Origin of the sequence: Neorhizobium populisoli, from assembly GCF_019430945.1 — a bacterium.
Classification (GTDB): Bacteria; Pseudomonadota; Alphaproteobacteria; order Rhizobiales; family Rhizobiaceae; genus Neorhizobium; species Neorhizobium populisoli.
Map to the genome: position 1 here is coordinate 1 of NZ_JAHYCB010000020.1, position 57671 is coordinate 57671.

Consider the following 57671-nt stretch of genomic DNA (forward strand, 5'->3'; position numbering starts at 1 on the left):
CGACGTCGATCCACTTGCCTGGCTGGCCCAGACACTACTGCGTATGGCCAATGGATGGCCCGCTCACGACGTCGACGCTCTGATGCCTTGGAACTTCAAGACAGACGTGATCGGCTGACCGCTTACCGCACATCAAGAGCGTGCAGCCTTCGGTGGCGAATTTTGACAATCACAGGCGTTCCTATGACCGCATCAGAAACCTCGACGTTCAAGCTGGATCCCGCGCCGAAGGTTATCACCTTCGACTGCTACGGCACTCTCGTGCAGTGGTATGAGGTGTTGCAGAAAGAGATCAGCATCGTGCTCGAGAAGTATGATGCGAACGACAAGTCTGCATTCGCAATCCTCGATAGTTTCTCAGCGCAGGGACGGCGCTTGACGGCGGAGAAGCCGCATCGGCTCTACAAGGACATCCTGCGCGTTGGCTTTGCCGTGGCGTTCAGTGAGCACGGGCTGAATCTGAATGTGGACGAAATCAAGCGTATCGCCTCGTCGCTTGTGACCATCGGTCCGCATCCTGAAGTCCCGGCGGCCCTGAAACGAATGCGTGAGCGCTACAAGCTTGCGATTTTCACGAACTCCGACGACGATTTGATCGCTCCGGTCGTGGCGCGCATCGGTGTGCCATTCGACTACGTCATAACCGCCGAACAGGCGCAAGCCTACAAGCCCTCGCGGCGAATTTTCGAACACGCCTACCGCACGATGGGCGTAACACCGAATGAAACCGTGCACGTGGCAATGGGCATGTATTGGGACATGAGGGCCGTTCATGAACTCGGACTGCGCGGCATCTGGGTGAACCGGCGAGATGAGACAGGCAACCCTGATTGGCTACCCTACGCCGAAGTGCGGGACCTCGATGGCGCAGCGGAATTGCTCTTGTCGAAGTAACGTGAGCCGCGCGCACGCCGTAACCCGGTGGTGAATGCAAGAACCGTTGCAGGTCAACAGCGTGTGTAGTGATTTGCGCTGAGGATTGGCTCTGACGCACTTGTGTTGGTGCGCAGATCCTCTACGTCGCGCCGATCCACCACGCCTGCGGTGGATCGAGTTTTACCCGCACGTACATCTAGCGTTCGACGAGCTTCAGCCGCGTAATCCGACCTTCCGTCGTTGGGCGGATCACGAATTGGAAGTCGCTAATGATCGCGGGCACCGGACGCCTATGATCACAATGCTTACGCCAACTTCATCGACTTCATGTTTTCAGGATATAATTAAATGACGCCGCCCTTCGGGGCGTCGCCTCACATTTCCGGCTGCGTCGTGATTTTAGGGTCGGCAAGGGTGGGCTGCTCAAACCGAATAGTCGTAACCCCTTGACCCGGATTCAAATTCTGAAGGTGTAAAATCTTATTGTTGGCAAATGGGGTCTCGATTTTTAGGAGCCGTAACCATAGAGGTCTATCTATCCCAGTGATCTCGATACGATTGTCCTCACTCGCCAACTCGACGCTAGCGACGAAGTCATACTCAGACTGTGAGGCGATTTCCTTGCCATTCACGGACACGCCGAGGCTCAACGAATCAATGCGTGATCCAAGCGGGTCGAGTTTATTACTAGAGCCCAGTTTATTGCTGTCAGATATCGTCAGCCAAATCGCTCCTGGTTGTCGAGCGCGCGCAAAAACAGCGGCCGCCGACCTCACAGTGCTAGCCCCATGATGTTGAGCATGATGCTGAGGCAGCCTTGGTCCATCCGGGATTGGGGATAATTGAAAATCGCATGGAGAATCAGTCATTGTCCGAGGAAGGGCTGCGATGGCCGGCCAATCTTCCCATATGTCCCCAGGTTTTTGTCCGCAAAGCGATGCGGCATCTTTACGTTCGTAATCGCATAAAAAGCCGAGACGAAGCCGATTTGTTTTATTGAGGTTAGGTGCGTGCATCAATCTATGATGGATAATGACCACATCTCCTTGCTCGCCATGAAGCTCGATCGGAGCTTTTTTTCTCCAGGCAGCGAAGATTTGGTCGTGCTCTGCCGTTTTCACATGCTCAAGCTTCGACCCCATTGAGGGGTAGAGCTCTCGATGGCTTCCAGGCCAAATGAGAAGTCCACCGCCTTGGGGCTCGACTTTTTCGAGATAGCACAGCGCTATCAACTGCGACGCATGAGCTTCGATATGAGGATTTGTAATCGGATTGATGTCGTCGGTCTTTTCGAGAGGGGCGATCACGTAAAGACCACGTGTTCTCATTGGCGCGAGTGGATGTCCCAAGAGAGAATACGCAAGCTGACCAACCTTTCCATTGATGCCGAAAGCCTCCTGGACAACGTCAGATGTCATGACGTTCCCACGTTGGAAACGCAGGTGACCGCGGCGCTCGTTTACATCTCCAGTGTGGCAGGTGTCTTCTACGATCCCTTTCCAGGTGGATGGCTCATTACGAGACCAATGCGCGGGAAGCCGCTGCCAAGTGAGATCCACCAGGGCACGACAATATTCAGGATCGACGAGGCGACGCTTTTGCAGGTAGCCATTTCGCGCGAAAAAACCAATCTCTTCATCTGAAATCATTGCGGCGCTCCCTCGTAGAAGTTGAAGCTACCAAAGCGTCTCAATCGTGTCCACCGGAATAGGACCTCGGTTTGCGTCAACCACCAATCACGGAACCGCATGTCAGCGCATGCGGAGAAGGGCGGCGAGGCCGTCTATATGTCGCTCTTCACCGTATAAATACCTTGCTCAAAATAATCGCCTGAGGGAAAGGCTGGCGGAATTGATCTCAGTTTCGCTAGCCAAGCCTGCCATCGGTGAGGGGTACTCCTTCTTGAGACGGAACCGACCGTGGTATATTGGACCGTGTTTTCGAGCGTGCCTTTCGGGCGGCCACACTATTCGCTTCGCGTTGTGACGTTTGCAACTATAGATCCTGCGCACATTCGGACACACAGAAGCTCTGGCGCCTTAATTTGCATAGTTAATTGTCGAAAACCTTGTCATCGGCTAAGCGGCCTATAATTTCAGCTTCTTGTACGGCGATGTGTGCCGATTGATAGGATCTACGCTTGTCTCAATTGATCTCCTCGGGAAACGAAGGGCTTGATCTCATACTCACAGGCGGGGTTCCCTCCCGCCGACTTTATCTGCTGGAGGGCGCGCCCGGATCAGGCAAGACGACGCTCGCGTTGCAGTTCCTCCGTGAGGGCATCCGGCAAGGGGAAAAAGCTCTCTACATAACCTTGTCCGAGACGAAGGAAGAGCTATCTGCCGTCGCTGCATCGCATGGCTGGAATATCGAGGACTTCGATATTTTTGAGTTCAGTTCGGCGTCGGAAGTATTCGGTGACGGCCGTGAGCAATCGATCCTGCATCCTTGGGAGCTCGAACTTGGCGAAACTATCCGGCTGGTGCAGGAAGAGGTCGAGCGCGTAAAGCCCAAACGCGTGGTGTTCGACAGTCTATCGGAAATGCGCCTGCTGGCGCAGGATCCGCTTCGCTATCGTCGGCAGGTTCTGGCGCTGAAGCAATTTTTCTCCGGCCGCGACACGACGGTCATTCTTGTCGACGATATGACCGGAAACGATTCCGGCCGCGACGTCCATCTCCATAGCCTTTGTCATGGTGTGATCACGCTCGAGCGGCTCACCCTCGATTTTGGTGCTGCACGCCGACGTTTGCAGGTCCAAAAACTTCGCGGGATCAATTTCATTGCCGGATTTCACGACTTCACGATCCGCACCGGCGGCCTCGAGATATACCCACGCCTGATAGCGGCAACCCACCACTCGGATTTCTCGGGTGAGGTCACTGCGAGCGGTGTCGGCGAGTTGGACAACCTGCTCGGTGGCGGTCCGCTTCGCGGGACAAGCACGCTGATCACAGGGCCGGCCGGGAGCGGCAAGACCACGATAGCGCTTCAGTACCTTTTCGCTGCCTGCGAGCGTGGAGAGTTTTGTACGGTTTATGAATTCGACGAACGGATTGGTACATTGCTGGCCCGCGCCAAAGCGTTCAGTCTCGACTTCCGCAAACATATCGAAGCCGGAAAGCTGATAATCGAGCAGATCGACCCGGCGGAGATTTCGCCCGGCGAATTTGCCGCCCGCGTGCGCTATCAGGTCGAACGTCGCGGCTCGCGTATGATCGTGATTGATAGCTTGAACGGCTACATGGCGGCGATGCCACAGGAGCAACAGCTGATCCTGCAAATGCATGAACTCTTGTCGTATCTCAGCCAAAGAGGCGTGGTGACCTTCCTCATCAATCCGCAAACCGGTCTTGTCGGATCAATGGCGACCAACCTCAACATTTCCTATGTCGCGGATACGGTCGTCCTCCTGCGCTTTTTCGAGGCTGAGGGCCGAGTACGAAAGGCGATCTCGGTCCTGAAAAATCGCGGTGGCGCTCATGAGGATACTATCCGCGAGCTTCGCATTGACACGAATGGCGTCCGTATCAGCGAACCGCTATCGCAATTCAGGGGCATATTGACCGGCACTCCGGAATATCTCGGCTCGCGCGAGCCGTTGATGGAAGATAGCAGTGGCAAAATCTGAGGCTCGGAGGGAAGGCCAGCGCATTCTGGTCAGCGCGCCTTATGGACGTGATGCAGCAAGCGTTGCATCCCTTCTACACGACCAGAAATATGACGTCCTCGTCTGTAAAGACATTGCTGAAATCGCCGGCCTTATCGATGAGCGGGTTGGTGTCATTCTCCTGACCGAGGAGGCGCTTACGGGCGATGTCGCTGCTCTCAAGAGTGCACTTGGCCGTCAGCCGTCCTGGTCTGACGTCCCGTTCGTGTTGCTTGCGGCACCGCGATCCGGCCGAACGCCGAACGCCAGATTGTCTCAACTGGCGGTCTTCGATCTTGCAAGCAACAGTGTCGTCTTGGAGCGGCCGCTCGGAAAGGCTTCTCTGTTCAGCGCGGTCGCATCGGCTATGCGGCTGCGCCAAAAACAGTTTCAGATGCGGGACCGCTTGTCGGAACTCGACGACAGCGAAACTCAGCTTCGGCTGGCAACGGGCGCTGCGGGGATTGGCATCTGGGATTTCAACCCCATCACCAAGCAGCTTCAGTGGGACAATCGCTGCAAAGCCATGTTCGGGATACCAGCTTCGGCCGAGATTACATACGAGGGCAGCTTTCTGAGAGGTGTTCATCCCGACGATATGCAGATGTCGGTCGATGCGATCAACGCGGCGCTGCAACCGGGTGGCGACGGTCAGCTCGAGATCGAATATCGCACGATCGGAATCATGGACGGCATAGAGCGCTGGATTTCGGCCAAGGGGGGCGCGATCGTCGTGGATGGCGTCGCAGTCCGGTTGATCGGGACTGTGATCGATATCAGCGAACGCAAGAAAACGGAGGCGGCGCTGGCCGCTTCAGAAGCGGCTCTGCGGCAGGAACGTGAAGCTCTCGATCAGTTGAACCGCACGCTGGAGGAACGGGTCGCTCAGCGCACGTCCGAACTGGAAGCCGAGATGGCTGCGCGTGCCCATGCCGAGGAGGCACTTCGCCAAGCCCAGAAGATGGAGGCCGTCGGGCAACTTACCGGCGGGATTGCTCATGATTTCAACAATATGCTGACCGGCATATTGGGGGGCATCAATGTCGCGAAGCGGCGCATCTCCAATGGCCGTCTGGAGGATGTCGATCGGTTCATGGATGCCGCAACCGAATCCGCGAACCGGGCGGCCGCCCTGATCGCGCGGCTTTTGGCATTCTCACGGCGACAGACGCTGGATGCAAAGGCACTGGATGTGAATGCCCAGCTGTTGGCCACGAAGGAACTATTGCGACGGACGCTTCCTGAAAACATCTTTATCGAGGTCATCGCCGATCCGGAGGCTGGAAATGTGCTCGCGGACGCTAACCAGCTTGAGAGTGCAATCCTCAACCTGGCTATCAACGCGCGTGATGCGATGCCGGATGGCGGGAAGCTTACGATCAAGAGCGAACGGTCGATCATCGACAGGGCAAAGTCACAGGCGCCTACGGACCTGCAGCCTGGAATTTATGTCGCAATCTCGGTCATCGATACCGGAGTGGGTATGTCCCCGGACGTTCTTGAAAAGGTATTCGAACCGTTCTTTACCACCAAGCCGATCGGTCAGGGCACGGGGCTCGGCCTGTCTATGATCTACGGTTTTGCGCAACAGTCCGGCGGACAGGTCCAGGTAACCAGTGTCCCTGGCGAGGGAACCGTGATCACATTATTGCTCCCTGCGACAGACATGGAAGACAATCAAGCAGGGAACAATCCCACAGAATCTGCTCTTGAGGGGCGGGGACAGGTCGTGCTGGTCGTCGAAGACGACGAGTCGGTACGACTTCTTATTTCCGAAGCCCTCGCTGAAATGGACTACCAGGTTTTGGAGGCCGGCGACGCTAACGCAGCGCTACCGCAGCTTGCTTCCGACCAGCACATCGATCTGATGATTTCCGATGTCGGCTTGCCGGGTATGAATGGCCGCCAACTAGCCGAGATCGCCCGTCAACACCGCCCGAAGTTGCCGATCCTGTTCGTGACCGGTTATGCGGAGAACGCGGCCAGCAAGGCGAGTTTTCTCGGGACCAACATGGCCATGATCGCCAAGCCGTTTCAGATCGACGAGCTGGCCTCCAAGATCGCCGAGATGGTTGCGTGAAGCCGGATCGCTTCCGCGATATTCGACACGATCCGCGCCGGGGGTGCCCAATACCTGTGTGACGATGCCATTCTTTTGCCTCGCGTCTGAAATGGAGTGCCTTGGAGGCAAAGTCTGAGTTATTGATATCAAACCGGTATTTCTCCGGTAAAATGCGGAATTTCATAACCGCGTTTCACCTGAGGCCTTGCCGCAAGCGCTCGATACCAGCGTCTTATTTCCGGGAATTCCTTGAGGTCTATCTTATGGCGCTCATAGCGCGAGACCCAGGGCCAGACGGCGATGTCGGCGATCGAATATTCATCGACGACGTATTCGCGATCTTTAAGGCGTGCCTCCAGCGTCTGGTAAAGACGCCGGGTCTCTTTGGCGAACAGCGCTTCGGCGAAAGGCGCCTGACCTGCGTTGTAGGTGAGGAAATGATGGGCGTGACCAAGCGTCGGCCCGAAACCGCCCATCTGCCACATCAGCCATTCGATGACCTGAAGCCGCGCCTTGCCATTCGACGGCATGAGGCGGCCGGTCTTTTCCGCGAGATAGATAAGGATTGCGCCGGATTCTGTCAGCGTGATTCCTGCGTCATTATCAATGATTGCCGGAATCTTTGATCCCGGATTGATCCTGCGAAACTCCGGTAAGAACTGATCGCCCTTGGTGATGTCTATCGTATGCGTCCGGTAGTCGAGACCGAACTCTTCGAGCGCGATGGAGATTTTCAGGCCGTTCGGGGTAATCCAGGTGTAGAAATCGATCATCGTTCAGTCGAACATCATCTCGTCGACCGGCAGTTTGGGCATCGCAAAGCGGCCCGTCACGTCGTCCAGTCCGGAAAACAGCTCTCGAAGCGTATCGACGATTGCCTGCACTTTCGGATTGCCGACACGATAGACGATCGCCTTGCCTTCCCGTCGCCCTTCGATAACCCCTGCTTCTCGCAATTCCGTAAGTTGTTGCGAGAGTGTCGGCTGGCGGATGCCGAGTTCTTCCTCAAGGGCAGAGACCGAGGCCTCCGTTTCCATCAGATAACAGACAATGGCGAGGCGATTGGCGTTGCCGATCAGCTTCAGCAGCTCGCTGGCTTCGCCGACGCTTCGACATACCCTGTTTGAGACCGGCTTGGTCAAATCACTGCTCCGCATTAATTCATAAAAAAGTAGAATGTCTGCCGCAAAATTTCAATCGCTCGAAAAAGTGCAGGCAAACGAATGCAGCAATTTTTCCCAATCTAGTTCTCTTATAGATTTCTCATCGCAATTTTGCGCGACAACAGGCAAAGCCTTCCTCGCAATCATTTTATAAAAAAGTAGATTGTCCTGCGGGATTGATATGCAGGAGTGATGATGCGCATCGGCGTCCATCCGAACAACTTACATCTGAGGCTCGCCAGACTTTGGCCGGGGAGCTTTGCGGGCTTCGATCGGGAGTTCGTCCCTTACAGCGAAGGGCGCGATACGGCCTCGCTCCTGGAAAGCGGCCAGATCCATTTCGGCGGAACCGGGTCGACGCCACCGATCGAGGCCGATGCCAGAGGGCTCGGCGTCCGGTACATTGCTGCATCTGCGCCGCGCCCTGCCAACGGCGCAATCTTCGTGCGGGCGGACAGTGATATCAGGACGGTCGCAGATCTTGCCGGAAAGCGTATCTCTCTGGTCGATGGCTCGTTTCACACATATCTGCTGGCCAAAAGCCTGGAAGGTGAAGGGTTCGGTCTGCCCGATGTCACGAGGGTCGAAAGCGGCGATCTGGATTCCCTGAAGGAGCTGCTGGAGAAGCGGGTCGATGGCTGGGTCGCCATGTCGCCGCGTCTGGAAAGGGTCATCGACCGCAAAGATCTTCGCCTGATCACGCGTTGCGGGTCCACCATTCCGAACCGCTCGTTGTTTTGGACGCTGGAACGGCACGAGTTCACGGTAGAGGCGATAAGTACCATCGTCAGCGAACTCGATCGCATCGGCAGGGAAGTGACGGGGGACATACGCCGGGCTGCGGAATTGTTGGCTGCCGAAGATGGCAGCGAAGGCGATGCCGCCGCATGGGAACGTGTGCTCCGCTCGCGGGATTTCTCGGTGCTTCCGGCCGACGATGCCATCCTTGCCGAACAACAGGCGGAGGCCGACACGCTTCATCGCCACGGCCATTTTTCCGGTCCGGTCGCCTTGAAGCGCCCGGCTGAGCTTGCATGAGGTGCCACCTATGAATGTCCTGTGGTATATGTGCGCTCCCGATGGAGCCTATCCCTGGCAACCGGAAGGCTCCCGCAAGGTCGATCTCGGCTACTACAAGCAGCTTGCCCAGGCCTATGACCATCTGGGCTATACCGGCGCGCTGTTTGCGACCGGCGCCCATGACGTCTGGGTTCTGGCGAGTGCTCTGCTTTCTTGCACGGAGCGGATGAAGTTTCTCGTTGCCATTCATCCCGGTCTCGTCGCGCCGACCTTGCTTGCCAAGATGGCCGCAACGCTGCAGGAGTTTTCCCGGGGAAGGCTGCTGATCAACGTCGTGGCCGGCGATGCCAAAATGCTCGGCGCCTACGGCATGACCATGCCGCATGACGAACGCTACGACATGGCGGATGAATATCTGCAGATCTGGCATCGTTTGTTTGCCGGAGAGAGCGTCTCCCACCAGGGCAAATACTTCCAAACGGATGGCGCAAAGCTGGCGCTGCCGGTCGGCGAAACAATCGCCCCACCGCCGCTCTGGTTCGGGGGTTCTTCCGACAAGGCGCTCGATGTGGCGGCCAAGCATGTGGATACCTACCTCTCCTGGGGCGAAACGCCCGAGCAGATCAAGGACAAGGTCGATGCCGTGAAGGCCAGGGCAGACCGCTACGGCCGCAAGCTGGATTACGGCATCCGTCTTTACGTGATCGTGCGCGACACCGATGCAAAGGCATGGGAAGCGGCTTCCGAACTTTACGATCGTATGGACGAAGCGGCGATCGCCGCTAATCAGCGCTTCGTCGGTAGAAGTGATTCCGTCGGCCAACAGCGCATGACGGCGATGCATGGTGGCTTAAAGCCTGCGGACCTGATGGACCTCGAAGTCGCTCCCAACCTCTGGGCAGGCATTGGCCTTGTACGGCCAGGACCTGGCACAGCGATCGTGGGGTCGCCGGATACGGTGATCCGCACCCTGGAGGCCTATCGCGCGGCCGGTGTCGAGACGTTTATCCTTTCCGGCATGCCGCTGCTTGAAGAAGCCTATCGTTTCGGCGAGAAGGTTCTGCCTCGGCTGGATGTGTCGAGGGAGGTGTCGCAAGCGCGTCATTTCACATGGTCGACGCTGTTCGACCGCGACCTGTCGACGGTCAAGAGCGCTTAAGGGGCAAGGATATGAGCGGAGAGGCAATTGACTTGGCAACCGGCCAGTCTCCTTTTGCCGATGGCGCAATTGCGCCATCGTCGGGCTTGGTAGGGCGGCTGCTGAAGCTGATCGAGGATGTGCTCGGGGCTCTTTCCGCGCTCATCCTCGCAGTGCTTCTTGCAGTCGTGCTGGTCAGCGTGGTGCTGCGCTACTTCTTCTCCACTGGCTTCATTGGCGCGGAAGACCTCGGTATCTGGATGCATGTGGCGCTCATAGCGCTCGGCGCTCCGCTCAGCCTCAACAGTGCTCTTGCCATGCGGCTCGACGTCTTTGTCCGCCTGCTGCCGGATCGTTTGACGCCGGTTACCCAGGTACTGGGAGACATATTCACCGTGCTGGCCGCCCTCATTCTGCTCTTCGGCGGCAGCGAGATCATGAGAATGCTTGGCGGTATCTCGCCCACTCTGGGCATCCCCGAATGGATCCGTTTTGGCTTCCTGGGGGCAGGCGGCGGCCTCGTCCTTCTCGTGCTTTTCCTGCGGCGCATCACCGAAGGCCGGATCGCCGGGGTGGCGGTTTCCATCTTAGTCGGCGCGGCGCTTTATTTCGGCGTGCCTGAAGTCGGCATCGATACGGATCTCCCCCCGAGCCTTTTCCTGGCGCTTACGGCTGCGCTCGGCCTGGTGCTGGCCGCGCCGCTGGCGCATGCCTTCCTGGCTGCAGCCTATGTGGCGATCGCTTTCGGCAGCAGCCTGCCGGAGCCTGCGATCGTATCGACGACGGTGACCGGCATGTCGAAGTTTCTGCTTCTCGCCATTCCCTTCTTTCTTCTGGTCGGCGGATTGCTGACCGCCTCTGGCGTCGCCAACCAACTCGTGCGTTTCGCCGCGTCCATGGTCGGGCATCGCAGGGCAGGGCTGGCGCAGACGACGCTGCTTACCAGCGTGCTGTTTTCCGGCGCTTCCGGCTCTTCCGTCGCCAATGCCGCCTTCGGCGCCTCGACTTTCCAGCCGGAACTCGTCAAACACGGCTATCCTCCGGCGCAGGCGGGCGCGATCATTGCGGCAACCTCCGTCCTGGACAATGTCATTCCGCCTTCCATCGCTTTCCTGATCCTCGCAGCTGCAACCAATCTTTCCGTCGGTTCGCTGCTCGTCGGCGGCTTCTTCGCCGGAGGGCTGATGGCAATCTGCCTTGCTGTCGCCATCCACCTGACGGTTCGCGAGCAGGTGACGCAGCCTCGTGCCACCGGGACGGAACGGTGGAAAGCTGCGGTTTCCGCCATTCCGGCTTTCGGCCTTGGCGTCATCGTCGTCATCGGCATTCGCGTCGGCATCGTCACCACCACAGAGGCGGCAGCGCTTGCGGCGCTCTATACGTTCGGTCTCGCGGTCTGGTCCAGGCTCGGCTTCAGTTCGATCTTCCTCGCCTTCCGGCAGGCTGCCACGGAAGCGGCGGCAATCGGGCTCCTGATTGGTACAGCCGGCCCTTTCGCCTTCCTGCTGGCGGTCGATGATGTCTCCGGTCTCGTTACGAATTTCGTGACGCTGCTTGGCGGCAGTGCTCTTGCCGTCATCGTCCTGTCGAACGTCATCCTGCTTCTCGTCGGGCTGGTGCTCGATATCGGTGCGGCGATCCTGCTGTTTGGCCCGATCCTTCTGCCGGCCGCCGTCGCTGCGGGCATCGACCCGATCCACTTCGGGGTCATCCTGGTGGTCAACCTGATGATCCATGGCCTGACGCCGCCGCTCGGCATGCTGATCTTCGTCGTCAGCGGCGTCACGCGTATTCCGGCCACGGCCCTTTTCCGCGCCGTCGTGCCCTACCTCGTCGCTCTCCTCGTATCCCTGGCGATCCTGTGCGCCTGGGCCATCATCTTCTAACGTTTATGTTTTGGGGACATCAGCCATGACCGATCTCAACCGTCGCAGCCTTCTGAAGACTGCCGCCGCTACCGGCCTTGCACTTGCCACGCCGGGCTTCATCCGCACCGCATCTGCCCGCACCACCACGATCACCATCGCTTCGCTTCTTGGCGACGACAAGCCGGAAACAAAGGTCTGGGTGAAGATCAGCGAACTGGTAGAAGCCAAGCTGCCGGGACAGTTCAAGTTCAACATCGTCAGGAACGGCGCGCTGGGCGGCGAGAAGGAAGTGGCCGAAGGCACACGGCTCGGCTCCATCCATGCCAGTCTTTCGACCGTCTCGTCGCTCTCCGGCTGGGTGCCGGAACTGCAGATCCTCGACCTGCCGTTCCTGTTCCGCGATGCCGCGCATGTCCGCAAAACGGTCGACGGCAATGTCGGCGCCGACCTGAAGCAGAGGCTCGCGGCCCAGAATTTCGTGATCGGCGATTTCATCAATTACGGCGCGCGTCATCTTCTTACCAAGGAGGCGGTTACGCGTCCGGAACAGTTGAAGGGCAAGAAGATCCGCGTCATCCAGAGCCCGCTGCATACCAAGCTGTGGAGCGCCTTCGGCACGACGCCGGTGGGTATTCCGATCACGGAGACATACAACGCGCTCTCCACCGGTGTCGCCGACGCGATGGATCTCACGAAGTCTGCCTATGCCGGCTTCAAGCTGTATGAGGTCGTGCCCTACATGACCGAGACCGGCCACATCTGGGCCTCGGGCGTTATCTTCTACGCGAGCGGCTTCTGGAAGCAGCTTAACGACGAGCAGAAGGCGGTTTTCCAGGATGCCTCTCGCCAGGGTGCTGCTTATTTTAATCAGCTAATCGTCGAAGACGAGACGAAGTCGGTCGAACAATCCTTGAAGAACGGTGGAAAGCTTCTGAAGCCGGAGGCCTTTGATGAATGGCAGAAAGGCGCCCAAGGTGTCTGGCAGGATTTTGCCGGCGTGGTCGGCGGCATCGATCGAATCAAGGCGATACAGGCGGCGTAGGTTTGGTGCGGCCATCCGCCACCCTATTCCGACAAGTTCTAGGTCGGCGTTAGAACAGGGTTTAACGGACCAGTCCGCCGCGGCCTGCGAAGGCCGCGGCGGATCGGAGCCTCTTAGTCGTCGCGCGCTTTCGATAGACGTTCCTCAAAGCGGACCATGGCAATAGTGTCGCTCGTAAGGACTGCAAATATCGCACCAAAATCATCGAGAGAAATGTTGGCGTGATATGTCCGCTATCTGTCCACAATCGGCATTATCGACTATGGAAAAAGCGATAAACTTATCTTCATCCTCACAATGGAGATACCAGAAATGTCCGCAGATACAGCGCTTCTCGTCATCGACGCCCAGGAGTCATTTCGCCATCGTCCCTACTTTCGCGAGGAAGGCGTGGCGCTTTATCTCGATCCCCAGCAAGCTCTGATCGACGGCGCAAAGGCGGCTGGCATTCGCGTCGTCCAGATTTTTCACGTCGAGGAGGCCGGTGCGTTTTCCGAAGCTTCGGGTCTTCTGCGCCCGTTTGCGCCGCTTCGCATCGAAGCCGATGTGGTTTTTCGCAAGCGCCGGCACAGTGCGCTGGTCGGCAGCGGCTTGGATGTCTGGCTGACGGAAAACGGTATCCGACGCATCATCGTGTCCGGCATTCGCACCGAGCAATGCTGTGAAACAACTACGCGGCACGCCTCCGATCTTGGTTACGAGGTCGATTATGTCGGGGAGGCGACGCTGACTTTTCCGATGACTGATGTATCGGGCCACGAATGGACTGCCGCGGAAATCCGTGCCCGCACCGAACTTGTTCTGGCCGGTCGCTTCGCCCGGATTGCCACCGTTGAAGATGCGCTGAGAGGCGCTCCTGCAAAGGTAGCGGCATGATGGAGGATACGCGGCGGCTCCATGTTCCGGTCTATGTGGTCGTGCCGCCGCGAACCCTTCTGCTCGACATCGCCGGCCCGATGGAAGTGTTGCGCCGGGCCAATCTGGAACAGGACGCGGTACAGTTCTCGGCCACATATATCGGGCCATCTGCCGATATCCTGAGTTCGACGGGGCTTGGCTTGACAGGTATCAAACCCCTTCCGGCCGCGCTTCCGGACAAGGCTCTTGTCCTGGTATCCGGTGCGGTGGATGTGCCTCTGGGTGAAAGCGTCGATACCCGCAACGGCGATGCCGCAATGGAGGATGAAATTGTCGAATGGTTGAGGCGGGCGATTCGGCCGGGTATTCGCCTCGCGACGATCTGCTCCGGGGCGTTGCTTGCCGCGCGGGCGGGTTTGCTCGAGGGCTATGACTGCACGACCCACCACAGCCTGCTCGCCGACCTGACCCGGCTTGCCCCAACAGCGCGGGTGCGGGAGAACCGGCTTTATGTGGAGGACGATGAACGACTGACGAGTGCAGGCGTCACTGCGGGCATTGACTTGATGCTTGCCGTTATCGCACGGGACATTAGCCATGCCGTCGCTCTTGCCGTAGCACGCAATCTCGTCATCTATCTGCGTCGTGCCGGTGCCGACCCGCAGCTTTCCCCCTGGCTTGAAGGGCGAAACCATATTCACCCCGCCATTCATCGCGCGCAGGATGCAGTCGGATCGGATCCATCGTACAACTGGTCGGTGGAAACGCTGGCGCAGGTTGCCGCGACCAGCCCTCGCAATCTCTCGAGACTGTTCAACGAGCATGCCGGCATGAGCGTGATCGACTATGTCAACCGCATGCGCATTGCGCTTGCCAAGGAGCTTGTGATCGGCTCCCGCCTCGATATGGAAAGTGTTGCCGAGCGGGCCGGTTTTTCGTCTGCGAGACAGTTTCGAAGAGCGTGGCGGAGATTGCACGAGACATCTCCCATACGCTCGCGGGTTTTCTAAGCTTGAAACAGATGGTTGGTTTGCTTCGAAAGCTCCTGCCTGATCTGTCAAAAGGGCCTCTGGTAACGGTGGATATCCCACTCCGCTGTGGAGCGTGGAACGACCGAGCGGCGTCAGTCCCGCACTGGAACCGGACGTTGCGGCCGAGGAGGTGGAAGTGGCGCGCATACGCGTCTGCCTGGACGAGTTCGAGCGCGAATCCGACATGCGGCGGAGCGTTCACGTAAGGGATCGAGGTCGTGATGTATGTGTTCATCGGTGTTTCCTTTCGAGGGATTGTTGTTGCCCGCGAGACGGATCGACCAATAAAAAGACCGCCTCGAGGGCGGTTGCTGGTGCAAAATGGATGCACGAAACCCGCCACGCTATGAGCGCGGCATCATCATCACTGTGGTGCTGATCAGGTTTTGGTCCATGCTTGGTTCCTAACATCCAAGCCTGCATCGAACAAGACCCTTTGCAACCAAAGAGGGAGGGGGGCAATTTTCGACAGCGAGCGGGGTTGACGCCTGTCACTTAGTGACATATCTATTCTGTCACTAAGTGACAAGAGGTCGCATGACGGCTGACCGTGAAGATGCCCGTTTGATCGTATCCCGCCATGCGGCCAAGCTCTTTCTGGAGCGTGGCGTGGCCGGGACGAGCGGGGACGATATTGCCGAAGCGGCGGGGCTCTCGAAGCGGACCGTCTGGCGTTATTTTCGTTCAAAGGAGGCGTGTGTGGAACCGCTGTTTTCTGCCTCGTCGCTGAGATTTGCTTCGGTGCTGCGCGAATGGCCGCTGCAGACTTCCATCGAGGCCTATCTGCATGAAGCCATCCGGCCGCTCGATCAGACCCCGCAAGAGATTGCCGACGATGTGCTGGCCGTTCGCCTCGTCGCATTGCTGCCGGCCGAGCCTGCGCTGCGCACCGCCTGGCTGATGTCGTGCCATGTTGGCGAAGAGCAGCTGATCGACGTCGTCGCGCAGCGCTCCAGGCGCCTGCCAACCGACTTCGATGTCCGCCTTTGCGCTGCTGCAGTCATGGCAGCGCTCAGAGTGGTCGACGAGGACGTCAGCACCGCCGCGATAACAGAGAGCCGGAAATTCGAACTTCCGGACATCATTGACCAAATGGCAAAGGCGATCCGGACGGCGAGCACGCTGCCGATCTGCGATCCCGTCGGGCCTTAACGCGTAATCGCCAAGCAAACCATCAACCCGGGTCATTTCTGGCCCCGCTTTGCCGTGTCCAAAAATGGAGACGCCATGACAGTGCGCACGCCTTTTTACGCACTCCCGCTTCTGGCTTTCGCCAGTTTTGCTTCAGCCCATTCGGAGGTTTCACCGATCATGCCTAAACTCAGCTATCCAGACACAAAGCGCCTCGATGTCGTCGAAGATCATTTCGGGCAGATGGTGCCCGATCCCTATCGCTGGCTTGAAAATGATATCCGCAGCGACAAGGATGTAGCTGCCTGGGTCGAAGCCCAGAACAAGATCACCGGCAGCTATCTGGCTGCCTTGCCCGGCCGCGATGTGTTCAAGCAGCGGCTGACCGCGCTGTTCGACCATGACCAGGTCACGGCGCCGCGCAAACGTGGTGATCGCTACTTCTACACCCGCAATTCAGGTCTTGAAAACCAGGCTGTACTCTACGTTCGCAACGGTGTGAATGGCGAGGATCGCGCCCTGATCGATCCGAACGGCTGGTCAGAAGATGGAGCGACGGCGCTGGCGGAATGGGCAGCGTCTGAGGACGGTTCCAAGCTCGCTTATGCCGTCCAGGACGGCGGTACGGACTGGCGCAGGATCCACGTTCTGGACACCGCCACGGGCAAGGTCTTCGACGACGAGGTCAAGTGGGCGAGATTCACCGAAATCGCCTGGGCAAAGGACGGTTCAGGCTTTTTCTATTCCCGCTATCCGGAGGATACTTCTTCACAGGCAGGCGTCAAAAATCACGCCATCTATTACCACGCACTCGGCACCAGCCAGTCGCAGGACCGGCTTGTGTATGCGACACCGGACCAGCCACACCTTATAAACCTCACCGATCTGACGGACGATGGCCGTTACGCCCTCATCTATTCGATGCCGGGACTGATCGCCAACGCCTTATCGGTCATTGATCTCGACAGCGACGACTGGAAACCCCGCACCCTCATCGACGATCTCGAAGCCGAGTGGAGAGTGCTCGGCAATGTCGGAACGGTGCTTTATGTCATGACCAGCAAGGACGCCGAGCGCCGGAAGATCGTCACACTGGATCTTGCGGAAGCGGCTCCGGCATTCCGGGAACTGGTCGCAGAAAAGACCGCTGTCCTCTCCGACGCTTGGCTTCTCGGTGGCCGATTGATTGCGTCCTATCTCGTCGACGCAAAAACAGAAGTGCGCCGTTTCCGGCTGGACGGGACGCCCGACGGTATCGTTGAACTGCCCGGTATCGGTAGTGCCGGAGGGTTCCGCGGTACTTTGAGGGAAGATGAAACCTTTTTCGTTTTCACCAGCCTCAATGCGCCGACCACGGTTTATCGCTACGACGTCGCCGCCAACACGAGCGACATCTGGGCCGCGCCGGATGCGGGTTTCGACTTCGAACGGATCGTCGTCGAACAGGAATTCTATGCCTCGAAAGACGGCACCCGCGTACCGATGTTCATCGTCCGCCGCAAGGACGTCACTGAACCCGCTCCGACCCTCCTATATGGTTATGGCGGCTTCGGCATCGCCATGATCCCCTTCTATTCGCCGGCGTATATGGCCTGGGTGGAGCAGGGCGGGGTGCTGGCGATCGCCAACATTCGCGGCGGCGGCGAATACGGCAAGTCATGGCACAATGCCGGGCGCCTCGACAGGAAGCAGAACAGCTTCGACGACTTTATCGCTGCCGGCGAATATCTGAAGGCTCAGGCGATCACGTCTCCCGATGGCCTGGCGATCCAGGGCGAGTCAGGCGGTGGAATTCTCGTCGGTGCGGTCGTCAATCAGCGCCCCGATCTCTTCGCCGCGGCATTGCCCGGCGTCGGCGTGATGGACATGCTGCGCTATCCCAAATTCACCGGTGGCCAGTATTGGATGACCGATTTCGGGGATCCCGCAGTCGAGAAAGATTTCCGCAATCTGCTCGCCTATTCCCCCTATCACAACATTCAATCGGGCCCGCCGTATCCTGCGATCCTGGCAACCACCGCGGATACGGACGATCGTGTGGTTCCCGGCCATTCATTCAAATATGTCGCCGCCCTCCAGGCTGCGGACATTGGCCCAAAGCCCCACCTCATGCGCATCGAGACCCGTGCCGGTCATGGAGCGGGAAAGCCGAAGAACAAGATGATCGATGAACTGGCGGACCTGTGGGCGTTTGCTGCTCACTGGACGGGGTTGAAAGTCGGTGCACCAAAGTGAAAAACAGCAACAGGAAAGTGACTACCGGCATGAACAAGTCCGCAAAGAATCCTGGTGTCTTTAATGCCTTCCTGATCGGCAGCATTACCGTGGTGGCGCTGTCGCTCACCGGATGTATGTCGGCTGAAGAGCGGCGTTACGTGAACCTGCAGCAGGATGGACGCACGTGTACCGATTTCGGTGCGGGCTATGGTTCGCGCGCGCATGCTCAATGCATGCTCTCGCAACAGCAGCGTCGGGATCAGAAGCAGTTGCTCAACATGGAGCAAGCCCGCATCTCATCCGAAACGGCGCGTAACAATCTGGAAGTGCTCAAGCTCATGGAAGAGCGGCGCAAACGCCATTGATTTTAAACGCGATCTCCCCGGCGAGCTTTCAAACGCCGCCGAGGGACCAACGCCAAGGAGATATTTCATGACAGAAAGCTGCCCCGTCCTTACACCGGCGGAAAGACAAATCGTCGATATAATCCACCGGGCCGATCAGGCTTTGATGGCCACGGTCTACAAGGCCCTCCAGGATGCCACTGATCAGGCCGCATCGGAATTTCAATCGTGCGGCTCTGAGGAAAAGCCGCCGGCCTACGAATATTTCGCGGCGGTGTTACATCACCAGATGTACTGCGTGATTTGCGGAGCGAACCCGGAAACGATGCAGGGTGGCGATCCCCGAATTGCGATCGGAGTGATCCGGAACAGTCAAAACATCGCCAAGCATTATTGGGGCGCGGATATCGAGCCCTATCCACTTCCCTAGCATCTGAAATCGATCGCTGCGGCTGGCTTCAATTGCTAGTCCACCGTCAAGCCAGAGAGAAGTACCCGAGGAGATGTAGCCAATGGCTCGTTATGATACTTCAGATAACAACGCCGATCGACCGCGGCCGCCGTTCCAACGGACGGAACAGGTCATGATGGCCTCGATCAAGGAAGCGATCGATAAGGCAGTCGGGGATGCGGATGATGAGGCGCCGGATATCGCGAAACGGCTGCCGCCTCATTATTTTCAGCGCGCAGCTCTCCACCTTCTATTCCTGCAGGTATGCGGCGCCGATTCGGAGACATCCCAACGCGGCGATCGAGGTGTCGCAAGGCGCCTATTGCATGTCGGCCGAAGCGTCGCATCTCAATGGGATGACGGCGGGCGCGATCCTCGTATTGAACAGGACAGCCGACAACGCGAGGATCTAGCCAATGGCGCGGAGAGAGCAGCCCTGAGAATTGTCCTGCAGACGCTTGTCGAACACGCAAGCGCGTCCGACCCCGGTCTGAGGGATGAAATTTCCAACGCAGCCGATGCGTATTTAATGAGGTTGGTTTCACAGTCAGCGACGGAGACGGAATTCGCGGAACTGACGCGCGGCTTCGTATCTACATTTGCGGGGACTGCCTTAAGCGAGCAGCAGACATTCTGAGGACAAATTTCTGGAACGGGGCGTCATCTGGGGCGCCCTACCTAAAACTACCCGCGATGCGGTGATTTTTTAAAAAGGAATTTCTCGCTCTTCGTCTGCAATCAGAAATATCGCCCTTCAATATCTATTAAATCCATAGACAAATAGACGCATGATGAAATGCGATCTGTGAGGTCTCGGATGTATGCGCTAAGCCTTCTCGACAAGAGCCCTGTTCTGCCCGGCGAAGGTGCCGTGGCCGCGTTGTCGAATACGGTCAATCTGGCGAAAAGAGCGGAAGAGCTTGGATATCGCCGCTTCTGGGTTGCGGAGCATCACGGCGGGCAGGAGCTCGCCAGCTCGGCTCCGGAAGTGCTGGTTTCGTGGATTCTTGCCAACACGTCAAGCATTCGCGTCGGATCCGGTGGCGTGATGCTTCAGCATTACAGCCCCTACAAGGTTGCCGAAGTCTTCAATCTTCTTTCCTCGCTGGCGCCAGGCCGGGTCGATCTCGGCATCGGCAAGACGCCGGGTGGACTGCCCAAGGCGACCGCAGCACTTCAGGCCTATCGCGCCGAGAAGCCGGACTTCGTCGCGCAGCTTTCCGATCTGACGGCATTTCTCGAAAATTCTGTCGCAACGGATGCTGGTGAGTCGCTGGCATTCTCCGGGCCGAAACCGCCGGTTACCGCCGACCGCTTTCTGCTCGGCGCGAGCCCCGACAGCGCGCGGCTTGCTGCATCCCGTGGCTGGAATTTCGTTTTCGCCGGCCATTTGAACGGCGATCCGGAGAACCTGCGGCTGAGCCTTGAGGAATTCCGGAAAGAGAGCGGTGGAAAATCTGCGATCCTGGCACTCGCTGCCTATGCGTCGGAAAACGCGGCCCACGCTGCGGCGCAGATTTCCGAACTGAAGATCTTCAAGGTGTTTCTCGACAACGGTCAGTCCGTCAGCCTCGGCAGCCGGGAGCAGGCGGAAGAATTTGCCCGCCAGGCCGGCGCCAAGGAATTCCGGATTGAGGAGCGCAAGCCGAGCGTGCTGCATGGCACGCCGGAAAGCATCCATGAAGAACTGGCGCGTCTTTCCAAGGCCCATGGCATCGAGGAGTTCATCCTTGAGCCACCCGCACTCAGCGCTGACGAGCGGCTCGCATCCGTCGAGCTTCTGGCTCGCCGGCCGCTTTCTGCGGCTGCATGATTTCCTGAAGGAGCAATACGATGGCTAAGAAAATCCGTTTCGGCATCATGCTGCAAGGCGCAGGTGGCCACATGAATTCCTGGCGCCACCCCAAAAGCCCGGTGGATGCCAGCGTCAATCTCGATTTCTTCAAGACGACGGCGCTGAAGGCTGAAGCGGCCGGCATCGCCTTCGCCTTCGTCGCGGATGGGCTTTATATCAACGAAAAGTCGATCCCGCATTTCCTCAATCGCTTCGAGCCGCTGACTATACTCTCGGCACTCGCCACGGTCACTTCGAAGATCGGCCTCGCGGGCACGGTTTCGACTTCTTATAGCGATCCCTTCACCGTCGCCCGCCAGTTCGCCTCGCTCGATCTCATCAGTGGCGGCCGGGCCGGCTGGAATGCGGTGACGACCCCGCTCGAAGGCACGGCGAAGAACTACAGCCGTGCGCATCCGGAACATTCGCTGCGCTACGAAATGGCGCATGAATATCTGGAAATCGTCAAAGGCCTTTGGGATAGCTGGGACGACGATGCTTTCACGCGGGATCGGGAGAGCGGGAAGTTTTTCGATCGCGAAAAGCTGCATCGGCTGGATCATAAGGGCCGGTTCTTCCAGGTGGAAGGCCCCCTCAATATCCAGCGCTCGCCGCAGGGACAACCGGTGCTCTTTCAGGCCGGTTCGTCGGATGCGGGTATCGGCCTTGCTGGCAAGCATGCGGATGCGGTCTTCACCAACACCGTCTCGCTGGAGGAAAACCAGACTTTTGCCCGGCGTGTGAAACAATCAGCCGTCGCGCAGGGACGCTCGGCGGATGATGTAAAGATATTCCCGGGCATCGGTCCCATCGTCGGAGAAACGCGGGCGGAAGCGGAAGAGAAATACAACATCATCCGCAACCTGATTTCGATCGACGATGCGCTGGCTTATCTCGGCCGCTTCTTCGACCATCACGATTTCAGCGTCTACGATCTCAATGCGCCATTCCCGGAACTCGGCGATATCGGCAAGAACAGTTTCCGCTCGACCACCGACCGCATCAAGCGAATCGCCAAGGAAAAAGGCCAGACGTTGCGCGAGGCAGCGCTCGAGGCTGCAACCCCGCGTGAAGGTTTTGTCGGCACGGCGGAAGGGATTGCCGACAAGCTCATCGACTGGGTGGAGCAGGAGGCAGCAGACGGCTTCATCCTGGGCTTCCCCGTCATCGCCGAGGGTCTGGACGATTTCATCCGGCTGGTCATCCCGATCCTGCAGGAGCGCGGTTACTTTGATCCGCATCTGGAAGGCCAGACACTGCGGGACCACCTCGGTCTTCCGCGGAAGGAAAGCGTCTATGCGGCCGGTGATCCAGCCGCGGAGAAGGCCCGAGCATAACGCGTTGAAGAGGTAAGCGGCCGCGCCCCGATTTTGAGCTTCGGCGCGGTCCCAACCTTCGGAAAGCAGACAATCATGAATATCCACATTGACGGCGCGCGTCATCGCGACGACGCCGAACGGGCGATCCTTGCCTCGATAGACGAGTTCGTCGCCATAAGGCGTGATCTCCACCAATATCCCGAACTCTCCTTCCAGGAGCGGCGGACCTCCGGGCTCGTGGCGAGATACCTTGTCTCCTACGGCTACGAGGTGACGGAAGGGGTGGGCGGTTATGGTGTGGTCGCGACCTTGCGGCGGGGGCAGGGCGGCAATCGCATCGGTATCCGCGCGGATATCGATGCGCTGCCGATCGAAGAGGCGACCAATCTCGATTATTCCAGCCGCAATCCGGGCGTGATGCATGCCTGCGGCCATGACGGGCACACGACGATCCTGCTTGCCGCAGCCCGCTATCTTGCCGAACACGGAAAATTCGATGGCACGCTGACGCTGATTTTCCAGCCGGCGGAAGAGGTCGGCGCCGGTGCCCGCAAGATGATCGAGGACAGGCTGTTCGAACGGTTTCCCGTCGATGCCGTCTTCGGGCTGCATAATTGGCCGGGTGTTCCTTTAGCACAATTCGGCTTCGTCGAAGGACCGGCGATGGCATCGGTGGACCAGGCGCTGATCCGCATCATCGGACGGGGAGGGCACGGGGCGGCGCCACATGAGGCAGTCGATCCCGTGCTCGCTTCAGCCTCCTTCATCACCGCGCTGCAGAGCATCGTTGCCCGCAATGTCGATCCGCTGGCAATGGCCGTACTGACGGTTGGCTCGATCCATGGTGGCTCGGCTTCCAACGTCATCCCGGAAAGCGTCGAACTGAAGCTGACGGCGCGGGCCTATTCGGAAGCCATTCGCGACAAGCTGGAGGAGCGGGTACCGGCGCTCGCCCGCGCCCAGGCCGAAAGTTTTGGCGCCTCTGCGGACGTGAATTACCGGCGCGGATTTCCGGCTGTCATCAATCATGCTGCGGAGACGCGTTTTGCACGGGGCGTTGCCGAGGAAAACTTCCCGGCGGAACAGGTCGCCAGGGATTTCCGCCCGCGCACTGCGAGCGAGGACTTCGCCTACATGCTGCAGGAGCGGCCGGGCTCCTATCTCTTTGTTGGCAATGGCGACAGCAGCGCGCTTCACAGCCCCCACTACAATTTCAACGACGAGATCATCGCCCCCGCCGCGCGGTTCTGGGTGCGGCTCGCCGAAACCTTCCTGTCCTGATCAGCCGTTATCCAAGGAGAGCACCGTGAGCGATCGTTTCCTCTACACAACCCCGCTTGATCCGCTGGCAAAGCCGCTGATCGACGAGCTGACTTACGAATACGACAGCCGCTATGGCAGTTTCTACGATGCCGAGGGCGCGACAAAGGAGATGAACCGTTACGCACCGGAAGTCTTCGCGCCACCCTTCGGCAATTTCCTGCTGCTTTTGCGTGATGGCGAAGCGATTGCCGGCGGTGCGTTCAAGAAGCACGAGGACGAAGGAACCGTCGAGTTCAAACGCGTCTGGACCCATTCGGCGTATCGCCGGCAGGGGCTTGCCCGAAAGGTCCTGATCGAGCTGGAAGAACAGGCTGCGAGGCAGGGCTACACCCGTATCTACCTGACCACCGGTTTCCGCCAGCCGGAGGCTGTCGGCCTTTATCTCACCAACGGTTATTCCGCGTTGTTCGATACGGCGGCGGACCCCGAAACAATCCGCAAGCTGCCGTTCGAAAAGGCACTCGGCTTCAGCAGCTATGCAGCGCGCAAAGCAGTGGTCTCGGCCACGCTTCGCGGCGTGGCGTGAGGGGCGGTCATGACAATCACCAGTGATTTCGACGGTATCCAGACCGTTCCCGCACGACAACCCGTTGCCGCCAAGGGGGATTATTCCCATTACCGCGTCGTACCCGCCCGTTATCCGGCGCGCACCGTCGGTACGGTTTTCGCACTGATCGTCATTGCCGCGACGATCCATTCTGTCCTCGGCAATCCACGCTGGGGCTGGGATGTGTTTGCCGAATGGTTCTTCGCCGAACCCGTTTTGGTCGGCCTCGGCCGGACATTGCTTTTGACCGCGCTCGGTGCGCTGTTCGGTTTCATTCTCGGTACCGGACTGGCGCTGGCGCGTGTTTCCCGTTCGCCGCTGCTGGTCGGGGTTTCCTGGACTTATATCTGGATTTTTCGCTCGATCCCGCTCATCGTTCTGCTGCTGATCCTCAACAATCTCGGTTATCTCTACGAGACGATCACTGTCGGGGTGCCCTATACCGGCATTAATTTCATCAGCTGGAATACGACACAGCTGATCACGCCGTTTGCGGCTGCCGTTCTCGGCCTCACTCTGAACCAAGCGGCCTTCGCGTCGGAAATCATCCGCGGCGGCATTCTCTCGGTCGACCAGGGCCAGCTCGAAGCCGCGTCCGCGCTCGGCCTACCGCGTGGCCGTCAGGCGTCGCGGATCGTGCTGCCGCAAGCCATGCGCTCCATCCTGCCGACCGCCTTCAACGATATCATCGGTCTCGCGAAGGGCACGTCACAGGTCTATATCTTGGCGCTGCCGGAACTTTTCTACACGATCCAGATCATCTACCGCCGTAATCTGGAAGTCATTCCGCTTTTGATGGTGGCGACAGTCTGGTATCTCGTCATCCTCACGGTCCTGTCGATCATCCAGCATCATATCGAGCGGCATTATGCCCGCGGTGCGCTGCGCAATCCGCCGCCGTCGATCTTCTCCGGCCTCTATCGCCGCTTCGTGCCGCAGGCCGTCGTTGCGCCAAAGGTCGTGGAAGTGGTTGCCAGGCCGGCTGTCCGTCGAACAGACATTGCGCCGCTCCGCACACGCGGCGGCGAGGTGACGATCCACGGCGTTTCGAAAAGCTTCGGCCAGTTGAAGGTTCTCGACGAGGTCACGCTATCCATTCCGGCCGGAAGCGTCACAGCCATTCTCGGTCAGTCCGGTTCCGGCAAGTCGACGCTGCTGCGCTCGATCAACCATCTGGAACGCGTCGATGACGGCTTCATCGCCATCGACGGCGAATTGATCGGTTACCGCCAGGATGGCGAAACGCTCTACGAACTGAAGGAAAAAGACATTCTGAAACGCCGCGTCGAAGTCGGCATGGTGTTCCAGAACTTCAACCTCTTCCCGCATCTGACTGTTCTGGAAAACGTCATCGAAGCCCCGGTCACGGTGAGACGCATCCCGCGCGAGCAGGCAGAGGCAGAGGCGCTGGATCTTCTCGCCCGGGTCGGCCTTGCGGAAAAAGCAAACGCCTATCCGCGCCAGCTTTCCGGCGGCCAGCAGCAGCGTGTGGCGATCGCCCGTGCGCTGGCCCTCAAGCCCAAGGTCCTGCTTTTCGACGAGCCGACATCCGCGCTCGATCCCGAACTGGTCGGCGAAGTGCTCGACGTCATCAAGGAACTCGCCCGATCCGGCACGACGCTAATCATCGTCACCCATGAGATCGGCTTTGCCCGCGAAGTCTCAGACCTCGTCGTCTTCATGGAACAGGGCCGCATCCTCGAAACCGGCGTACCGGAGAAGGTTTTCAACCGGCCTGAACATCCGCGCACTGCCGAATTCCTCGCCAAAGTCCTCTGAGCAAACAAACATAAGGAAACACCCAGCATGTCTTACAAGTCCGGGCTTCTTGGCCTGACCATCGGCAGCCTCCTGTCGCTTTCCGGGTTCTTCGGCGCACTTGCACATGCGCAGGAAGTCGATCTTTCGCCAGAGCAGAAAAGCCGGGTGAGGGCGGAGAAGGTCGAGGCCGCGATAAAGCTCATTCCGGCGGGCTACAAGTTCGTCACCCCCGGCAAGCTGACGGTCGCTTCCGTTCCCGGACGCTTGCCTTTTGCGGCCTATGCAACCGATAACAAAACGCCGATCGGAAGCGAGCCGGATGTTGCGCAGCTCGTCGCCGACAGTCTCGGCCTACAGCTCGAACTGGTGCCGATTGCCTGGGCTGATTGGCCGCTCGGCGTCGTTTCCGGCCGCTTCGACGCGGCAATCCACAACATTACCGTAACGGAAGAGCGCAAGGAGAAGTTCGACTTCTCGACCTACCGCAACGACCTTCTCGGCTTCTACGTGCCGCTCAACAGCAAGGTGGCCAAGATCGAGAAGCCGGAAGATGTCGCCGGCCTCAAGGTGATCGTCTCGTCAGGCACTAACCAGGAGCAGATCCTGCTGCGCTGGATCGAAGCCAACAAGGCAAAGGGTCTGCCTGCGAGCGAGGTGCAATATTACGACGACGAGGCGGTGCTGGACGTTGCGCTCCAATCCGGCCGTGCCGACGCTTATCTCGGCCCGAACGCCACTTCCGCTTTCAAGGCGTCTAAGGAGCAGAAGACGAAATTCGTCGGCGGTTTTTCCGGCGGCTGGCCTCAGACGGCTGAGATTGCTGTAGCGACCAAGAAGGGTTCCGGCCTGGCTGACGCCATCACCGTCGCGCTCAACGAGCAGATCAAGGGCGGTAGTTACGGGAAAGCTCTCGCTCGCTGGAGCCTCTCCGCCGAGGCGGTGAAGGAGGCGCGCACCAATCCGCCCGGCCTGCCGAAGAAGTGATCCGTTCGGTGCGGGCCTTTCCCTCTCTGTCCGCACCCTTTTTCACAAACATGGAAATCATCATGTCTCTCTTCAGAAAAACCATAGGCGTCTTGGCTGCGAGCCTTCTGGCTTCGGCGCTCGGGCTATCCGCGGCAAATGCTGCCGACGATATCTTCGATCTTTCGCCCGATCAGCCCGGCCGCATTCGCGCCGAAAAAGATCCGGCCGCCATCGCCGCCATCCCCAAGGATTTCAAGTTCGCAACGCCGGGCAAGTTCACGGTCGCGGTTTCCGTCGGCGGGCCGCCGCTCTCCAGCTATGCGACCGACGCCAAGACGATCGTCGGTGCCGATCCGGACTATTCGCTCGCTATCGCCGACAGCCTCGGCCTTGAACTGCAGCTGGTTCCGGTTGCTTGGGCAGACTGGCCATTGGGACTGGTCTCCGGCAAATACGACGCGGTGATCTCCAATGTCGGCGTTACCGAATTGCGCAAGGAGAAGTTCGATTTCTCTACCTATCGCCAGGGCCTGCACGGTTTCTTCGTCAAGACCGACAGCAATATCAAGGAGATCAGGGAGCCGAAGGATGCAGCCGGCTTGCGTATCACGGTCGGTGCCAGCACCAATCAGGAGCGGATCCTGCTGAAATGGAGCGACGAGGATGTCAAGGCGGGCCTGAAGCCGATCGACCTGCAATATTACGATGACGACGCGGCTCGTGTTCTAGCCCTTCAGGCCGGGCGTGTCGATGTCATCGTCCAGCCACATGCACAGCTCGTCTACATCGCTGCCCGCGATAAGAACATCAAGCGCGTCGGGACACTGTCGGCCGGCTGGCCGGAACGCTCGGATGTGGCGATCACGACCCGCAAAGGGTCGGGGCTTGCGACGGCGCTGACGCTCGCCACCAACAACCTGATGAAGAATGGCCTCTACGCTAAGGTTCTTGCCCGTTGGCAGCTTTCGGAAGAGGCGCTGCCGGAATCGCAGACCAATCCGCCGGGCCTACCGAAGAGCTGACAGTTCGCTTGTCACGGCCGCAGCGTTGCTGAGGCCAGGTCTCCTCCTTCCTCCATTGTGATATCATGACGGCTTCCTCGCTCGACATTCGCCATATCGGTTTTCTGACACCCGGCAACTACCCGGACCACGCCCCTGCAAGCGGGCTCGAAGCCTCCCTCAAGCTTTTCGAAGCGGGCGAGGAATTGGGTTACGATAGTGGCTGGGTGCGTCAGCGACATCTGGAGCACGGCGTCTCCTCCGCACCGGTTTTCCTCGCAGCCGCCAGCCAGCGGACGAAACGGATCGAACTCGGCTCAGCCGTCATTCAGCTCGGTTATGAAAGCCCGTTCCGGCTGGCCGAAGATCTGTCGATGGCGGATGCCTTGTCCGGCGGGCGGCTCAATGTCGGCGTCAGCGCCGGGCCACCGCTGCATGCCGAACTCGTTGCGCCACTCGTCTTCGATGGGGATTGGCAGAGCTTCGACTTCTCCTATGCCCGGGTCGAGCGTCTGCTTGCCAATCTCGAAGGCAATTATCTCGGGAATGGCGAGACCTATGTGATCTCGCCCGGCAATCGGCAGCAGGCCCGCCTTCAGCCCTTTGCAAAGGGACTGCGCGACCGCGTGTGGTATGGCGGAGGGTCACTCAGGTCATCCGAATGGGCGGGACGGACTGGCCTTAACCTGATGATCGGCAGCCTCACGTCTGGAGACGTCTCCGACGATTTCTTTGAAGCGCAGGCAAAGCAGCTTGCTGCCTACCGTGCTGCCCTGCCGGCTGGCCGTAACCCGCGCGTGGCGGCAGGTCGGGTGATCGTGCCGACCGACAGCGCCGACAAAGGAACGAGAGGAAAATACCGTGATTATGCGGCAAGCCGATACGAGCGGACGCTTGCTCCGCAGGGGCCGCGCCGCACGTTGTTCAGCCGCGATCTGGTTGGTAGTTCCGACGAGATTATCGAGAAATTGTTGACCGACAGCGTTTTGCGTGAGGTCGGCGAACTCCGGCTCGAACTGCCATACGAGTTCGCGCTGGAGGAATACGTCCAGATCATCAGCGACTTTGCAACGAAGATCGCCCCGGCTCTCGGCTGGAAGCCGACATTTGCGCAAGACCCTCTCGACACCTGGAAAGCATTCGCATGACTGAAGACCGCAAGCCGTTGGGCCGGAAGCAGACGAGTTCACTCGGGATCAATACTCAGCTCGTTCGCGCCGGATATGACCCTTTCGACTATCACGGCTTCATCAATCCACCGTCCGTCCGGGCATCGACCGTTCTGTTTCCGAGCGCCGAAATCATGGATACGCATGCTCAGAAATATACCTACGGCACCCGCGGCACGCCGACGACGAACGCTCTGTGTGATGCAATCAACGAGCTGGAAGGGGCCGCAGGGACCATTCTTGTTCCTTCCGGTCTTGCCGCGGTGACGATTGCCTTCCTCGCTTATCTCTCTCCTGGCGATCACGCGCTGGTTGTCGATTCCGTTTATGGCCCGACCCGGCATTTCTGCGAGACGATGCTCGCCAGGTTCGGTGTCGAAGTCGAATTCTATGATCCGATGATCGGCTCCGGTATCGAAAAGCTTTTCCGAGCGACTACGAAGCTGGTCCATACGGAGGCGCCCGGCTCGAACACATTCGAGATGCAGGATATTCCCGCAATTGTTGAGGCGGCGCACCGGATTGGCGCTGTCGTTACGATGGACAATACCTGGGCGACGCCCCTTTATTTCCGGCCGCTCGATTTTGGCGTCGATATCTCCATCCAGGCGGTCACCAAATATCCGGCCGGCCATTCCGATATATTGATGGGTACCGTTTCGGCCAATGCGGAGCATTGGCCGAAGTTGAAGGAAACCAATGGTGCTCTTGGCATCTGCGGCGCGCCGGACGATGCGTACCAGGTCCTGCGCGGGCTGCGGACCATGGGCGTTCGGCTGGAACGGCATCAGGAAAGCGCGCTCGCAATCGCTCGTTGGCTTGAGGGCAGAAAAGAGGTGGCGCAGGTCTTGCACCCGGCTTTGCCAAGCTTTCCCGGACATGACATCTGGAGGCGCGATTTCAAAGGTGCCAGCGGTATCTTCTCCTTCGTGCTGAAAGTCGAGGACAAGAGGGACTACAAGCGAAAGGCGCAAGCCTTTCTCAACGGCCTGAGCCTGTTCGGTCTTGGTTATTCATGGGGCGGCTTTCCGAGCCTTGCTTTGCACGTCAACCTGTTCGACCGGAAAGTGACGCCGCCGCCCGCCGGTGGACCGGTGCTTCGGCTTCAGATCGGTCTGGAGGACGTCCGAGACCTCGTTGCCGATCTGGAAAAAGGCTTTGCAGCGCTGAGAGATACCTGAGCAAACGTCTATCTCGACGATCGCTATGAGAGATGGAGGCTTGGTGGTTGGCAGAAAGCGTCTGCCTGAGGCCGGCGGGCAAAACAAATTCGCGATGACTGGACGCCGCGTCTTAAGGGGGGAAGGCAATCGCAGGCGTCACGAAAATACCGACCACATCGCACATGACTTGACGGAGGAGGATAGCTTGGTCAGTTTGGCGATGAAAAACGGAAGCTCCGCCATCTCCGGAAGGCGGATATGCCGTTCGGGAGGAATGTGCATTAATGAATACGAATGCCGTCCGGGCTGTCAGCCTGAAGAAGGTGGCTATTTCCTTTGGCATTGGCCAGCGCAATCAATTCGACGCCGTCGTGGAAACCGATCTTGAAGTCGGCGAGCACGAGTTCGTCGCGATTGTCGGGCCGACCGGATGCGGAAAATCGACGCTGCTGAATGCCGCTGCCGGCCTGCTGGCACCGGCTTCCGGCTCTGTGGAAGTGTTCGGCACCCCGCTGAAGGGCATCAATCGCCAGGCAGGATACCTTTTCCAGCAGGATGCGATGATGCCCTGGAAAACGGTGGAGGAGAATGTCGCGCTCGGACTAGAGGTGGCCGGAACGAAAAAGGCCGAAGCGCGGGCATCGGCCCGGCAATGGCTGGCGCGCGTCGGTCTCGCCGCCTTCGCCGATCGTTACCCGCTCAAGCTTTCCGGCGGGCAGCGCAAGCGCGTCGGCCTGGCGCAGGTCCTCATCCGCAATCCGAAGCTGCTGTTGATGGATGAACCGTTCGGTCCGCTTGATGCGCAGACCCGGCTGCTGATGGGTGACCTCCTTCTGAAACTGTGGTCGGAGGATCGCAAGGCCGTGATGTTCGTGACCCACGACCTCGACGAAGCGATCGCGCTGGCCGACCGCATCGTCATCATGTCTGCGGGACCTCGTTCGCGCATCATCGGCAATTTCACCGTTCCATTGCCTCGTCCGCGCGACATTGCCGAAATCCGCCATGATCCTCACTTCATCGGGCTGCACCGGGACATCTGGCGCGCGCTGAGAGATGAAGTCATGAAAGCCTATCGCGATACTCCGGAGGGCGAGCAATGAGACGCAGCTATCTTCTCGCCCTGCAGGTCCTCGTGGCCGTCGTCGTTCTCGTCCTGTGGCACCTGGCATCGAGCACGCATGTCTTCGGCAATCCGAAGACGATTTCCTTCTTCTTCGCCAATCCTATCGGCGTCGGGCAGAAGATTTATACGTGGTTCGTCAGCGGATCGATCTGGTACCATCTCTGGGTGACGCTTCTGGAAGCGTTGCTGGCCTTCGTGATCGGAGCGCTCGGTGGCATCGTCTTCGGTTTCTGGTTTGCCCGCAAACCGCTCGTGGCGGCGGTCTTCGATCCTTACGTCAAGGCAGCAAACGCACTGCCGCGCGTCGTTCTGGCGCCGATCTTCGCACTGTGGTTTGGCCTCGGCATCTGGTCCAAGGTCGCGCTCGGCATCACGCTGGTCTTCTTCATCGTGTTCTTCAACGTCTATCAGGGCGTCAAGGAGGTCAGCCAGACGGTCCTGTCCAATGGACGGATGCTTGGGATGGGAGAACGGCAGCTGCTTCGGCACGTTTATCTTCCCTCGGCGTTGTCCTGGGTCTTTTCGAGCCTGCACACGTCAGTCGGTTTTGCAGTGGTGGGCGCGGTGGTCGGCGAATATCTCGGTTCGTCTGCTGGGCTCGGTTATCTCATCCAGCAGGCAGAGGGCGTTTTCGATGTGACCGGAGTGTTTGCCGGAATGTTCGTACTGATGGCATTCGTGCTGATCGTGGACTGGCTGATGACGGTGGTGGAGCGCCGTCTGCTCGTCTGGCGCGAAGCCTGATCCGAAGTTTTTGAAGAGGAGGAGTAAACCATGGAACGCAGAACATTTTTGGCAGGTGCAGCCGCACTGGCTGCCGGATCGACGATGGCCGGCCTTTTGCCGGCGAGAGCGGCGGATGGAAAGATCGAGAAACCCGATCTCGTCATCGGCGTCGGCGGCAAGCCTCTGCTGTATTACCTGCCGCTGACGATTGCGGAGCGGAAGGGTTATTTCAAGGAACAAGGTCTCAACGTCACCATCAACGACTTCGCAGGTGGCGCCAAATCGCTGCAAGCACTGGTCGGCGGTTCGGTTGACGTCGTCGCCGGCGCTTACGAACACACGATCCGCATGCAAAACAAGGGTCAGGACATCGTTGCCGTCTGCGATCTCGGCCGTTTCCCTGGCATCGTCATCGCTGTTCGCAAAAGCCTTGCCGGCGAGATCAAGTCGATCAAGGATTTGAAGGGCCGCAAAATGGGCGTTACCGCGCCCGGCTCATCGACAGCCCTCATGCTACAATATGTGCTGCAGAAGAATGGTTTGAAGGTGGACGATGCAGCGATCATCGGTATCGGTAGCGGCTCGAGCGCGGTTGCCGCCATCAAGAACGGCGAAATCGAGGGGCTTTCCCACCTCGATCCGGTCATCGCCCAATTGGAGAAGGACGGCGATATCCAAATCCTGCTCGATACACGGACAGAGGCCGGCACCCGTGAAGTGTTCGGCGGCCCGAACCCGGCCGCCACGGTCTATATCCAGCGCAGTTTCATCGAAGCCAATCCCGTCACCACCCAGAAGACGGTGAATGCATTCATGAAGGCACTGGATTTCATCCGCGCTGCCAAGCCCGAAGATATCGCGGCAACCGTGCCGGAAGAATATCTGCTGGGCAACAAGACGCTTTATATGGACGCGTTCCAGAAATCGCGTGAGATGTTCTCTCCGGACGGCATGGTCACGAAGGAAGGATATGACTCCATGATGAGCGTGCTGAAAGCGCTCGACCCCGAATTGGCGAACGCCGACGTTGCTTTCGACAAGACGTTCGACGCGACCTTCGTGAAGGCTTTCAAGGGATAAATGGACTTTCGGCCATCCGCACACGGGAGGTGCGGATGGCCACACATCGACAACGTGCCAGCCTAGACCAGAGGTTCAAAAACCGGCAAAATCGCAACGCAATGTTCGACCGATTGGACGATGAGCGCGATGCTGGATTTGAATGATTTTTTCTATTTCGTGCAGATCGTCGATCGAGGCGGCTTCACCGCAGCCGGCCGAACGCTTCGTGTACCTAAGTCGACATTAAGCCATAGAATTCAGGAGCTTGAGAAAGAGTTAGGCGTCCGGCTGCTTAACCGAACCTCTCGCCGCTTTGGCATGACGGATGCCGGCACCGATTTCTATCGGCATGCGGTCGCCATGTTGCGCGAGGCCGAAATGGCGGAAACGACGATACGCCACCGCCTGACAGAGCCGACTGGTACCGTGCGCTGTACGGCGAGCGTTGCAACCATGCAGTTCGCCATGGCGGATACCATCGCCGATTTCCTTGTCCGGTATCCGAAGGTGAATATCTTTGCCCATGCCACCGATCGGACGGTCGATATTGTTGGCGAGAATTTCGATCTGGCGGTCAGAGCGCATTCGGACCCTCTTCCGGATTCGAACCTCGTCCAGCGGACGCTTGCACCGGCTCCATGGTATCTGTTCGCCGGAACGGATTATGTCGAAAACAATGGCGCACCCGAAAGCCCCCAGGATCTTCAAAATCATCCGTCGCTGTTCATGATGAGGGCCGGCCTCTCGCCGGTCTGGCGGCTCCGCCATGTCCGTCAGGCAAGGGATGAGGTTGCGGTGCCGCTGACACCTCGACTGATCGGCGACGATATGATCGGCCTTAAGCAGGCGGCCATCAAGGGGATCGGCGTGGTCGCCCTGCCGGGCTATATCGCGAGATCGGCAGTTCAGTCCGGCGCCCTCCGGCGCATCCTGCCGGATTGGATCGCGGGTGACTCGACACTGACGGCACTCATCCCTTACCGCCAGGGTCTGCTTCCATCCGTACGCGCTTTCCTCGATCACTTGGCGTCCGAGCTTCCAAAGGCCGTACTTCTTTGAGCATCGTCCAATAGTCTGAACACAAGGTTGGAATTCTGGCGACTTCTCGTCCGATGCCGCTTGCCGCACATTCGTTGGCACATGTCTGTCAGCGGAGCGAGCAAAATGCAGAACGTCGTAAAACTAGAAAAGCCAGTGGCTCTCCCTAAAAGAATCGGGAAGGCGGTGACCGGTATCCCCCGTGAGATCGGCAGCGGGTTCTTCGCGCTGCATTTTTCGGAAAAGATGTTCGAGGGGCAGATGGATCCACTTCTGATGGTGGATCATTTCGTCATGACCGCGCCGACATTCGATCCCCATCTTCATGCGGGCATATCCGCCGTGACCGCCATCTTCGAAGATTCCAAAGGCGCCTTCCTCAACCGGGATACGCTTGGGCACAATATCGCTTTGAAGCCGGGCGATCTTTACTGGCTGGCGGCTGCAAGCGGTGCGGTCCATGAAGAAAAGCCCGAGGAAGATGCGAGAACCCACGCGCTACAGATCTTCGTCGACCTGCCCGAACGCCTGAAGAAAGAGCCGGCCTGCGCACTGCATGTGGAAGCGCGGAACATGCCGGTCATTGAAACACAGGAGTTCCGTGTTCGTGTCGTTCTAGGCCGCAGCGGCGAGACCGCTGGCGCTCAAGGAACGCCGGAGGAAATGACGATGCTGGACGGCTTCCTCCAAGGTGGCGGAGAGTTCTCCCATCTGCTGCCACAAGGCAGGGGAGCATGGATATATGCCGTATCGGGTACGCTAACGCTTCATGTGGCCGGCGAAAGCCGTGACCTTGTCGCGGGAACCGCGACGACGGTGGCTGCCGGACCGGAAACGGAAATCTTGATCCAGGCAGGTGGAGAAACCCATTTCGTACTTCTTGCCGCAAGACCGATCCACGGGACACCTGTGAAACCCGACCCGCAGATGGTGCCTTCCGCCGACGTGCGCCGTCTGCCGGATGTTGTTCCGATCATCTGAACCTCGCTTTGGGCGATGATCAACGGCGGCGCTTGAAAGCGCCTCCGACCAAAAACTGTGCCCGGGCGATCCTTGAAAGCCCGAAATCCCCAACCTCTGAACGCCGCCGGACGAGCGGCAAAACGGAGAAAGACGATGCTGAATGTTCTGAACACCGATAACACTCATGCCAAGATCGAAGTCATCAAGATTTCGGCTGACGAACGCGCCGGCGAAGATGCTCTTCGCCAGCGCTTTGCAGATTTCTGGGCATCGGCGACGACCGATCTGCGCACCACCTATGACACGTTTATCTCGGCGAGCCCGCTTACTGACAACGTGACCCTCGAGGCTGTCGATGAGGATGGCGTCAACGGCTGGTGGGTTCGTCCGAAACAGGCGAGTACCGCCAAGGCAATCCTCTATATCCACGGTGGCGGCTACATTCTCGGTTCGTCGCAAGCCTATCGCGGCTTCGTCAGCCAGATCGTCGCCCGCACGCAGGTTCCGACGTTTATCCTCGAATATCCTCTGGCTCCGGAAGCAACCCTGCCGACCGCGCCGAACACTGCGCTTGCCGCGTGGCAGTGGCTCGTCGATCAGGGTTTCAGGCAGATCGCCATTGTCGGCGATTCTGCCGGCGGCGGCCTTTCGCTGGTGACGTTGACGCAGCTCAGCAACGGAGCCTTGGATGTGAAGCCGATTGCCGGCGTGGTCTTCTCTCCCTGGGTCGACATGACTTTTTCAGGTGCTTCGATGAACGATCCAGCAGTGGTCGATCCGCTCATCGGTTATGATTACCTCAAGGACTGCGCCCAGAAATATCTTGGCTCCTTCAGCGCCTTCGACCCTCTGGCATCGCCCTTGCTTGGCGAACTGCAGAAGCTACCGCCGTTGCTGATCCAGGTCGGCACGGATGAACGATTACTCGATGACTCCCGGCAGTTCGCGGAGCGTGCGGCAGAGGCCGGTGTTTCCGTCCAGCTCGAAGTCTGGGAAGGCATGCATCACGTCTTCCAGCTCGATACGGCCCATCTCGAAAGCAGCAAGTCGGCACTGAACCGGGCCGCGAATTTCCTTCTCGCCGCTTTCGATCATGGCTGACGCCACGTGATCAGTATTTGATAGGCTGTTATTGAGAGCCCGACAGTAGGTGTCTCCAAGAAGTTTAGCTATTTCTACTGAAGGGTCTCGGTCGTTCCGAGACCTTTTACCCGACCGGAATCGGCATTGGTTTGGCGAAGTGGCAGGCTGCGAGATGCCCAATTTCCGTTGCCGTTGCCGTTGCCGTTGCGGTTTCGGCGAGCTTCGGTCTTTCCCGCTTGCAGATGTCCTGAGCGATGGGACAGCGTGTGTGGAAACTGCAGCCTGAGGGCACGTTTGCGGGGTTCGGCACATCGCCCTTGAGGATGATCCGAGCACGGCGGGTTTCCGGGTCGGGTTCGGGGACAGCGGAGAGCAGCGCCTGCGTATAGGGATGGCTTGGCGCGTTGTAGATGCGCGCCTTCGGGCCGATCTCAACGATGCGGCCGAGATACATGACCGCGACACGGTCGGCGATATGGCGCACGACGGACAGGTCGTGGGCGATGAACAGGTAGGAAAAGCCGCGGCTCTGCTGCAGGTCCTGCATCAGGTTGACGATCTGCGCCTGCACCGAGACGTCGAGTGCCGAGACCGGTTCGTCTGCGACGATGAACTGCGGATTGACCGAGATCGCCCGCGCGATACCGATGCGCTGCCGCTGGCCGCCGGAGAACTGGCGGGGGTACCGATCCATGAAGGTCGGCGACAACCCGACTTGGCTCAGCAGTTCCGCCACCCGCTCGCGACGCTGTCGGGAGGACTGGACCATGCCGAACACTTCGAGCGGCTCGGAGATGATCTGCGAGATCGACCTTCGCGGGCTGAGCGATCCGTAGGGATCCTGGAAGATCATCTGCATTTTTGCGCGCATGTTGCGCATGTCGCCCTGGGACAGGGCCATCAGCCTGGTGCCGTCGACGGTGACTTCGCCCTCGCTTGCCTCGATCAGGCGCAGCAGCAGCCGGCCGAGGGTGGACTTGCCGCAACCGGATTCACCGACCAGCGCCAGCGTCTCGCCGCGCCGCACGGTAAAGCTTGCACCATCCACCGCGCGCACCGCCGAGCCGGAAGACCCGAACATCCGGTTCTCGGAAAACGTCTTGCCGAGCCCTTCGACCGTGATGAAGTCGTCGCCGGCCTGTTTGCCAGTTCGCGGGGTGATACCTTCTTCGATCCTGGCGTTCATCATGCGGTCGCTCCCTCGGATACTCCACCACCAGCAGTCACGCCTGCCGTCACTGCCGCAGTCGCTCCTTCATTCGCCCCCGCGGTCACCCAGCAGGCCGCCCTCTGGCTTTTGCTGACGGCAAACATCGGCGGCATCTCCTCGGCACATCTGCCGATCCTGTCGGGACAGCGGGCGAAGAAGGGACAGCCCTTTTTGACGGTGCCAGCCAGCGGCACGGAACCGGGGATCTGGTAGAGCCGCGACCGCTCGTCGTTCAGCCGCGGGATCGATTGCAGCAGGCCGCGGGTATAGGGATGGCTCGGGTTGCGGAAGATCGACTTGACATCGGCCTCCTCCACCACCCGGCCGGCATACATGACCACCACCCGCTCGCAGACATCGGCGATGACGCCGAGATCATGGGAGATCAGCAGGATCGAGGTGTTCAGCGTGCGCCGGATCTTGTGCATCAGTTCCAGCACCTGCGCCTGGATGGTCACGTCGAGTGCGGTCGTCGGTTCGTCGGCGATCAGAAGTTTTGGATTGCAGGCGACCGCCATGGCGATCATCACCCGCTGGCGCATGCCGCCGGAGAACTGGTGCGGATAGGCGCCGAGGCGTCCTTCCGGATTGGGAATGCCGACCAGCTTCAACAGTTCGACGATCCGCTCGCGACGCTGTTCCCGGCTCATCTTCTCGTGCAGCTTGATCGCCTCGCCGATCTGGTCGCCGATGGTCATGACAGGATTGAGCGAGCTCATCGGCTCCTGGAAGATCATCGCGATGTCGCGGCCGCGGATATCCGGCAGGCGCGCCTTCTGCATCTCCAGAAGATTGGTCCCTTCGAACTCGACGCGGCCTTCGACGATACGGCCGGGCGGGCTGGGGATCAGGCCCATGACGGCAAGCGAGGTGATCGACTTGCCGGAGCCGGATTCGCCGACGATGCCGACCGAACCGCCCGCATCGACCTCGAAGCTGACGCCGTTGACCACCCGGATCGGCGACGCCTTCGGCCCGAACTCGACCGACAGGTTCTCGACCTTCAGCAGCGGTCTTGCCGGCTTCGTCGTGGCAGTGGCGCTTTGACCCTGTGCGAGCACTGGTGCTTGCGTCATTGGCGTTTGCGTCATTCGGCGGTCTCCGGATCGAGCACGTCGCGCACCGCATCCCCGAAGAGATTGAAGGAGAGCACCACGCAGGTGATGGCAAAGCCGGCGGCGATGATCGGCCAGGGGGAGCCGAACAGGTTGTTCAAGCCGTCGCGGATGATATTGCCCCAGCTCGGGTTCGGCGCCCGGGTGCCGATGCCGAGGAAGCTCAGCGAGGCTTCGAGACGAATGGCGGAGGCGACCCACAGCGTCATCAGCACGACGATCGGGGCTGCGATATTAGGGATGATGTGGCGGATGATGATCGTCGGGGTCCGAAGGCCGACCGCCACCGCCGCCTCCACATAGGGCTCCTGCTTCACCGCCAGCGTCGAGGCACGGGCGACGCGGGCAAAACCCGGGATGAAGGCCACGGTGATGACGGCGATGATGTTCCAGAAGGCGCCGCCGAGCACGGCGGCGATCATGATCGCCAGAAGCAGTTCGGGGAAGGCCAGCAGAAGATCGATCAGCCGTGAGATCACCCGATCGACCGCGCCGCCGAAATACCCGGCCGTGACGCCCAGCGCCGTCCCGAAGATTGCCGCCAGTGCCGGCGAGATCAGGCCGAACAGCAACGAGTTGCGCGACCCGTGGATCATCCGCGACAGCACATCGCGGCCGAACTGGTCGGTGCCGAGCCAATGGGCGGCCGATGGCGGCTTGTTGATCGACAGGAAGCTTTGCGCCAGCGGATCGTAAGGCGAAATCCACGGGGCGAGAACCGCCACGACGATGAAGATCAACATCACGACCAGGGCGAAGACCGTCGATTTGCGTCCGAAGATCATGTGCATGATCGCGGCGCGGAAACCCGGTTCCGGCGCAATCGTGTTGTCGACGTCGGGCGAGAGCGAGGAGGGCTGGATCACGGTGCTCATTCACTTCACCCGGATACGTGGATCGACGACGATGTAGACCAAGTCCATCAACAGGTTGATCAGGACGACCAACAGCGCCAGAACGACCACTCCACCCTGGATGACGGCATAGTCGCGTTCAGCAATGGCGCTGATCAGAAGCTTGCCGATGCCTGGACGATTGAAAACCAGTTCGATGGCGACCGAGCCGGAGAGCGTGGCAAGCGTGCTGAGGCCGATGCCCGTTGTGAGCGGCAGAAGTGCATTACGCAGGCCATGGCGGTAGATGACGCGCGGCTCACGCGCGCCTTTGGCGCGGGCGGTGCGGATATAGTCGCGGCCCAATACCTCAAGCAACGAGGTACGCGTCAGCCGGCCGATGAAGGCGGCCTTTACCAGTGCAAGAGTGACAGCCGGAAGGAAGACATGGTGCATGCGGTCGAAAAAGCCTTCACCACCGCCGTTGATTGGAAACCAGCCGAGGGTCAACGAGAGGTAATGAGCAGCAGGGCGCCGAGATAAAAATCCGGCACTGCATAACCGAGCAGTGAAAAGCCGCGCACCGCGCTGTCGGCAGATTTGTTGCGATGTGTCGCCGCGAGCACGCCGAGCGGAATGCCAACGCCGACCCCAAGGAACATCGCCACGACGGTGAGTTCGATCGTGTAGGGCAGGTTATAGCCGATCAGCCGGAGAACGGACTGATTGTTCATAAAGGACGTGCCGAAATCGAGTGTCAGCACGCCCCACACGAAATTGATATATTGAAGCCAGAGCGGCGCGTTCAGCCCCATCTTTTCCCGAAAGATTTGCAGCTGTTCGGGCGTCGCCATGTCTCCGAGCGCGGCAATGGCGGGATCGCCCGGCAGGATGCGCATCGCGATGAAGACGAGCGTCAGGACAAGCAGAATCGTAGGGACCGCATCGGCCAATCTCAGCAACAGATATCGTCCCATGGTTAGTTCCTCCTCCCATGTCGCGTGTTCCGCAGCCTCCCAGCAAGTCGGAACACGCGATATTTGTGCAACTCGGCGCCGGCCGCCAGTTTCAAATTTGCAATGCGGTCAAATAGGGCTCGTTGGACAGGTTTGGCTGCAGGCCCGGCGACAGATGCGACCGGCCGTCCTGCCGGAAGCTGACGAAGTACTGAAGGTGGAATTTCGACTGCGTATATTCGGCCGGGATTGCGGCCGCGAAGCCTTGTCCCTGGCGTTGCATGGGCATGGATTTCCAGCGCTCGGCCTGATTGATGTGACGGTAGTGGAGAACGGGCTCACCCTCGGCCTTGCCGGAGAATGTTACATCGAAAGGCTGGCCGGGCTTGAAACCGGACGCGCCTTTGACACCGGATGGGCTGGAGATGACGGGGCTGCGGGCCTCAAGCGCCGCGATCGCCGCCTCGGCCTGCGGGCTTGCCGGCACGCTTTCATAAGAACCGCCGCCACGCAGGGATTCCAGGTCGCCGAGTTCCGCCTGCATTTCCGGCAGGCGGGTGTGCCAGGAACCGCGCAGCCAGGGCTGCGGGCCATAGGTGAGGTCGTCCATATAGACATCACGCGAGACGTCGGCGATGCCCTGCCAGGCCATCAGCGACCGATTGGCATGATCGATAACCCGATCCATCAGCGGCGTGACCTTGGTTGCGACGAACAATTCGGCCCAGCAGGCGGCGCGGAAACGTTCAGCAAAAAAGCGCGCCAGCCCGGCGCAGATCCTGATGTCGACGATCATCCGCTGCACGTCGATACTGCCGAAGCTTTTCGTGCCGGTGGCTTTCAGGACTTCACTGTCGCAGCCATCCGCCATCTCATCCAGCCAGTCGGCCACATCGAGCGGCGTGTAGCGATGCGACGGCTTGTCGGCGAGCAGCAGGCCGGCATATTCGCGGGCGTTGACGAACAGGGCGGAATCGAAGGTCGGCGCATTGCCGAACCGAACCGGTCCTTCCATGTCGAAACCATAGGCGCGCCGTCCCGACCCTTCGATCAGCGCGAGATTGGTATAGACCTCCGGCCAGTAATGGTTGTTGGAGGCCGACGGACCGTGCGCCAGCGTGATCAGCGGCAGGACACGGCTTGCCCAGGATAGGCCCTTTTCACAGGCTTCCGCCGCATCGCCACAGGTGTCCTGCAGATACCTCATCCAGCTCTCGCGGGGCGCCTCGGGATTATAGAGAAGCCGACCCCAGACGCGGTACTGGTAATCGTAGCGCTGCCAGTCGTAACGGGGAGCATAACCCTGTTTCTGATAGTTGAAACGGCCGCCCGGAATGCCGGTGCCCATGCGTCCCTTGAAACCCAGCGGTTCGCACCATTCCACCCCGTCTGAACCCGCAAACATCGAGCTTCTGCCGTAACCGGCGGCAAATTCCGGATCGCCCCAGAGCAGAACACGCTGGGTGCCCGGCCAGATGCGGTAGATGACCTTGTAATCCTTGTCGACCGTCAGTAGGTCGCCATAGGAATAACGCAGGAACTTGCGAGAGCCTTCGCTCAATTGCTCGCGCTCGCTGCGGGCGACTTCCGGCGGGTATTCTTTGTCGCGGATCGCCGACATGTGGTAGGGCGGGCCCATGTGCTCGGCGAGATACTTTGGCGAGGCGGCGATCGGCATGCCGCTGTCGCGGGCGATGCCGATCATCTTGTGATCCAGACCCTTGCCGTGCATGTCGATCTCGACCGGCCTGCCGGCATCGGCAACACCCGCAAAGGCCTCTTCCCAGAACCCGTATTCGCCTTCGGCAATGCCGCCTTCCACATGGACACGGAAGGTCAGGCCGGTGATTTCCGGCACTTCCTGCAGCAGCGTGGTGATCGCTTGGCGGCAATAGGGCGCGAGGTTGTCCTTGCCAATACCGGTCACCGTATAGTTGGCGCGCGGCACGTCGTCGAAATCGTAACGCTGGGTCCAGAGCGCCAGCTGGAATTCGAGCCCGCGCTTGGCCGCCTCCCTGCCGATGAATTTCAGCATGTCGAGGTTCTGTTCGCGCTCTTCGTCCGAGAGCTCGACGACCTTGACGTCATGGCCCGGCAGATCGAGGAGATAGGGGTAGGGGAAATAGAAGTAGACGTCGGTGATCCACGGATTGTGGTAGGGGTAGTTGTAACCGAAGCCGAGCGCCAGCGAGAACCGGTTGAAGCGGTTGGCGGCGAGCATGGTGAGATAGTCGCGCCATTGCTGGCGGTCGTAGAACCAGACTTTGTCCTCCTGCTCGCTGCAGAACATCCGGCTCATGCTGCGGATGCGGGCAGACGGCTGCTCGGTCAGCGGATAGGTGCCTTCGAAAAGATCCTCGCCCTGGGCAAAGCGCACCCGGTCGGCAAGCTCGGTCAGCGCGAAGACGAGACCGCGCTCGTCTGATCCGGAGACGGTGATATTATTGCCGTCACGGGTCAGCACGAAGCTTTCTGGTGTCTGCGGAAGCTCCGCCGACGGTGATTTGCCGCCCGAAAGACCGGCGCCCGAGACATTGATGACCATGTTCGCCCCGGCCGAACTTGCCTGAGCGACGACCTGCACTTGCGCCTTGCGTCGGGCAAGGGCGCCTTGCAGCTCGGCAGCAGCCCAGCGGACGGGTTCCGTGGCCGCTTCTGGCAGAACGATGGTCACCGAAGTCGGTGCAGTCATGATGGCACTTCCTCTGAAATCAGGCGCAAGGTTGCCAGCCGGGCCAGCGGCCCGGTCGGCTTTCATTTATAGTGCGTGTGTCGGCGTCAGCCGATCTTGGCTTTGGTCAGCCGCCAATGGGCGTAACCGGACTTGAGCTCGTAGCCGAGATCGACATTGGCGGCCCTGACGATCAGGTAGCCATTGTCGCTGATCGGCAGGAGCGGCAGGTCCGTCAGAAACTTGGTCTCGATTTCCTGAACCAGCTTCACGCGCTTATCGAGGTCTGGCTCTTCCATCGCCTTTTTCAAGAGATCGTCGATGCCGGGCATGGCGACGCCGTAATGGCTGAAGTTCGGACCGCCGGAACCGTCAGACTTCACTTCGGCCGCAGCGGTGAGCTGCTCGATGATCGCCTGGGTCGGCACGGGCGGATAGGCCGCCGAGCGCTGGAAGACCGTATTGGTTCCCTTGCCCTGATCGGCATGGAAGGCCGTATGGTCCTTGATGTTCAGCTTCATGTCGATACCGCCGGCGCGCAGCTGCTCCTGGATGATCAACATCACCGAGGAGTAGTCCTCACGCTGCGACGTGTCGGCATTGAACGAGAAGCCGTTCGGGAAGCCCGCCTCCGTCAGCAGCTGCTTGGCTTTTTTCGGATCGTAGTCATAACGCACCGCGGCCGGGATCGTATCCTTGGTAAAACCGCCCAGGAAGGACGGCGGATTAAGGCCGTAGGTCCTGAGGCTGACCGGCGCCATGGCACCTGCAAGCTCGTCGCGATTGATGAGGTAGGCCATCGCCTGCCGCACCTTGATGTTGTCGAAGGGCTTCACCGTCAGGTTGAACGAGATGGTGAAGAAGCTGCCCGGTGACGCGACGTCGAAATGCAGGTTGGCATTGCGCTGCTTGATCGACGGCACCCAGCCGGGGGCACGCACGCCCTCGATCATATGGACGTCGCCGGAAAGCAGCGCCAGCGTGCGAGCGGTGGTATCGGCGATATAACGGACCTGGATATTCTGCGTAACCGGAGCGCCGCCGAAATAATCCTTGTTGGCGGTCAGCTTGACGCCCTGCGACGGATCGGATTCGACGCTGGCGAGCTGATAGGGCCCAGTGCCGATCGGATCCTTTTCAAAAGCGGCGGCGCCCTTTTCCTCCAATGCCTTGCGGCAGATGATGCTGGACGAATAATGGCTGAGCGGCCCCATGATGAAGAGCGGGTCGGGCTGGCTGAGCGTGAAGACGACGGTGCTCGGCCCATCCGTCTTGACGTCGGCAATATTGTCGAACAGGACGCGGTTGCTGCCGAGCGCCTTGTCGTTGCGCAGGCGGTCGAACGTGTATTTCACGTCGTCGGCCGAGAACTCGCCGTAGCCCTTGTGGAACTTCACGCCCTTGCGGAGCTGGAAAGTCCAGGTCTTGGCGTCGGGCGACATGGTCCAGCTGGTTGCAAGGCTTGGCTGGACCTCGCTGACGCTGCTCGGGAAATGTCCGAGCGGCACTTCAACGAGCTTGTCGTGAATATGAATGATCGCCCATTCGTCCGCGCCCTGAATGGATTTTGCGGGATCGATGGTGCGGACGCCGCGGGCGGCGAAAGCCAGCCGCAGCGTATCGTTTGCCTGTGCGAAAGCCGTTGATCCGAGACCGGATGCCAGACTTGCGCCCGCAATAGTTGCAGCCGTACGGCCTATGAACATGCGCCGAGATATTGCCATTGCCACTCCTCCTTGGGCAGTACCGACCTCATGTCGCCTCCACGGCACAAGACGGTTGACGAACAACGCGAGCTGATGGTAGCGCTACCATAAATGAAACGTCAAGCACCGGATGTGAATTTTTGCGATGAGGGAGGACGCAATCAGAGCGGCGGGCGACATGAATGGATTGCCTGGTCCAAGGCGGATATCATCACGGCCGTCGCCGAATCCGATCCGATGCTCATGCCCTTTCCGGTATTGCATCGGACATCCATTGACGGAGCTTCATGATGTCAAAACGCCGTACTGACGGAAGGCCGACCATCGCCGATGTTGCCGCGCGTGCCGGGGTGGGATCGATCACCGTCTCGCGCGCCCTGCGGGATGCCTCGCTGGTATCCGACGTGTTGCGGGAAAAGATCGATGCGGCCGTTCGCGAGCTCGGTTACGTGCCCAATCTCAGCGCCCGGGCTCTGGCTTCGACGCGCAGCGATGTCGTCGGGGTTCTCGTTCCTTCGCTGACCCAGCATATCTTCGCCGATGTGTTGCGCGGCATCTATGACGGGATCGGCAAGACCCGGCTGAACATCCAGGTGGGCAATACACGTTATGATCTCGATGAGGAGGACAGGTTGCTTGCAGAGCTTCTGCGCTACAAGCCGGCCGGCCTGATCGTCTCCGGCATCGACCAGAGCCCGGCGGGCCGCGCAATGCTCGAAAGGGCCAATTGCCCGGTCATCCAGATCATGGACCTCAGCGACGATCCGGTGAACAAGATCATCGGATTTTCGCACCACGACGCCGCCAAGGCGATGACGCAGCACCTGATCGAGTCCGGTTATCGCCGGATCGGTTTTCTGAGCGGCTGGATGAACAGCCGCTCGAAAGGACGCCTGTCGGGATATGTGGAGGCGCTCGAGGAAGCGGGACTGTTCGATCCGGCGCTCACCAATGCCGCCGGTGATCTCGGAGCGCTGGCGGCGCGGGGCAGCTGGGACAAGCATCAATATTCGACGCCTGTCATGGGCCGCGAACTGCTCGCCGACCTTTGGCGGCGGGCGCCGGACATGGATGCGGTGTTCTGCAACAACGACGTCCTGGCGCTTGGCGCGCTGTTCGAATGCCATGCGCGCGGCATTTCCGTGCCCGGGGATTTCGGCATAGCCGGTTTCAACGACGAGGATTTCATGGAGGCCGCGTCGCCGGCGCTTTCAAGCGTCAGGACGCATCGCTGGAAGGTGGGGCATGACGCCGTGGTCGCCCTGCGCCGGCAGCTCGACGGAGAGCCGGATGGCGAGCGGGTCGTCGATGTCGGCTTCGATATCGTCAAGCGCGCCAGCACCGACCGCCTTGGGTTGCTGAGCGGCATGGGTGAGGCGGACATACCGCAGCCGGCTGCGGTGGTAGGCGGCGGGACCGTTTGACCTCAAGCAGACCCGCCGGGGAGGGCGGTCCTGCCTGAGGGGAGAAAAGCATTTGCCGCGGAGCGATCCGTGGCCTCTTGGGAGGAGACAGGCATGACAACGGAACCCTGGTACAGGACTGCAAAACGTTGGGGACAGACGAACCTCGTCGAGATCGATCCCTCCCGTTACGACGCGACATGGTGGCGCGAGCACTGGAAGAAGACGCGCATCCAGGGCGTGATCGTCAATGCCGGTGGCATCGTTGCCTATTACCCCTCCCGCTTTCCGCTGCATCATCGCGCCCATACACTCGGCGAGCGGGATCTTTATGGCGAGATCGTCAAGGATGCGCGCGAGGCGGGCCTGAAGGTCATCGCCCGCATGGATTCCAACCGCGTTGCGGAGGATTTCTACCGCATCCATCCGGACTGGATCTGCGTCGACGCGACCGGCAAGCCTTACCGTCAGGCGGACAAATACGTCACCTGCATCAACTCGCCCTATTATTGGGAATATCTGCCGGAGGTGATGCGCGAGATCATCGAGCGCAGCAAGCCGGACGGTTTTGCCGACAACAGCTGGGCCGGCATTCCGCGCAAGAACATCTGCCATTGCCGGTACTGCGCCAAGCAGTTCCGCGCCCATGCCGGCATCGACCTGCCGACCGGCGCCGACTGGTCCGACGAGCGCTACCGCCGCTGGATCCGCTGGAATTACAAGCGCCGCACCGATCTCTGGGAGTTCAACAATTCCGTCACCATGAAGGCCGGCGGCAAGGATTGCCGCTGGATGGGGATGATCAGCGGTGACGTTCTGAACAACAGCAACCGCTTCATCGATCTCAAATCCATCCTGCTGCGCACCGAGATCGTCATGCTCGATCATCAGCGGCGCAATGCCGTCGACGGTTTCACCGACAATACTGAGGCCGGCAAGCGGCTGCATGAAGTGGGCGGCTGGGACAAGCTCATCCCGGAAAGCATGCCGCAATATCAGCTGGGAAGCCCCGCTTTCCGGCTCGCCAGCATGCCGGCTGCGGAAGTGCGGCTCTGGTCGTCATCCGGTTTTGCCGGCGGCATTCAGCCCTGGTGGCATCATATCGGCTCGTTGCACGAAGATCGCCGCCAGTACAAAAGCGCCAAGCCGATCTTTTCCTGGCACGAGGAAAACGAGGATATTCTCGTCAACCGCAAGCCGCTCGCCGATGTCGGCGTGGTGTGGTCGCAGGACAATCACGATTTCCACGGTCAGGACAAGGCAAACGACCGGACCATGAACCCGTATAGGGGGGTGATCCGCGCGCTCGACCGAGCCGGCATTACTTATCTCCCGATCCATGCGGACGACATCACCGCCGCAGTCGGCCGGGTCGGGGTTCTCATCCTGCCGAACATGGGCGCGCTTTCCGACGAGCAGGCCGCCGCCGTGAAGGTTTTTGCGCGTGTCGGCGGATCGGTTATCGCGACATCGGAAACCAGCCTTTACGATGGGGCGGGCGATCAGCGGAAAGATTTCGCGCTCGCCGATCTCTTCGGCGTGCATCGCAAAAGCGGGTCGCATGGCGGGCAGGATCTCGCCAATGCCGATATCGAGACAAGCGCGCGCCATACCTATGTGCGGCTCTCGCCCGAACTGCGAACCGGCCTTTACGGCCCATCCGATGCGACGGCTCCAGCGGTCGAAGGCGAGCGTCATCCTTTGTTTGCCGGGCTTGAAGACACCGACACCATTCCTTTCGGTGGCTTTTTGCCCATCGTGAGCGTCAATGACGATGTGTCGGTACTGGCGACTTTTGTCCCGGATTTCCCGATCTATCCGCCGGAAACCTCCTGGATGCGCCAGCCGCGTTCAGATCTGCCCGTCATCACCGTGCGGCAGTCCGATACCGGCAGCAAGCTGATCTGGCTGGTGGGCGACCTCGACCGATGTTTTGCGCGCGATGAGCACCCCGAACATGCGCTGATCATTGCCAATGCGACGCGCTGGGCGCTGGGTGACAAAAGCCTGGTCTCGATAGAAGGCGGCCACGGCGTTATCAGCTCAACGCTCTATGAGCAAGAGGGGCGGTATATCCTGCACCTCAACAACCGCCTGATCACCGCCAAAGTGCCCGGACGTCAAAGCGATCTGATCCCTATCGGCCCCATCACGATACGCCTGCGCGCGGCGCGAGCAGCTCCGAATGCAACGGCTACGACAAGAGTTGGTGGTGAAAATCTGGATATACGGCTGGATGGCGACGAACTGGTGATGACGATCCCCTCGGTACTCGATCATGAGGTCATCGTCCTGCAGACAAATCGATAAACAGCTCTGATACACGGACTGCCCAGGACAGGACCTGCGCAAGATGATGTCTCGAGACTGCATGGAAAAGCCAGGCGGGTGTGCCCGTCTGGCTAACCTACCGACGAAATAGCTGCGATCAGCTCCGCCTTGCGCATCTGCGGGGCTGGGTAGGCGCGGCGACTGTGGGTGAGACTAAGGCCAACAAGGCTTTCGGCGAGCTTCACCACCAGTGATAGAGGATCCACCATCGGGATATTCAACGCTTCAAGTCCGGCGTTTTGCGTTGCGCCGGCCAACACCAGCACCTCGGCTTGCGCAGCCCTCTCTACCAGGTCCGTGTTCGATTTGAACAGACGAATGCCGGCACATTGAGCGTCGAGTGCATATTCGTGGACGATCTTCTTTGCCCGCACATAATCGCGTTCCGTTGCCAGCACGCTGAAACTGGCACCAAGCGTCAGCGCGTGCAGCATGGACGCACGGCCGGCGGTGACGACCGGAATATCCAGCAGCGAGCGAAGTGCATTGGCGCCGTAATCGCCGAAATCGGCAAGACAGACGGCGTCGAAACCTTCGGCCTGTGCATTCTGCCCGGCCGCCATCATGGCAAGGTCGGCGAGCGTCCAGTCATGCGCACCGACGGGCGGGCAGGACGGATAGATGACGCGGCGATGGACGATTTCGGTGTCCGGGTCCGCTAAACCAGCTGCGACGGTGTTCTCGGGCAGGTCCAGATCGGCTGGGGAGAGAAGAAGAATACGGGGCATGTTTTTATCTCCTCAAAGCCCGGCTGCAATCTGGCCCATCTCCGCCAGCCGGTCGGCGGCGACATGTGACGGCGAAGGATAGGAAATCCGGCTATGGGCAAGTTTCAGCTTGATCGCTGCATCGGCAAGCCGATAGGTCAGCGGGCCGGGGTTGATGATTGGCACGGGCAGACGCTCGGCCAGATAGGCATGCGCCTCGTGCATCGTCGTCGACCCGAGGATGATCACGTCCGCGCCGTCCTCCTCGATGCAGCGCATAGCGGCTTCGTATAGCGCAGGGAAGAACTCGTCTTCCTTGCCGGCCAGCAGGCTCTGGTTGTTCGGCTGCAGCCCGGCGGAGCGCAGTGAGGCGCATTTGTGCTGCAGGCCGAGCTCGGCAATCGTCTTCGTATAGAGGTGCCGCCAACGGTCCCACATGGCAAGGATCGAGAATTTCTCGCCAAGTGTCAGCGCCAGCAGCATGGAATGCCGGCCGGGGCCGATCACCGGAATATCGAGGACCGAACGCAAGGCCGACATGCCGGAATCGCTCATTGTGTCGATGCAGACCGCGTCGTAGCCATCTTTCTCCGCCTGCAGCCCGGCTTCGAGAATGCCGACATCGGCAAGGACCGAATCCTGCTGGCTGACATAGTTGACCGGGGCGATACGCACCGGCTTGAAATCGAACTCGATGCCTTCACCGAGCTTGACCGCATTCAGCTGTGCCTTGCGCTTTGAAAGATTGTCGTCGTCCATGGGGAAGGGGACGATCACCAGAACTTTGGCCAAACTCAATTCCTCCGCATCATTTCGTTTGTCTTGCATGGCCCAGCAGAGCAGCCGCACCCTCACCAGCGAAGCGCCCGAGCACCACGGCGGTCAGCAGGCCATTGCCGCCGAGATAGCCGTAGGATGCTGGACCCGAGAGACCGCGCGCCGCGCCGCCTGCGGCAAACAGATTGGGAAGCGCCGAACCGTCTGGTCGCAAGACACGCGCCGACGTATCCACCATCAGGCCGCCCTGGGTGTGAAACAGCGCGCCACGCACGCGAACGGCTAGAAACGGTCCTTCCAGGGGCGATACATCCGTAAAATCCCGTCCGAACCGATCGGCGGTAACGCCATCGATTGCCGCCCGGACCTGATCGAAGCTTGCTTGCAGCGCCTCGTGCGGTACCCCGATCTTCGCGGCAAGTTCGCCAATGCTCTCCGCAGTCATCACCGAGCCGCTTTCGAGCACGCGGTGATAATCCTGAAAGGTCAGCGCCGGTTCTTCGCAGCGCTTGTCATAGATCGTCCAGGCGGTGCCGCCCGGTTGGTCGAGCACTTCGGATGCCTGTTCTGAGTAACCGCTCATCTCGTTGGAGAAGCGCTTGCCGGTGTTGTTCACCTGAAAACCGCCGCGGATGACCAGTGCCCATGTGACGGGCAGGTTGGGGCCATCGGCGACACAATGACCCTGGTAGCCGCCGAGATCGGCCGTTGCCGCACCAAGGGCTTCGCCCCAGCGGAGCGCATCGCCGGTCGAGCCATGATGGCCGCAATAGACGGCCTCCGCCATGCCGGGGATATGCTGCGCGACGATCGAAGTATCTGCGCCATAGCCGCCGGTCGCCAGCACGATCGCGCCGGCGCCGATTGCCTTGTCTTCGCCATTCAGGCTGTAGCCGACGACTTCGACGCGACCGTCTTCAGCTGCAAAGAGGTTTTGCACGAGCGCGCCGGTGACGATCCTGGCGCCTGCTGCCTTGGCGGCCGCCAGCAAATTGGCTTCCATCTCTACGCCGGTGCGGCTTTTCGGGACATGATAGCGGTGGACGGCATGGCCGGGATAAAGAATGTCGTCGAGCAGTTCGAAATGCACGCCATGCCGGTCATGCAGCCATTCGACGGCTGGGCCGGAGGCTTGCGCGACGGCGCGAGCGAGATGTTCGTCGGTCTTGCCCTTGGCTTTTTTCATGATGTCGGCGAGGAAAAGCTCCGGGCTATCCTCGATGCCTTTTTCCCGCTGGAAGCGGGTGCCGGCGCCGGGCAACATGCCCAGTGTCATCGCCGTATTGCCGGCCGGCTCCGCATCGCGTTCCAGCACGGTGACGGAAAGGCCGGCTTCGCGGGCGGCGAGGGCGGCACAAAGGCCGGCAGCCCCCGCGCCGATGATGACGACATCGGCCTTGTCGTCTCCGGCGATCATGCGGCGATCCAGATCGCGTATCCGGAAATCAGCTTGCCGGAAATCGTGAAACGCTCGACGAACCGGGCGGAGCCTGCGGTTCCTTCCGCGAAGATCAGAACGCTCTCGTCGTTGACGGATTCATCAAAACGGAGATAGGTCCGGCCAGCGGCGGATTTCATCAATCCGGCCAGATCGGTCGCGGCGCCTGTGGCATCGGTGGCCGCGAATTCCGGCGTGAGGAATACCGAGGCTTTTCCCGCATCACCCGATACAAGGGCTTTCGCGAAGTCTGAAACCACATCAGCAGCCGGCGGCAGCGGCGGGCCGGGCACGCGTGGAATGCCGCCGCGGGCGTAAGAGCTTGGGGCGACTTCGCGAATGACTGTGATCGTGCCCTCCGGCACGGCCGCGATGACGGAACGCACGACGCGCGCCATGCCCTTCATCAGACGCGCCTTGGTCTCCGCATCATATCCTTCGATCAGCGTGGTCTCGATGACGGGCATGGTATCCTCCGATTGGTTGGCTCAGCCGAGTTCGGCGCAGATTTCGGCAATGGTAGCGACGCGGGCGACCGGCTTCAGCGCCTCGATCGCGGTATTGTGGGTCGCGGCCGAGAAGGCGGCGCAGCCGTCGGACAGCACGGTCGTGTCGAAATCGCGGACATGCGCGTCACGCACCGTGGAGGCGACGCCGCCATTGGTGACGATGCCGCCGACGATCAGCCGCTCGATGCCGCATTTCTTCAGCACCCATTCGAGCCGAGTCATGTAGAACGAGGAATAGGCCACCTTTTCCACGACGAGATCGGCCGGGGCCAGCATGTCGATCAGGCTGTTGCCCCAGCTGCCGGGCGCAAAATCGCCCTTGCCGAGGAAGGGGCGCAGTTCCTTCAAGTGCGGCGAGATGATCGGCTCGCCGCCCTTGGCCGGCACCAGCGTGAACTGGGCCGAGATGATCCAGCCACCCTTGGCGCGCAAGAGATCGACCAGCGGCTTGATCCGCTCCGGGAGGGCGGCGATTTCCGGTGCGCCCTGATTCGCGCGGCCATAAGCGCCCTTCGGATCGAGAAAGTCGTTGGTCAGATCGACCATGATCAGGCCGGTCTTCTTGATCGGGAAAGAATGCCCGCTCATGCTTTGCGCTCCATGATAACGTTGCCGAAATCATCGACGCGGGCCTTGAGGTCGGGATCAACCAGAACTGTTGCGTCGGGCTGTTCGAGAATGGCGGGACCCTGAATTTTAGCGCCGACCGGCAGTTCGAGACGGGCATAAATCGCCGTGTCGTGCCAGCCGCCGTCGAACCAGACCGGGCGGCTGCCGCGTTTTGCCTGTTCCACCGTCGTGCCCGGCTCGGGCGCCAGCGCCTGAAGGCTGAAATGCGGGCGGCGGCCGATAGCCGAGGTACGCAGGTTGACGATCTTGGCCTGGAGGCCTGGCAGAAGCCGGCTGAACGAGGCCTGATAGGCGGCGTCGAAGGCCGCCTGGACGATCTCGCGGGTGACGCCGGTCGATCCGTTCTCGATCGTTACCGGCAGCGGTACCGAAACCGTATGCGTCTGGCCGACATAATGCATGTCGAGTTCGAAGATGAGGTCGATGCGCTCGATCTGCAGGCCAGCTTCCTCAACGATCTGGCGGGCGGCTTCCGCTTCAGCCACCATGCGCTTGTCGAGGACTTCGGTATCGAGTGCGGCCACCGTCAAGTTGACGGTCTGCACCTGGTCGTGGCGGATATCGGCGATGACGCAGCCGAGCGCCGAGGTCACGCCTGGGTAACGCGGCACGAGCGCTGCCTGCAGGCCGACATCCTTGATCAGCGCGCCGGCATGCAGCGCGCCGCCGCCGCCAAAGGGCACGGCAACGAACTTGGCCGGATCATGGCCGCGCTCGATGGAGACGAGGCGGATCGCGCCCGCCATGCGCCCGTCAGCAATCTTGACGATCGCTTCGGCGGCTTCCATCACGCCGAGGCCGGTCGGCTTCGCCACATGTTCCTCGATGGCCTTTTTCGCGGCTTCGACATCAAGGCGCGCCAGCTTGCCGCCGATCGGACGTTCGGCATTGATGCGGCCGAGCACGATATTGGCGTCGGTCAGCGTCGGGCGGGTATTACCCTGCGCATAGGCGACCGGGCCGGGACGCGAGCCGGCGCTTTCCGGGCCGACCTGCAACAGGCCGCCGGCATCCACATGGGCGATCGAGCCGCCGCCGGCGCCGATCGTGGTGATCTCGATCATCGGCGTGCGGATGACGAGGCCGAAATCGATCGTTGTCTGGGCCGAAAGCGAGGTTTCGCCTTCAACGACCAGCGAGACGTCAAAGGACGTGCCGCCCAGATCGCCGGTGATGATGTTGGGGAAACCGGCCGCCTTCGAGATTGCCGCCGCGGCGATGACGCCCGCGGCCGGGCCGGACAGCGCGGTGCGCACCGGCAGGCGACGGGCAGTTTCGGTCGACATGACGCCGCCGTTCGACTGGACGATATGGAAACGCCCGCCAAAGGCTTCGCTCTTCAGCGCATTCGTCAGTTTGCCGAGATAACCGCCCACGACCGGCTGCAGATAGGCGTTGAGCGCCGTGGTGGAGGTGCGTTCGAATTCGCGGATCTCGGGCAGGATCTGCGACGAGCAGGCGACGTTTTCGTTCGGCCAGACGGATTGTGCGGCTTCGAGTGCAGCCATTTCGTTGGCCGGGTTGGCATAGGCGTTGATGAAGACGATGGCGAGTGCTTCCGCACCGGCGGCCAGCGCACGACGGGCGGCAGCCTTCACCTGTTCCGGATCGAGCGTTTCGCGCACCGTGCCATCGGCCAGCACGCGCTCGTTCACCTCGAAGCGCAGGTCGCGTTCGATGACCGGCACGAAATCGCCCCAGAGGCCCCAGGTGTTGAGACGGTCGCGGCGACGCATTTCCAGCACGTCGCGGAAGCCGGTGGTGGTGATGAGAGCCGTGCGGGCGCCCTTGCGCTCCAGGAGCGCATTGGTGCCGACTGTCGTACCGTGAACGATCGAGCCGAGTTCTGCGACCGGGCCGAAGGTCTTCAGGCCTTCGAGAAAGCCGATAGCCTCGTCGCCGCGGTTGGAGGAGACCTTGGCGGTGCGGAATTTTCCGGCCGCAGCATCGTAATAAAAGAGGTCGGTGAAGGTGCCGCCGACATCGACGCCGACGACGGAGGAGCCGCTGGTTTTGATGTGCGTGTTCATGCGGCTGCTCCTTCGCGCAACGTCTTCGTTGCATTCAAATCGATATTGCCTTCGGCATCGGTCTCGACGCCGTAGATGTCGCGGGCGGACTCGCGGCTGACGAAGCCGAGACGTACGTCGCGCGCGACCTTCTCCGCCGGACGCGTTTTCGGATTGCCGAAACCACCGCCGCCGGGGGCTTCGATGCGCACGCGCTGGCCGGGCTTGATACGCACGTCAGCCACCTTGGATGCGAGCGGCGGCGAATGTTCGCCGTCATCGGCCTGCCAGGTGAAGCGGTTGAGCGCCGCTTCACCGCCGCCGGCCACGCCGAAGGGGGCATAGACGCCGCGTTCGCCGAGCAGGAAGACGTCGGCATCGGTCATGGCCTCGACCTCGTAGATCGCGCCGACGCCACCGCGGTGATAACCGGCGCCGGCCGAATCCGGGCGCAGCGCCCATTGGGTGAACAGCACCGGATAGGAGGCTTCCATGATTTCCGCAGGCGGGATGGTCGCCATGGAGATCGGGTTGTTGGCGTGGTTGAGGCCATCGCTTTCCGGATTGCCGCCGAGGCCGCCGCCGAAGAAGGAGAACATCACGTAACGCGAGCCGTCATCCCGGTATCCGGCGATGGAGAGCGCGTTGATCGTGCCGAACGGGCCTGCCGTAGCGCGGGCCGGATCGGCCTGGGCGAGCGCCCCGAACACGACGCCGATGACGCGCAGGATGGTTTCCGTGTATCCGCCGACCGGCTTCGGCGGCTTGACGCCGAGGAGCGTGGTTTCGGGAATGATGAATTCGATCGGCCGCAGGCAGCCTGCATTGGCCGGAACGCTGGTGAAGACGTGCTTTAGCGCCACGTAGCAGCAGGCCGCCGCTGTCGAATAGGCGATGTTGAGCGGGCCGGCGCAGGGACCGGAGGAGCGGGAGAAATCCAGCACCATCTCGTCGCCCTTGATCGTCAGGTCGAGCGCGATGGTGAGCTTGCCCGGCGTGATGCCGTCATTGTCGAGATAGTCTTCGAAGACGTATTTGCCGTCCGGCAGCGCGCGGATTTCCTCGCGCATCATCGCCTCGGCCCGGTTCGAGAAGGCCTCAAAGGCGGCTTCGACGGTGTCGTCGCCGTAGGAGTCGAGCAGCTCGCCGAGACGCCGTTCGCCGAGATCAAGCGCGTTCAGCTGGCCGTTCAGGTCGCCGTAGTTGGACAGCGGTACGCGGGAATTGGCCGAAAGAATATCGACGATATCGTTGTTGATGACGCCCTTGGTGAAGAGCTTGACCACCGGAATACGGACGCCTTCCTGAAAGCTTTCCGTTGCCTTGGCGTTGAAGCCGCCTGGCACGTTGCCGCCGATATCCAGCCAGTGGCCGACCGAGGCGATCCAGCAATAGAGCTTGTCGTCACGGAAGACCGGCCGCACGAGGCGGAAGTCATTCAGATGCGTGCCGCCCGCATAAGGGTCGTTGAAGAGAAACGTGTCGCCCGGCGAAAGATTGCCGTCGCGTGCCACCTTCTCGATGACGGCTTTCACCGCAAAGGCCATGGCGCCGACGAAGATCGGCAGGCCGCGCGTGCCCTGCACGAGCGTCGCGCCGGTTTCCGCGTGATAGAGGCCGTGGCAGGCGTCGCGCGCTTCGGCGATGATCGGATTGAAGGCGGAGCGATAAAGCGTTGCGTCCATCTCGTCGGCGATCTGCTCCAGCCGCCCGTTGAGGATGGCGAGCGTTACGGGATCGAGCGTTTTCGTAGTCATGCTGCGTTGCCCTTCTTGGAAGGAACGAAGGTCTCGTATTCGCGTCCGGCCTGCAGCATTTCCGGCGTGCCGATCAGCTCGTTCAGGTCGTTGAACTGGAACATCCGGTCACGGAAAGGTTCATTGCTGCCATTGGCGCGGAGCGAGCGGTAATAGTCCTGGGCGGTGCGGGCGATGGCGCGCACGATGCCGCCGGGGAAGATGACGATCTTGAAGCCGAGTGCGGCAAGCTCGTCCGCCGTCATCATCGGCGTATCGCCACCCTCGACCATGTTGGCGAGCAGCGGCAAGCGCGGGCCAAGCGCCTTGCACACGGCTTCCAGCTGTTCCTGCGAGCGGGGAGCCTCGACGAACAGAACGTCGGCGCCGGCATCGGCATAAAGCGAGGCGCGTTCGATCGCCGCTTCGAAACCCTCGACAGCGACCGCATCGGTGCGCGCGACAATCAGGGTCTCCTCTGTGGTGCGGGCATCGACGGCGGCCTTGATCTTGCCGGCCATTTCGGAGGCCGAGATCAGCGACTTGTCCTGCAGATGGCCGCAACGCTTCGGCAGCGTCTGGTCCTCAAGCTGGATGGCGCTGGCGCCGGCCCGTTCGAAGGTCTTGACCGTCCGCTGCACATTCAGCGCATTGCCATAACCATTGTCGGCATCGACGATGATCGGAGTTTCGACCCGCTGGCGGACGAGTTCGATCACGTCGGCGACTTCCGTCATCGAGACGAGACCGATATCAGGGCGGCCGAGCTTGGTATAGGCGATCGCCGCGCCGGAGAGATAGAGCGCGTCAAAGCCGGCATCGGTGGCGATGGAGCTTGTGAGCGCATCGTAGATCCCCGGGGCCACGATCGGGCCGGGACGGGACAGGAGGGTTTTCAAGGTCATTTCAGGCTTCCTTGATCGCTGGCTGGGCAAGCAGGCTATTCAGGCCTGTCAGGTCCGGCGCCGTTTCGATCGTTTCAATGGCATTCAGGATGCGGTCGGCATGGGCCTTGCCCCAGACCGGCACGGCGAGCTCGAAGAACTTCGCGCGGACTTCATCTGGCGTGTAGGGATCGACCGCATCGCCGCGATTGGTCATGGTTTCGGCGGTCAGCACGCGGCCGTCGGCAAGGTGGATCGTCAGATGCGCCGGGCGCTTGTCCGGCAGCATGGCGGTGTATTCCAGCTTTTCGCGGACGGAGACCTTGTGGGCCAGCGCCCGGATCGTCTCGTTGTCGACGGAGGCCTGGCGGAAAGCAGGCACTGAGGCCTCGCCGTTGATGATCGTCGTGGCGATCGCGAAAGGCAGCGAGAATTTTGCCGCCAGCATGTTGGAGGGTTCGAGGCTGTCGAGCTGCGCCGCATAGGCATAGGTCTCGACCTCGATCGAGGCGATATCTTCGGGTGCGATCCTGCCGTGGGCCGCAATCAGCGAACGGACGACATCGAGCGAACCGTGGGTAAAGCGGCAGGCGGCATGGCGCTTGAAATAGTTGCGCTGGATTTCGTAACGGCCGCCGAGTTCATCGGCCATCATCTCCGGCTTGAAACCCTCAGCCAGGATGCCGCTATAGACGGTGCGAACGGAGTCGATTTCGCCCTTGAAGCCTGAGGCGACCATATCCCAGGCCATCATGCCGTTGCGGTTGGAAAAACCGCAGAAACTGTTGCGCACGGTGGCGCCTTCCAGCATTGCCCGGAGGCTGG

51 protein-coding genes and 1 pseudogene (1 of these 52 running past the window's edge) are annotated in these 57671 nt (G+C 60.3%); 32 read left to right on the forward strand and 20 right to left on the reverse strand.

Going from position 1 to position 57671, the window contains the following annotated elements:
* Together KX729_RS30720 and KX729_RS30725 are read left to right on the forward strand one after the other, a co-directional pair.
* The coding region (locus KX729_RS30720) for a transposase domain-containing protein (protein WP_219746315.1) at positions 1–118 on the forward strand (118 nt) is incomplete at its 5' end.
* Positions 119–183: 65 nt separating this feature from the next.
* Positions 184–894 carry a haloacid dehalogenase type II gene (locus KX729_RS30725; RefSeq protein WP_219746320.1) on the forward strand — a complete coding sequence of 237 codons (711 nt, stop codon included), beginning with the start codon at positions 184–186 and terminating at the stop codon, positions 892–894.
* 356 nt (positions 895–1250) lie between these two features.
* Here KX729_RS30725 and KX729_RS30730 read toward each other — a convergent pair whose 3' ends face one another.
* Positions 1251–2525, reverse strand: a complete 1275-nt coding sequence (locus KX729_RS30730; RefSeq protein WP_219746258.1) for a phytanoyl-CoA dioxygenase family protein — start codon at positions 2523–2525, stop codon at positions 1251–1253.
* Between the two features lie 491 nt (positions 2526–3016).
* Between KX729_RS30730 and KX729_RS30735 the strand changes: the two genes are divergently transcribed.
* Both KX729_RS30735 and KX729_RS30740 read left to right on the forward strand, forming a co-directional pair.
* Positions 3017–4507, forward strand: a complete 1491-nt coding sequence (locus KX729_RS30735; protein ID WP_219746259.1) for an ATPase domain-containing protein — start codon at positions 3017–3019, stop codon at positions 4505–4507.
* Positions 4494–6605, forward strand: coding sequence for an ATP-binding protein (locus tag KX729_RS30740; RefSeq protein WP_219746260.1), 2112 nt, complete (start codon positions 4494–4496; stop codon positions 6603–6605). Before KX729_RS30735 ends, KX729_RS30740 begins: the two co-directional genes overlap by 14 nt.
* Positions 6606–6733: 128 nt before the next feature.
* Here the strand turns inward: KX729_RS30740 and KX729_RS30745 are convergent, their stop codons facing one another.
* Both KX729_RS30745 and KX729_RS30750 read right to left on the reverse strand, forming a co-directional pair.
* Positions 6734–7360, reverse strand: coding sequence for a glutathione S-transferase family protein (locus KX729_RS30745; protein WP_219746261.1), 627 nt, complete (start codon positions 7358–7360; stop codon positions 6734–6736).
* 3 nt (positions 7361–7363) lie between these two features.
* Positions 7364–7729: an ArsR/SmtB family transcription factor gene (locus KX729_RS30750; RefSeq protein ID WP_219746262.1), complete on the reverse strand. Its 366-nt coding sequence runs from the start codon at positions 7727–7729 to the stop codon at positions 7364–7366.
* 216 nt (positions 7730–7945) lie between these two features.
* On the opposite strand from KX729_RS30750, the gene KX729_RS30755 reads away from it, so the two are divergent.
* The 6 genes from KX729_RS30755 to KX729_RS30780 all read left to right on the forward strand — a co-directional run bounded on the left by KX729_RS30755 (position 7946) and on the right by KX729_RS30780 (position 14686).
* Complete coding sequence (locus KX729_RS30755; RefSeq protein ID WP_219746263.1) at positions 7946–8788, forward strand: ABC transporter substrate-binding protein; 843 nt, start codon at positions 7946–7948, stop codon at positions 8786–8788.
* Positions 8789–8798: 10 nt separating this feature from the next.
* Positions 8799–9929, forward strand: a complete 1131-nt coding sequence (locus KX729_RS30760; RefSeq protein ID WP_219746264.1) for an LLM class flavin-dependent oxidoreductase — start codon at positions 8799–8801, stop codon at positions 9927–9929.
* 11 nt (positions 9930–9940) lie between these two features.
* Entirely contained in the window at positions 9941–11794 is a 1854-nt protein-coding gene (locus tag KX729_RS30765; RefSeq protein WP_219746265.1) for a TRAP transporter large permease, read from the forward strand.
* Positions 11795–11819: 25 nt separating this feature from the next.
* The gene (locus tag KX729_RS30770; protein WP_219746266.1) at positions 11820–12818 is read left to right on the forward strand and encodes a TRAP transporter substrate-binding protein; all 999 of its coding nucleotides are present in this window, start codon (positions 11820–11822) and stop codon (positions 12816–12818) included.
* Positions 12819–13115: 297 nt separating this feature from the next.
* Positions 13116–13694: an isochorismatase family protein gene (locus KX729_RS30775; protein ID WP_376776104.1), complete on the forward strand. Its 579-nt coding sequence runs from the start codon at positions 13116–13118 to the stop codon at positions 13692–13694.
* Entirely contained in the window at positions 13691–14686 is a 996-nt protein-coding gene (locus KX729_RS30780; RefSeq protein ID WP_219746268.1) for a GlxA family transcriptional regulator, read from the forward strand. Before KX729_RS30775 ends, KX729_RS30780 begins: the two co-directional genes overlap by 4 nt.
* A 112-nt stretch (positions 14687–14798) precedes the next feature.
* Here KX729_RS30780 and KX729_RS30785 read toward each other — a convergent pair.
* A pseudogene (locus KX729_RS30785) lies at positions 14799–14942 on the reverse strand (class I tRNA ligase family protein); the annotation flags it as partial.
* Between the two features lie 302 nt (positions 14943–15244).
* Here KX729_RS30785 and KX729_RS30790 point away from each other — a divergent pair.
* The 20 genes from KX729_RS30790 to KX729_RS30885 all read left to right on the forward strand — a co-directional run bounded on the left by KX729_RS30790 (position 15245) and on the right by KX729_RS30885 (position 35949).
* The gene (locus tag KX729_RS30790) at positions 15245–15859 is read left to right on the forward strand and encodes a TetR/AcrR family transcriptional regulator (protein WP_219746269.1); all 615 of its coding nucleotides are present in this window, start codon (positions 15245–15247) and stop codon (positions 15857–15859) included.
* A 159-nt stretch (positions 15860–16018) separates the two neighbouring features.
* Positions 16019–18073 carry a prolyl oligopeptidase family serine peptidase gene (locus tag KX729_RS30795; protein ID WP_219746270.1) on the forward strand — a complete coding sequence of 685 codons (2055 nt, stop codon included), beginning with the start codon at positions 16019–16021 and terminating at the stop codon, positions 18071–18073.
* Between the two features lie 29 nt (positions 18074–18102).
* Entirely contained in the window at positions 18103–18420 is a 318-nt protein-coding gene (locus tag KX729_RS30800) for a hypothetical protein (RefSeq protein ID WP_219746271.1), read from the forward strand.
* Positions 18421–18487: 67 nt separating this feature from the next.
* Entirely contained in the window at positions 18488–18829 is a 342-nt protein-coding gene (locus KX729_RS30805; RefSeq protein WP_219746272.1) for a hypothetical protein, read from the forward strand.
* 82 nt (positions 18830–18911) lie between these two features.
* The gene (locus KX729_RS30810) at positions 18912–19487 is read left to right on the forward strand and encodes a hypothetical protein (RefSeq protein ID WP_219746273.1); all 576 of its coding nucleotides are present in this window, start codon (positions 18912–18914) and stop codon (positions 19485–19487) included.
* Positions 19488–19667: 180 nt separating this feature from the next.
* Positions 19668–20663 carry an MsnO8 family LLM class oxidoreductase gene (locus KX729_RS30815; protein WP_219746274.1) on the forward strand — a complete coding sequence of 332 codons (996 nt, stop codon included), beginning with the start codon at positions 19668–19670 and terminating at the stop codon, positions 20661–20663.
* Between the two features lie 20 nt (positions 20664–20683).
* Positions 20684–22021: an LLM class flavin-dependent oxidoreductase gene (locus KX729_RS30820; RefSeq protein ID WP_219746275.1), complete on the forward strand. Its 1338-nt coding sequence runs from the start codon at positions 20684–20686 to the stop codon at positions 22019–22021.
* A gap of 75 nt (positions 22022–22096) precedes the next feature.
* Positions 22097–23284: a M20 aminoacylase family protein gene (locus KX729_RS30825; RefSeq protein ID WP_219746276.1), complete on the forward strand. Its 1188-nt coding sequence runs from the start codon at positions 22097–22099 to the stop codon at positions 23282–23284.
* Positions 23285–23309: 25 nt separating this feature from the next.
* Positions 23310–23852: a GNAT family N-acetyltransferase gene (locus tag KX729_RS30830; protein ID WP_312992979.1), complete on the forward strand. Its 543-nt coding sequence runs from the start codon at positions 23310–23312 to the stop codon at positions 23850–23852.
* Positions 23853–23861: 9 nt separating this feature from the next.
* Positions 23862–25652: an amino acid ABC transporter permease/ATP-binding protein gene (locus tag KX729_RS34310; RefSeq protein ID WP_219746278.1), complete on the forward strand. Its 1791-nt coding sequence runs from the start codon at positions 23862–23864 to the stop codon at positions 25650–25652.
* A gap of 27 nt (positions 25653–25679) precedes the next feature.
* Positions 25680–26618, forward strand: coding sequence for an ABC transporter substrate-binding protein (locus tag KX729_RS30840; protein WP_219746279.1), 939 nt, complete (start codon positions 25680–25682; stop codon positions 26616–26618).
* A 62-nt stretch (positions 26619–26680) separates the two neighbouring features.
* Complete coding sequence (locus tag KX729_RS30845; protein WP_219746280.1) at positions 26681–27622, forward strand: ABC transporter substrate-binding protein; 942 nt, start codon at positions 26681–26683, stop codon at positions 27620–27622.
* Between the two features lie 65 nt (positions 27623–27687).
* Positions 27688–28749: an LLM class flavin-dependent oxidoreductase gene (locus KX729_RS30850; RefSeq protein WP_219746281.1), complete on the forward strand. Its 1062-nt coding sequence runs from the start codon at positions 27688–27690 to the stop codon at positions 28747–28749.
* On the forward strand, positions 28746–29951 hold the full coding sequence (locus KX729_RS30855; protein WP_219746282.1) for a cystathionine beta-lyase: 1206 nt from the start codon (positions 28746–28748) through the stop codon (positions 29949–29951). Before KX729_RS30850 ends, KX729_RS30855 begins: the two co-directional genes overlap by 4 nt.
* A 266-nt stretch (positions 29952–30217) precedes the next feature.
* Positions 30218–31036 carry an ABC transporter ATP-binding protein gene (locus KX729_RS30860; RefSeq protein WP_219746283.1) on the forward strand — a complete coding sequence of 273 codons (819 nt, stop codon included), beginning with the start codon at positions 30218–30220 and terminating at the stop codon, positions 31034–31036.
* On the forward strand, positions 31033–31803 hold the full coding sequence (locus tag KX729_RS30865) for an ABC transporter permease (RefSeq protein WP_219746284.1): 771 nt from the start codon (positions 31033–31035) through the stop codon (positions 31801–31803). The genes KX729_RS30860 and KX729_RS30865 overlap by 4 nt, the downstream gene beginning before the upstream one ends.
* Positions 31804–31833: 30 nt before the next feature.
* Positions 31834–32865 (forward strand): ABC transporter substrate-binding protein, encoded by a 1032-nt coding sequence (locus KX729_RS30870; RefSeq protein WP_219746285.1) that lies wholly within the window; start codon positions 31834–31836, stop codon positions 32863–32865.
* 129 nt (positions 32866–32994) lie between these two features.
* On the forward strand, positions 32995–33906 hold the full coding sequence (locus KX729_RS30875; protein ID WP_219746286.1) for a LysR substrate-binding domain-containing protein: 912 nt from the start codon (positions 32995–32997) through the stop codon (positions 33904–33906).
* A 165-nt stretch (positions 33907–34071) separates the two neighbouring features.
* Positions 34072–34866 carry a pirin family protein gene (locus KX729_RS30880; protein ID WP_312992988.1) on the forward strand — a complete coding sequence of 265 codons (795 nt, stop codon included), beginning with the start codon at positions 34072–34074 and terminating at the stop codon, positions 34864–34866.
* Between the two features lie 135 nt (positions 34867–35001).
* Complete coding sequence (locus tag KX729_RS30885; protein ID WP_219746288.1) at positions 35002–35949, forward strand: alpha/beta hydrolase; 948 nt, start codon at positions 35002–35004, stop codon at positions 35947–35949.
* Positions 35950–36055: 106 nt separating this feature from the next.
* Here KX729_RS30885 and KX729_RS30890 read toward each other — a convergent pair whose 3' ends face one another.
* From KX729_RS30890 to KX729_RS30920, 7 genes are all read right to left on the reverse strand, one after another.
* The gene (locus KX729_RS30890; protein ID WP_246617994.1) at positions 36056–37120 is read right to left on the reverse strand and encodes an ABC transporter ATP-binding protein; all 1065 of its coding nucleotides are present in this window, start codon (positions 37118–37120) and stop codon (positions 36056–36058) included.
* Positions 37117–38232 (reverse strand): ABC transporter ATP-binding protein, encoded by a 1116-nt coding sequence (locus KX729_RS30895; protein WP_246617995.1) that lies wholly within the window; start codon positions 38230–38232, stop codon positions 37117–37119. Before KX729_RS30895 ends, KX729_RS30890 begins: the two co-directional genes overlap by 4 nt.
* On the reverse strand, positions 38229–39131 hold the full coding sequence (locus KX729_RS30900) for an ABC transporter permease (protein ID WP_219746289.1): 903 nt from the start codon (positions 39129–39131) through the stop codon (positions 38229–38231). The genes KX729_RS30895 and KX729_RS30900 overlap by 4 nt, the downstream gene beginning before the upstream one ends.
* Entirely contained in the window at positions 39132–39599 is a 468-nt protein-coding gene (locus KX729_RS30905) for an ABC transporter permease (RefSeq protein ID WP_281423285.1), read from the reverse strand.
* Positions 39596–40066 carry an ABC transporter permease gene (locus KX729_RS30910; protein WP_219746291.1) on the reverse strand — a complete coding sequence of 157 codons (471 nt, stop codon included), beginning with the start codon at positions 40064–40066 and terminating at the stop codon, positions 39596–39598. The genes KX729_RS30905 and KX729_RS30910 overlap by 4 nt, the downstream gene beginning before the upstream one ends.
* Positions 40067–40157: 91 nt before the next feature.
* Complete coding sequence (locus KX729_RS30915; protein ID WP_219746292.1) at positions 40158–42737, reverse strand: beta-N-acetylhexosaminidase family protein; 2580 nt, start codon at positions 42735–42737, stop codon at positions 40158–40160.
* Positions 42738–42823: 86 nt separating this feature from the next.
* Entirely contained in the window at positions 42824–44440 is a 1617-nt protein-coding gene (locus KX729_RS30920; RefSeq protein WP_219746293.1) for an ABC transporter substrate-binding protein, read from the reverse strand.
* A 272-nt stretch (positions 44441–44712) separates the two neighbouring features.
* On the opposite strand from KX729_RS30920, the gene KX729_RS30925 reads away from it, so the two are divergent.
* Both KX729_RS30925 and KX729_RS30930 read left to right on the forward strand, forming a co-directional pair.
* Positions 44713–45846, forward strand: a complete 1134-nt coding sequence (locus KX729_RS30925; RefSeq protein WP_219746294.1) for a LacI family DNA-binding transcriptional regulator — start codon at positions 44713–44715, stop codon at positions 45844–45846.
* A gap of 93 nt (positions 45847–45939) precedes the next feature.
* Positions 45940–48135 carry an alpha-amylase family protein gene (locus KX729_RS30930; RefSeq protein WP_219746295.1) on the forward strand — a complete coding sequence of 732 codons (2196 nt, stop codon included), beginning with the start codon at positions 45940–45942 and terminating at the stop codon, positions 48133–48135.
* A gap of 92 nt (positions 48136–48227) precedes the next feature.
* On the opposite strand, the gene KX729_RS30935 is transcribed toward KX729_RS30930, so the two are convergent.
* The 9 genes in view from KX729_RS30935 to KX729_RS30975 are tightly spaced (at most 21 nt apart) and all read right to left on the reverse strand, a layout consistent with a single transcriptional unit that may run on beyond the window.
* Positions 48228–48884, reverse strand: a complete 657-nt coding sequence (locus KX729_RS30935) for an aspartate/glutamate racemase family protein (RefSeq protein ID WP_219746296.1) — start codon at positions 48882–48884, stop codon at positions 48228–48230.
* A 12-nt stretch (positions 48885–48896) separates the two neighbouring features.
* Positions 48897–49655 carry an aspartate/glutamate racemase family protein gene (locus tag KX729_RS30940; RefSeq protein WP_219746297.1) on the reverse strand — a complete coding sequence of 253 codons (759 nt, stop codon included), beginning with the start codon at positions 49653–49655 and terminating at the stop codon, positions 48897–48899.
* A gap of 16 nt (positions 49656–49671) precedes the next feature.
* A complete protein-coding gene (locus tag KX729_RS30945) occupies positions 49672–51057 on the reverse strand; it encodes an FAD-dependent oxidoreductase (protein WP_219746298.1) in 1386 nt (461 codons plus the stop codon).
* Complete coding sequence (locus KX729_RS30950) at positions 51054–51545, reverse strand: tautomerase family protein (protein WP_219746299.1); 492 nt, start codon at positions 51543–51545, stop codon at positions 51054–51056. The genes KX729_RS30945 and KX729_RS30950 overlap by 4 nt, the downstream gene beginning before the upstream one ends.
* 21 nt (positions 51546–51566) lie before the next feature.
* A complete protein-coding gene (locus KX729_RS30955) occupies positions 51567–52175 on the reverse strand; it encodes a cysteine hydrolase family protein (protein WP_219746300.1) in 609 nt (202 codons plus the stop codon).
* Positions 52172–54247 carry a hydantoinase/oxoprolinase family protein gene (locus KX729_RS30960; protein ID WP_219746301.1) on the reverse strand — a complete coding sequence of 692 codons (2076 nt, stop codon included), beginning with the start codon at positions 54245–54247 and terminating at the stop codon, positions 52172–52174. Before KX729_RS30960 ends, KX729_RS30955 begins: the two co-directional genes overlap by 4 nt.
* Positions 54244–55983 carry a hydantoinase B/oxoprolinase family protein gene (locus KX729_RS30965; protein WP_219746302.1) on the reverse strand — a complete coding sequence of 580 codons (1740 nt, stop codon included), beginning with the start codon at positions 55981–55983 and terminating at the stop codon, positions 54244–54246. The genes KX729_RS30960 and KX729_RS30965 overlap by 4 nt, the downstream gene beginning before the upstream one ends.
* Complete coding sequence (locus tag KX729_RS30970) at positions 55980–56867, reverse strand: isocitrate lyase/PEP mutase family protein (protein ID WP_219746303.1); 888 nt, start codon at positions 56865–56867, stop codon at positions 55980–55982. Before KX729_RS30970 ends, KX729_RS30965 begins: the two co-directional genes overlap by 4 nt.
* Before the next feature lies 1 nt (position 56868).
* A protein-coding gene (locus KX729_RS30975; RefSeq protein WP_219746304.1) for an MmgE/PrpD family protein crosses the window boundary here: on the reverse strand, positions 56869–57671 show its 3' portion. The gene runs 613 nt beyond the window's last position; the window shows 803 of its 1416 coding nt (coding positions 614–1416); the start codon falls outside the window, past its right edge; it ends in the stop codon at positions 56869–56871.

Bases quoted from the DNA above. Each gene is read 5' to 3' on its own strand.
- KX729_RS30920 (WP_219746293.1), bottom strand. From the start codon at position 44,440: ATGGCAATATCTCGGCGCATGTTCATAGGCCGTACGGCTGCAACTATT.
- KX729_RS30815 (WP_219746274.1), top strand. From the start codon at position 19,668: ATGTATGCGCTAAGCCTTCTCGACAAGAGCCCTGTTCTGCCCGGCGAA.
- KX729_RS30910 (WP_219746291.1), bottom strand. From the start codon at position 40,066: ATGGGACGATATCTGTTGCTGAGATTGGCCGATGCGGTCCCTACGATT.
- KX729_RS30780 (WP_219746268.1), top strand. From the start codon at position 13,691: ATGATGGAGGATACGCGGCGGCTCCATGTTCCGGTCTATGTGGTCGTG.
- KX729_RS30960 (WP_219746301.1), bottom strand. From the start codon at position 54,247: ATGAACACGCACATCAAAACCAGCGGCTCCTCCGTCGTCGGCGTCGAT.
- KX729_RS30900 (WP_219746289.1), bottom strand. From the start codon at position 39,131: ATGAGCACCGTGATCCAGCCCTCCTCGCTCTCGCCCGACGTCGACAAC.
- KX729_RS30850 (WP_219746281.1), top strand. From the start codon at position 27,688: ATGACGGCTTCCTCGCTCGACATTCGCCATATCGGTTTTCTGACACCC.
- KX729_RS30765 (WP_219746265.1), top strand. From the start codon at position 9,941: ATGAGCGGAGAGGCAATTGACTTGGCAACCGGCCAGTCTCCTTTTGCC.
- KX729_RS30915 (WP_219746292.1), bottom strand. From the start codon at position 42,737: ATGACTGCACCGACTTCGGTGACCATCGTTCTGCCAGAAGCGGCCACG.
- KX729_RS30860 (WP_219746283.1), top strand. From the start codon at position 30,218: ATGAATACGAATGCCGTCCGGGCTGTCAGCCTGAAGAAGGTGGCTATT.
- KX729_RS30810 (WP_219746273.1), top strand. From the start codon at position 18,912: ATGGCTCGTTATGATACTTCAGATAACAACGCCGATCGACCGCGGCCG.
- KX729_RS30895 (WP_246617995.1), bottom strand. From the start codon at position 38,232: ATGACGCAAACGCCAATGACGCAAGCACCAGTGCTCGCACAGGGTCAA.
- KX729_RS30745 (WP_219746261.1), bottom strand. From the start codon at position 7,360: ATGATCGATTTCTACACCTGGATTACCCCGAACGGCCTGAAAATCTCC.
- KX729_RS30725 (WP_219746320.1), top strand. From the start codon at position 184: ATGACCGCATCAGAAACCTCGACGTTCAAGCTGGATCCCGCGCCGAAG.
- KX729_RS30820 (WP_219746275.1), top strand. From the start codon at position 20,684: ATGGCTAAGAAAATCCGTTTCGGCATCATGCTGCAAGGCGCAGGTGGC.
- KX729_RS30875 (WP_219746286.1), top strand. From the start codon at position 32,995: ATGCTGGATTTGAATGATTTTTTCTATTTCGTGCAGATCGTCGATCGA.
- KX729_RS30885 (WP_219746288.1), top strand. From the start codon at position 35,002: ATGCTGAATGTTCTGAACACCGATAACACTCATGCCAAGATCGAAGTC.
- KX729_RS30770 (WP_219746266.1), top strand. From the start codon at position 11,820: ATGACCGATCTCAACCGTCGCAGCCTTCTGAAGACTGCCGCCGCTACC.
- KX729_RS30805 (WP_219746272.1), top strand. From the start codon at position 18,488: ATGACAGAAAGCTGCCCCGTCCTTACACCGGCGGAAAGACAAATCGTC.
- KX729_RS30930 (WP_219746295.1), top strand. From the start codon at position 45,940: ATGACAACGGAACCCTGGTACAGGACTGCAAAACGTTGGGGACAGACG.
- KX729_RS30950 (WP_219746299.1), bottom strand. From the start codon at position 51,545: ATGCCCGTCATCGAGACCACGCTGATCGAAGGATATGATGCGGAGACC.
- KX729_RS30730 (WP_219746258.1), bottom strand. From the start codon at position 2,525: ATGATTTCAGATGAAGAGATTGGTTTTTTCGCGCGAAATGGCTACCTG.
- KX729_RS30795 (WP_219746270.1), top strand. From the start codon at position 16,019: ATGCCTAAACTCAGCTATCCAGACACAAAGCGCCTCGATGTCGTCGAA.
- KX729_RS30825 (WP_219746276.1), top strand. From the start codon at position 22,097: ATGAATATCCACATTGACGGCGCGCGTCATCGCGACGACGCCGAACGG.
- KX729_RS30870 (WP_219746285.1), top strand. From the start codon at position 31,834: ATGGAACGCAGAACATTTTTGGCAGGTGCAGCCGCACTGGCTGCCGGA.
- KX729_RS30925 (WP_219746294.1), top strand. From the start codon at position 44,713: ATGTCAAAACGCCGTACTGACGGAAGGCCGACCATCGCCGATGTTGCC.
- KX729_RS30890 (WP_246617994.1), bottom strand. From the start codon at position 37,120: ATGATGAACGCCAGGATCGAAGAAGGTATCACCCCGCGAACTGGCAAA.
- KX729_RS30760 (WP_219746264.1), top strand. From the start codon at position 8,799: ATGAATGTCCTGTGGTATATGTGCGCTCCCGATGGAGCCTATCCCTGG.
- KX729_RS30840 (WP_219746279.1), top strand. From the start codon at position 25,680: ATGTCTTACAAGTCCGGGCTTCTTGGCCTGACCATCGGCAGCCTCCTG.
- KX729_RS34310 (WP_219746278.1), top strand. From the start codon at position 23,862: ATGACAATCACCAGTGATTTCGACGGTATCCAGACCGTTCCCGCACGA.
- KX729_RS30790 (WP_219746269.1), top strand. From the start codon at position 15,245: ATGACGGCTGACCGTGAAGATGCCCGTTTGATCGTATCCCGCCATGCG.
- KX729_RS30845 (WP_219746280.1), top strand. From the start codon at position 26,681: ATGTCTCTCTTCAGAAAAACCATAGGCGTCTTGGCTGCGAGCCTTCTG.
- KX729_RS30800 (WP_219746271.1), top strand. From the start codon at position 18,103: ATGAACAAGTCCGCAAAGAATCCTGGTGTCTTTAATGCCTTCCTGATC.
- KX729_RS30965 (WP_219746302.1), bottom strand. From the start codon at position 55,983: ATGACTACGAAAACGCTCGATCCCGTAACGCTCGCCATCCTCAACGGG.
- KX729_RS30945 (WP_219746298.1), bottom strand. From the start codon at position 51,057: ATGATCGCCGGAGACGACAAGGCCGATGTCGTCATCATCGGCGCGGGG.
- KX729_RS30775 (WP_376776104.1), top strand. From the start codon at position 13,116: ATGGAGATACCAGAAATGTCCGCAGATACAGCGCTTCTCGTCATCGAC.
- KX729_RS30865 (WP_219746284.1), top strand. From the start codon at position 31,033: ATGAGACGCAGCTATCTTCTCGCCCTGCAGGTCCTCGTGGCCGTCGTC.
- KX729_RS30935 (WP_219746296.1), bottom strand. From the start codon at position 48,884: ATGCCCCGTATTCTTCTTCTCTCCCCAGCCGATCTGGACCTGCCCGAG.
- KX729_RS30970 (WP_219746303.1), bottom strand. From the start codon at position 56,867: ATGACCTTGAAAACCCTCCTGTCCCGTCCCGGCCCGATCGTGGCCCCG.
- KX729_RS30855 (WP_219746282.1), top strand. From the start codon at position 28,746: ATGACTGAAGACCGCAAGCCGTTGGGCCGGAAGCAGACGAGTTCACTC.
- KX729_RS30755 (WP_219746263.1), top strand. From the start codon at position 7,946: ATGCGCATCGGCGTCCATCCGAACAACTTACATCTGAGGCTCGCCAGA.
- KX729_RS30955 (WP_219746300.1), bottom strand. From the start codon at position 52,175: ATGAGCGGGCATTCTTTCCCGATCAAGAAGACCGGCCTGATCATGGTC.